Origin of the sequence: Pseudomonas saliphila (genome assembly GCF_008638345.1) — a bacterium.
Classification (GTDB): domain Bacteria; phylum Pseudomonadota; class Gammaproteobacteria; order Pseudomonadales; family Pseudomonadaceae; genus Halopseudomonas; species Halopseudomonas saliphila.
On record NZ_VTVA01000017.1, the window covers coordinates 57,279 to 98,635 of the forward strand.

A 41,357-nucleotide genomic window follows, 5' to 3' on the forward strand; every position below is an offset into this window, starting at 1 on the left:
GACTCTGATCCAGCACCAATTAGCAGACCGAAACCATGCCCTAACGCGATCAGCCGGCCCAGTCCTCAGCGAGATGTTCGTTCTTCAAGCGCACGTAATTGTTGGCCGAATAGGTAAAGAACGCCTTTTCGTCGTCGGTCAGCGGCCTGATGGCCCGCGCCGGACTGCCCACATACAGGTGCCCGCTTTTCAACGTACGGTTGGCCGGCACCAGACTGCCGGCGCCCAGAATCACTTCGTCCTCAACCACAGCGCCGTCCATCACGATGCTGCCCATGCCAATCAGTGCCCGGCTGCCAATGGTGCAGCCATGCAGCAACACCTTGTGGCCGATAGTGACGTCGTCGCCGATGATCAGCGGGTAGCCGGTGGGGTTGAAAGGCCCGGCGTGGGTGATATGCAGCACACTGCCGTCCTGTACACTGGTGCGTGCGCCGATGCGGATATGCAACATATCCCCACGAATTACCACCGCCGGCCATATCGAACAATCGTCACCCAGCACTACGTCACCCAGCACTACTGCCGAGGGGTCGACAAACACGCCCTGCCCAAGCTGCGGCGTCTTGTTTGCGAAAGGTCTTACATTCATGGCTTTGCACCTTATGCAGGAAGCTCTTGGCACAGTTCGGCACCGGAGCGTCGGGCGGCTCGCCGGCAACCCTCATTTCGGATCGGTGACGCCACCAGCCGTGCCAAAAGGCGTCATATTAAATAAGATGACGGTCAAAGTCCGTGTTTTCTCGAATCAGGATACCCAAACGCCATGTCAAATCCGTTATTGCAGCCCTACGACCTGCCACCCTTTAGCGCCATCAAGGCCGAGCACGTCAAGCCGGCCATCGAGCAGATCCTGGCGGACAATCGCAAGCAACTGCACGCGTTGCTGGCGACCAACCCGACCGAGTGGACCTGGTCGGATCTCATCGAGCCGCTGGACGATCTGGGCGAGCGGCTGTCGAGCGCCTGGTCGCCGGTGGGCCATCTGAATGCCGTGATGAACAGCCCCGAAATACGCGACGCCTATAACAGCAGCCTGCCCCTGCTCAGCGAGTATTTCACCGAGCTGGGTCAGAATCAGCAGTTGTTTGAAGCCTATACCCAACTGGCCGAAAGCGATGACTTCGCCAACCTGGACGCCGCGCAGCAATTCATCATCGAGCACACGCTGCGTGATTTCCGCCTGTCGGGCATCGCCCTGCCCCCGGCGCAGCAAAAGCGCTACGGCGATATCCAGATGCGCCTCTCCGAGCTGCAGAGCACGTTCTCCAATCAGCTGATGGATGCCACTCAGGCCTGGAGCAAACAGATTACCGATGCCGCCGAGCTGCAGGGGCTGACCGAGTCAGCCATGGCGCAGGCACGCCAGGCCGCTGAAGCGCGGGAGCTGGACGGCTGGCTGATCACCCTGGAATTCCCCAGCTATTTCGCCGTGATGACCCACGCCGATAACCGGGCGCTGCGGGAAGAGGTCTATACCGCCTACAGTACGCGCGCGTCTGATCAAGGCCCCTACGCTGGCGAGAATGACAACGGCCCGCTGATCGACGAAATCCTCGCCCTGCGCCAGGAGCTGGCCGAACTGTTGGGTTATGCCAATTTCTCGGAACTGTCGTTGGCCACCAAAATGGCCGACAGCACCGATCAGGTACTGGGCTTTCTGCGTGATCTGGCCAAGCGCAGCAAGCCGGCGGCCGGAGCCGATCTGCAGGCGCTTCGCGAATATGCTGCCGAACAGGGCTGCAAGGATTTACAGGCATGGGATGTCGGGTATTACGGCGAGAAACTGCGCCAGCACCGCTATGCCATCTCCCAGGAAGCGCTGCGCCCGTATTTTCCAGTGAACAAGGTGCTCGACGGGATGTTTGCGATCGCCGGACGTCTTTATGGCGTCGAGATGCGTGAAGTCGATGAATTCGACCGCTGGCATCCCGACGCACGGCTGTTCGAAATTGTTGAGGATGGCCAGGTCATCGGGCGCTTCTTCCTGGATCTCTACGCGCGCAGCAACAAACGTGGCGGCGCCTGGATGGATGGCGCGCGCGACCGTCGTCTGCTGCCGGGTGGTGATATCCAGCGGCCGGTGGCCTACCTGGTGTGCAATTTTACGCCGCCAGTCGCCACTGCGGCAATTGGCGACACACCGGCGCTGCTGACGCACGATGAAGTCACTACCCTGTTCCACGAATTCGGTCATGGCCTGCATCACCTGCTGACCCGGGTCGATTACGCCTCGGCGTCGGGGATCAACGGCGTCGCCTGGGATGCCGTCGAGCTGCCAAGCCAGTTCATGGAGAACTGGTGCTGGGAGCCCGAGGGTCTGGCACTTATGTCAGGCCATCACGAGACCGGCGAGCCGCTGCCGCAGGACCTGCTGGAGAAAATGCTTGCCGCGCGCAACTTCCAGTCCGGCATGGGCATGCTTCGGCAGATCGAATTTTCCCTGTTCGACTTCGAGTTGCACGCCAGACGCGAGCCTGGTCGCAGCGTTCAGCAGGTACTGGATGCAATACGCGATGAAACCTCCGTGTTGCGCCCGCCGGCGTTCAATCGCTTCCAGAATGGCTTTGCGCACATCTTCGCCGGCGGCTACGCGGCCGGCTACTACAGCTACAAATGGGCTGAAGTGCTGTCCGCCGATGCATTCTCACGCTTCGAAGAGGAAGGCATCTTCAATATCGACACCGGACGCGCCTTCCGCGACACCATCCTGGCGCAGGGCGGCAGCTGTGAGCCCATGGCGTTGTTCGTTGCCTTCCGCGGGCGCGAGCCATCCATCGATGCTCTGTTGCGCCACAGCGGCCTGACCGGAGACGAAGCGGCATGACGGATATGAAGAGACGCTTTATTGCCGGGGCGGTGTGCCCCGCCTGCAGTCAGATGGACACCATCGTGATGTACGAAGAGGATGGCGTGCCGCATCGCGAATGCGTCAGTTGCGGCTTCGCCGATACCCTGGATGAGCGGGGCAACTCGGTGCCCCGTGAGATTCCGACTCGAGTGACGGCGCCGAAGCCGGCGAAACCGGCGGCGACCTCACATACGGTGCAGTTCTTTCCCAACCCGAAACTGAAGAAGAAGTGAACCCGGAGGTCAGGCGGCGGCGCGCCACTTGATCTCCACCCCCAGCTCCTCGGACATACAAGGCCACTGGTCCCATAACCTGCGACAGGTTTCCGGGCCCATCTGCGCCTTGTAGGCCTGGAACGCCTCACCTTCAAACAGCGTTTCCGGGATCAGTGTCTGCGCTGTGCGCTCGACCTGCACATCCAGCTCATTGGAAAAGGGTTCGCCCAACAACTGATGGACAATCAGGTTGGCGCGGGTCATGCCTAGCGGGATCAGCGGGCCGCAGCCATGCATGACATATCTATCGTTGACCTCTTCCACCAACCGGTGCGCCAGATAGGCCTCATCAAGCAGCGCCAGCATGCCCTGATGATCCGCCGGCAGGGCGGGCGGCTGCAGAAAAAAATCTTCCGCGACTTTCAGTACCGGCAGCAAGCGGGTCCGCAGCTGCGCAGCCTCGGCCACCGCTTCGGCTGCTTCAAGGATATCCGGCACCTGAGCGATGTAAGCATTGATGAAGCTCAACAAAGTTGCAGCCTCACCAGGCTCCGGTGCAATCGCTGGATGCAGGTCGGGCAGCCGGTGCTCCAGCCAGTCTCTCAAGGCTGCCTCGCTCTGCTGGTTCGCGCGTGCCTCGGCGACGCGCTCTCTTAATCCGGAAATGTTCATGGAAACTCCATGCGAGTACTACATGATGTGATGTGGGCACTACGCGGCTGCCCGCGGTGGGGGATAGGGAAAACAGTTTAAAGCTAGCAGAGGGTCCAAGCACCGTCAAAGTGGCTCATCGGTGAGGCATTATATTTATTTGGGTAATCTGCTGATAGCGTCACAAAGCCCATGGAAGAGCTACTGACTACCACAACTGTGCCGAAACGTGCTTGACCCGGGTCAAAATAAACCGCAACCAGATATTGCGATCACCCCCGCCGGGGCTATACTCGGGACTGTCTGGTAGCCGTTGGGGGGCTGCGCTTTTGCCTGTCAGGACCTTTGGGGGAAATGTAAGCAGGCTTTTGCAAGACCTTTGCAGTATGGGTCGATCTCCCCGTTGCGCCAGTTTGGTTGATAAAAAAAATAAACAGGGGAACCGGGAATGTTGCGATATGCAAGTGCCTGGCTGGGTGGTCTGTCACTGCTAGCAGTCAGCAGTTCCGCCAGCGCCGACTGGGAAGTAAACATGACCAAAGGGGTGACAGACGTCAGTCACTCGGTCTTCAATCTCCATATGACCATATTCTGGATTTGCGTGGCCATTGGCGTCATCGTGTTCGGGATAATGTTCTGGTCGATGTTTATGCACCGGAAATCTCGCGGAGCCGTTCCGGCGACCTTTCACGAGAACCTCACGGTCGAAATTCTCTGGACCGTCATTCCGCTGCTTATTCTGGTAGGCATCGCCATTCCCGCTACCAAGACGCTGATCGACATCTACGATACCGAGGATCCTGACATCGATATCATGGTGACGGGGTATCAGTGGCGTTGGCAATATAACTATGTTGGTGAAGACGTCAGTTTCTTCAGCCACATGACGACCTCCCGCGATGCAATCAACAACGTGGCCGACAAGGGCGAAAACTACCTGCTCGAAGTCGACGAGCCAGTGGTCATTCCGGTGGGCAAAAAGGTTCGCTTCCTGGTCACCTCCGCGGATGTGATCCATTCATGGTGGGTTCCATCGCTGGCCGTCAAGCGGGATGCGATTCCAGGGTTCATCAACGAATCCTGGACCCGCGTGGAAGAGCCCGGCATCTATCGTGGGCAATGTACCGAGCTGTGCGGCCGCGATCATGCCTTCATGCCCATCGTGGTCGACGCCCGGTCCCAGGAAGACTATGACACCTGGCTGGCGGAGAAGAAGGAATTCGCCGCCCGCGAAGCCGAGCTGACTGAAAAGGAATGGACGCTCGAGGAGCTGATGGAACGAGGCGAGCGCGTCTATTCCAGCACCTGTGCCTCCTGTCACCAGCCAACCGGCCAGGGTATTCCAGGCGCCTTCCCGTCACTCGTCGGGACGGACATGGTCATGAATGATCTCACCGGCCACATCGACATCGTGGTCAACGGCAGCCCGGGTACCGCCATGGCGGCGTTCGGTGCGCAGCTCTCCGAGGTAGATCTGGCAGCGGTCATCACCTACGAACGTAACGCCTGGGGTAACGATACCGGCGATTTGGTGACACCGCTCGACATCCTCGAATTAGAAGAAGATCAATAGGAGACCTGTCATGAGTGCAGTGATCGATCACCATCACGCCGACCATGCACATGGTCCGGCCAAGGGTTTGATGCGTTGGGTACTGACGACGAATCACAAGGACATCGGCTCGATGTACCTGTGGTTCAGCTTTGCCATGTTCCTGCTCGGCGGCAGCATGGCCATGGTTATCCGCGCGGAGTTGTTCCAGCCCGGCCTGCAACTGGTGCAGCCGGAATTCTTCAACCAGATGACCACTACCCATGGTCTCATCATGGTGTTCGGGGCAGTGATGCCGGCCTTTGTCGGCCTGGCCAACTGGATGATCCCGTTGATGATCGGGGCGCCGGACATGGCCCTGCCACGGATGAACAACTTCAGCTTCTGGCTGCTGCCTGCCGCCTTCGGCCTGCTGCTGTCGACGTTGTTCATGGAAGGGGGTGGTCCGAACTTCGGCTGGACCTTCTACGCGCCGCTCTCCACCACCTATGCCCCACCGAGCGTGACCTTCTTCATCTTCGCCATCCACCTGGCCGGTATCAGTTCGATCATGGGGGCGATCAATATCATCGCCACCGTGCTCAACCTGCGTGCTCCGGGCATGACGCTGATGAAAATGCCACTGTTCGTCTGGACCTGGCTGATCACCGCCTTCCTGCTGATTGCGGTGATGCCGGTACTGGCCGGTGCCGTCACTATGATGCTGATGGATATCCATTTCGGCACCAGCTTCTTTAATGCCGCAGGTGGCGGCGATCCGGTGATGTTCCAGCATATCTTCTGGTTCTTCGGCCATCCCGAGGTGTACATCATGATCCTGCCAGCCTTCGGCGCGGTCAGCATGATCATCCCGGCGTTCTCGCGTAAGCCACTGTTCGGCTACACCTCCATGGTCTATGCCACCGGCGCCATCGCGTTTCTGTCCTTCGCGGTGTGGGCGCACCACATGTTCACTGTGGGGATTCCGCTGACCGGCGAATTGTTCTTCATGTACGCCACCATGCTGATTGCCGTGCCCACCGGGGTGAAGGTGTTCAACTGGGTGTCGACCATGTTCCGCGGCTCGTTGACGTTCGAGGCGCCCATGCTGTTTTCGGTGGCCTTCGTGATTCTGTTCACCATCGGCGGCTTTTCCGGGCTGATGCTGGCGATGGCGCCGGCGGACTTCCAGTATCACGACACCTATTTCGTGGTGGCCCACTTCCACTACGTACTGGTGCCCGGCGCGATCTTCGGCATCTTTGCCTCGGCGTATTACTGGCTGCCAAAGTGGACTGGTTTCATGTACGACGAAGTCCTGGCCAAGACGCATTTCTGGATGTCGTTCGTGGGCATGAACCTGGCCTTCTTCCCGATGCACTTCGTGGGTCTGGCCGGCATGCCGCGGCGGATCCCCGACTACAACATGATGTTCGCCAACTTCAACATGGTCTCTTCGGTCGGCGCCTTCATGTTCGGGGCTACCCAGCTGCTGTTCCTGTATATCGTCATCAAGTGCATCCGTGGTGGACCGAAGGCAGCTGCCAACCCTTGGGAAGGCGCGGAAGGTCTGGAATGGACCGTGCCCTCACCGGCGCCGTATCACACCTTCACCACCCCTCCGGAAGTGAAGTGAGGTAACCCCATGAGCGAAGGCATTAGCACTAAACGCCTGGTGTCGCGACTGGCACTGTTGGTGGTGGGCATGTTCGGCTTCGGCTTCCTGCTGGTTCCGATCTATGACGTGATGTGCGATGCCTTCGGGATCAACGGCAAAACCCGCGGCACGGCCTACGAAGCGGGTGCAGAAGTCATTGACGAAAGCCGCTCGATTCGCGTGCAGTTTGTTTCGACCAATGCCGAAGGCATGACCTGGTCCTTCGGCCCGAGTGCCAGCCAGTTGGTGATGCACCCTGGGGAAACCCGCGAGATGATCTTTACCGCGCACAACCCGACTGACAAGCCGATGGTCGCGCAGGCGATTCCCAGCGTATCGCCATCCAAAGCCGCGGCGTATTTCCACAAGACAGAGTGCTTCTGCTTTACCCAGCAGGTGTTGCAGCCGGGCGAGCGGGTTGAGATGCCGGTGCGCTTCATCGTGGATGCCGCACTTCCCGGTGAAGTCCAACGGCTGACCCTGTCTTACACTTTGTTTGATGTGACCGAGCGAATGGCAGCCAGCCTCGATCTGGCGTCGATGCAGCCCCATAACTGAACCGTTCGACATGCGTTAATCAGGCTGCCTATAAGGAGAACAAAAGATGGCAAGTCACGACCCGAGTCATGAAATTTACTATGTACCGCCGCAGAGCAAATGGCCGATTGTTGGCTCGCTTGGTCTGCTGGTAACGGTGTTTGGTGCTGGCACCATGATGAACAACATGAGCGCCGGTTCCGATGGTGGTATCGGTCACTGGGTGTTGTTGGCGGGCCTGCTGATCATCGCCTACATGATGTTCGGCTGGTTCAGCAACGTGGTTACCGAGAGCCGGCAGGGCCTCTACAGTGCGCAGATGGATCGCTCGTTCCGCATGGGGATGGGCTGGTTCATTTTCTCGGAGGTGATGTTCTTTGCGGCCTTCTTCGGCGCGCTGTTTTACGTGCGCATGCTGGCCGGCCCCTGGTTGGGAGGCGAGGGCCACAAGGCTCAGACCGAAATGCTATGGCCTGAATTCGAGTTTGTCTGGCCTTTGCTGCAGAACCCCGATCCGGCCATTTTCCCTGGCCCCACGGAGACTATCAGCCCCTGGCAGCTGCCACTGATCAACACCATTATTCTGATCTCATCGAGTGTCACTGTTACCTTCGCTCACCATGCACTGCGCGCGGCCAAGCGTACTGCGCTGACGCTGTGGTTGCTGCTGACGGTGGTGCTGGCATTGATATTCCTGACCCTGCAGATCATGGAGTATATCCATGCCTACAATGACCTCGGTCTGACCCTGGATTCGGGGATCTACGGCGCGACGTTCTTCATGCTGACGGGATTCCACGGGTTCCACGTGGCGATGGGAACGCTGATTCTCAGCATCATTCTAATACGGGTTATGAAGGGCCACTTTACGCCGGACAACCACTTTGGTTTCGAGGCTGCGGCCTGGTATTGGCACTTTGTGGATGTGGTGTGGGTCGGTCTGTTTATCTTTGTCTACGTCGTGTGATGCTGTGCCAGCGCGGCCTCGCCGCGCTGGCAGCTCAGTACCGGGAAGACGTCAATGGAGCCAGGGCGTATTCCAGCCTAGCTGTCCGGACCAGAAGCCATACGCAATGAGCAAGACTACCGCGACTGTCAAAGAGATGCGCACCGTCAGCGCACTGACCAGCCGGTCGCTGCGCTCGGTATCTTTCATCAGAAAGAACAATCCGCTGAACAGGCTCGCTACCAGCGCCGCCAGCAAAATCAGAATGGCCAGTTTCAACCACATAAGTATTCCGTCCATGTTTATTCGAATTTGTCGCAGTATAGCCTTCCACCCAAGCTGCACGAAGCCATGTCTGCCGCTGTGATGCCTGCGCGCTTTCGCCCCGGCTGGCTGCTGAGCCTGTGGGTGCTGGCGTTTATGCCACTGTTGCTGGGACTGGGCTGGTGGCAGCTGGAACGCGCCGAGGAAAAGCGCAGCATGCAGGCACTGATCGACCAGGCTGGATCGGCGGTACCGGTGACGCTGGATCAGGCAATCGGCTTGCCGGATCCGGCCTGGCGCCCGGTCCATCTGCAAGGCAGCTTCGATGCGCAGCATGTGTGGTTGCTCGACAATCGTATTCGCGAGGGCCGCGCCGGCGTCGAGGTATTGCAGGCGTTTAACGACCGCGCCAGCCGCGAGCAGATACTGGTCAACCGGGGCTGGCTGGCGTGGCCGGATCGGCGCATTGCCCCGGCAATCGATACGCCGCAGGGGGAGCAGCGGCTGGACGCGCAGATTGTCGCTCCCAGCGAGTCGGGCTTTTCGCTGGGCAATGAGAGCGCCTCCGATAGCTGGCCGCGGTTGATTTCCAGCATTGAGCTGCAGAGCATGGCTAACCAGGCGGGTATCGAGTTATTGCCCCACGTGGCACGCCTACGCAGCGGCAGCCCCGCTGCGTTCACACTTGACTGGCCGGCGCTGCCAATGACCGCCAGCAAACACACAGGCTATGCCGTTCAGTGGTTCGCCCTGGCACTGGCATTGCTGATTCTGTTTATCTGGGCCGGACTTCGGCCTGAACCCGACGGGGATGCGAGACCTTGAACGCAACGAACCAACAGACCAACGTCACGAACAAGCCACGGGGTCAGCTCAAATTGCTGGCCATCATCAGCGTTGTGGCGCTGCCGATGATCGCAGCCTGGGCCATGGCCAAATTTGATATCGGCATTCCGGATACTCAGAAAAACAAATCCGATCTGGTCGAACCGGCGGTGACTGTCGAAGACTGGGATCTGCAACTGGAACAGGTTGGCTACGGTGCTCCCTGGCGCCTTGTCGTCACCAGCACGGGCGAATGTACCGATCCCTGCATGGCGCTGGTGCACGAGGCGCGCCAGATCAACGTAGCGCTGGGCAAGGAAGCCAGCCGCGTCATGCATGTTCTGGCCTCTGGTCAGGTGCAGCCCGCCGCGCTCTTGGAACGCCTGGAAAATGACTTTCCGCTGCTTGAGCGCACTACGCTGAGCACCGATGCCTATCAGCGCAGCCTGAACGCCCATCCGGAATCCTGGCGACAGGGCGCTCAGCTATGGGTGGTCGATCCGCTCGGCAGGGTTGTCCTACATCAGGACCCGGACGAACCCGGCAAGAAACTGCTGGATGATCTCAAGCACCTGTTGAAAGTCTCCAAGGTAGGATAAGCAAGCATGCGCAGAAACGTATCGATCCTGGCTCTGGTCGCTCTGGCGCTGGGTTTTGTGGTGGTCATTCTGGGCGCCTATACCCGCCTGGTGCATGCCGGGCTGGGCTGCCCGGACTGGCCGGGATGCTATGGCTTTCTCAGCGTGCCGCGCAGTGACTCGGCGTTGGAGATGGCGCAGATGCGCTTCCCCGATGACCCGGTGGAAACCTTCAAGGCCTGGGCCGAGATGATCCATCGCTACGCGGCGGGGCTACTCGGCCTGCTGATTCTCGGGCTCGCGGTGCTTGCGGTGCGCCGGCGCAGCGAACCGGGCTACCCCACAGCGCTCAGCCTGGGCCTGTTGTTGCTGGTTATCTGCCAGGCCCTGTTCGGCATGTGGACCGTGACCCTCAAGCTCTGGCCGCAGATTGTGACGACGCACCTGCTCGGCGGCTTCGCCACCCTCAGCCTGCTGTTATTGCTGAATCTGCGCCTGTCCCGGGCAATGCCATCGCTGGCCCCGTCTCCAGGCCTGAACCGAACCCGATATCTTGCCCGCCTGGTGTTGCTGGTGGTCATCGGCCAGATCGCCCTGGGTGGCTGGACCAGCAGCAACTATGCCGCCGTCGCCTGTGTCGATCTACCTACCTGCCACGGTGAATGGTGGCCGGACATGAACTTCGCCGCCGGCTTCAATGTCTTTCAGGAGATTGGACCGAATTATCTCGGCGGTATGCTGGACGGTCCCGGCCGTACGGCGATTCACTTCAGTCACCGGATCGGCGCCATAGTCACCAGCATTGTGGTCCTGCTGCTGGCATGGCGCCTGTTCAGACTCGGCCAGAATGGCCTGGCCGGATTACTCCTGGTGGTGCTTGGTACGCAGGTCAGCCTGGGTATCACCAATGTCCTGGCGCATTTGCCGCTGTCGGTTGCCGTGGCGCACAACGCCGTTGGCGCCGTGCTGCTGCTGGTGATGGTGGCCGTCAACAACCGTTTGCGCGCGTCGACCAGCAGCGGCCGTGAATTGGTCGATAGCCGCAGCACAGCGCTGGCAAGCAATTAAGCCGTAACGCATACTGGTCGAAAATAAGACAGGGGGCCTTTGACAAACGTAGCGAGCGAAGACCAGGCAAGGCGAAAGCGAGCGAAAAGGCGGAGTTTACGTGTTGTAAATGAGCATTTTTCGAGAGCTTTCAACGCAGCATGGCCAAGCGCAGCAAGTTTGCAGAGGTTCCCGAGATAAGGCGCACGAGCGCCGGGGGGGATTAGATGGCTAGCGTGAGCACTGCACTACCCGCGAGTGCCGGATGGCGCGACTATTTTGAGCTGACCAAGCCCAAGGTCGTCGCACTGATGATTATTACCTCGGCAATCGGCATGCTGCTGGCCACCGACGGTTTCGTGCCGTGGGACGTGCTGCTGCTCGGCAATCTGGGTATTGCGCTCTGCGCCGGCTCTGCCGCGGCGGTGAACCATGTCGTGGACCGGCGCATCGACCTGCACATGGCCCGCACCCAACGCCGCCCGCTGGCCCAGGGCCGCGTAAATCCCTTCAGCGCCTTGCTGTTCGCCACAATCCTCGGCGGTGCCGGACTTGGCATTCTGCTGCAGTGGGTCAACGCGCTGACCGCCTGGCTGACGCTGGGTTCGCTGCTTGGTTACGCGGTTATCTATACGTCCTTTCTCAAGCGCGCCACACCGCAGAATATCGTGATTGGTGGGCTGGCCGGCGCGGCCCCGCCCCTGCTCGGCTGGACCGCGGTAACCGGTCAGGTCGATGCCGAAGGGTTATTGCTGGTGCTGATCATCTTCGCCTGGACGCCACCGCACTTCTGGGCACTGGCTATTCACCGCAAGGCCGAGTATGCCAAGGTGGATATCCCCATGCTGCCGGTCACCCACGGCGAGCGTTATACCAAGCTGCACATCCTGCTTTACACCTTCATCCTGCTCGCGGTCAGCCTGTTGCCCTTCGTCATCCAGATGAGCGGCCCGCTGTACCTGGCTGTGGCGCTGATCCTCGGCCTGCGTTTCATCGACTGGGCCTGGGCCCTGTGGCGCGATAGCCGGCCCCACGCGGCGATCAAGACCTTCAAGTTTTCTCTCTGGTACCTGCTGTGGCTATTCGTGGCGCTGCTGGTCGATCACTATGTGGGTATTGCCGGATGGCTGTAAGCGGCGTGCAGAAAACGGTTGTCATCCTCCTCGCCATCATCGCCCTGATCGTTGGCGTACTGGTCTATAACACTACCCGCGAGCCCGCGCTGGACCGGGAAGTCCTATCACAGGCGGGCATTTTTCTGTTCGATGCGCCACGTAACGTGCCCGCGATCCAGTTGACGTCCGCCGAGGGCGAGCCCTGGTCGCGGGATGATCTCACCGGCCAATGGGACCTGTTGTTTTTCGGTTATACCTACTGCCCCGATATCTGCCCGACCACCATGGCTGAGCTGCGTGAAATCGAGAACCAGCTGCCGGAGGATCAGGCAGCGTCGTTGCAGATCACCATGATCAGCGTCGACCCGAACCGAGACACACCCGAACGGATGCAGGAATACCTCGAGTACTTCAGCGAGGATTTCAATGGCGCCAGCGGCGATCCTGAACAACTCGCCACCCTCGCCCGCGCCCTGTCGATCGCCTATATCGAGCCCGACACCAGCGAAGAAAACTATCTGGTCGATCACAGCGGCCAGGTGGTAATGATCAACCCTGAGGGTCAATACGTCGGTTTCCTCCGGGCGCCGTTGCGCCCCGCAGAGCTGAGCCAGTGGCTGCCACGCATCATGGCGCAGTAATTACGGCCAGATCGCCGAGAGGTCTCGCCCCCACAAATATGGAGTGCGGCTGCGAAATTGGCCCTCTGCCAATCCTCATCCCAGCCCTAAATTTGATCAATGTGCGAGTAGAAAACTGCACGATGTATTTCGAAAAGAGCGGCCTCTTGGCCGTCACTAACTGGACGAACATACATTCCTTCTTCCTCAACTAACCCAAAGCTTCGAGGTAATTTGAGAGCCGCGAAACGGTGGAAAAATTGTCCGGCAACAGCGGCTGGTTATGCATTATTCGTAATGGCTCCAGAGCCGGAGAACTTTCACCACTCGTTCGTTCTCGAGCACCTGGTAGACCAGGCGATGCTGAATATTGATGCGGCGTGAATAGGCTCCCGCAAGGTCACCGATGAGCTTCTCAAACGGAGGCGGCTTGCGGTATGGGTCTTCCGCTATCAGTGCCAATAGTTCCTGGGCTTTTGGTTTGAGGCCGCTGGAGGCCAACTTCTTTGCATCTTTCTGGGCTTGCTTGGTGTAAACCAGCTTCCATGTCACCAGTCCAGCTCCTCATCGCATTCATCCACGGGGGTGTCCATCCCCTCACGAATAGACTCCCGCATACCTGGCACGGAGAGCAGGTAAAGTGTTTCCTGAATGGCCGACCAGTCTTCTTCGGATATCAAAACGGCTTTGTTCCGCTTACCCATGATGACGATTGGTTGGTGGGACTCGGCGGTCTCGTCAATCAACCGATAAAGGTTGCTACGCGCCTCAGTTGCTGTGATGCCGGTCATGACGTACCTCTTGCGTGTTCAACTTTGAATAAAGGGTACGCCTTTGGGTACGTACGTCAAGGCGAACGCCCTGCATAACGCCGCCAGCACGCGCAGCTTTGCACAGTGAAGGCGAAGCCGGAGCGAAGGAGCTGTCGCCGTGCTTGGCCTTGTTAGGGCCTTTGACATACAGTCGTACGGAAAGCCAGTACATAAAGGTGCCGTTATGGACACAATTAGTGTAAACAAATTCAGAGACAACCTGAAAAGCGTTGTAGAACAGGTGGTTAGCAGACACGAGCCGCTCAAGGTAACAAGGCGAGCCGGAGATGCTTTCGTTGTGATGAGCGCCGACGACTGGGAGCGAGAACAGGAAACCCTTCACGTCCTTCAAAGCAAGAATCTCATGCAGCAGATTGCCGCATCTCTTGAAACCCACTCCCGTGGAAATGGCTATCAACCGACTGGCGAGCAAATGGATGAGATCACTGGTATTTGAGGGTTACACCCGGGAAGCGTACGAGGTTATGCGTGAAAAGGACAAACGATTGCACAAGGCCTTGTGCAAATTGATCAAGGAAATGCTGCGATCAGACGACCCTTCTTCCGGCCTTGGAAAGCCTGAACCGCTAAAGCACAACCTGGGCCTCGCTCACGCCAACAGACATGCTTCTCGTATTTTTCTTGCGCCTAACGCTGCAATCACGCGGTGCATTGCATCGTTAGCTTCTATTTCCCGTGATGATCCTTGCGATGGTTTCCGTGTCCGGCACTGTTGTAGCCTCTCAAAGCCATGTACGTGGATATCTGTTGATCATCAAGAATTTCGGTCTGCTGCAAATGCGCACTGAGATGGACTGCGCGCAGACGAGACTCAGCATCGCCAATGCTTTTCACGAGTTCCGACAAGGACGATTCGTCTATCTTCTTGCTTCTGAATGCCTGATCCAGCGCACTTTCTGCTGCCACCAGCTCAGTACCAAGAGCTTTGGCCGCAGCCTCCATCCGAGCAAAAATAACTTCCGTTTCTCGCCGTTGGCTGGCTGTGAGCGAAAGCTCTTCGCCGAGCTCAAGCACATGCGCGGGACCGGGGTACCCGTTCAGTTCTGCGGCTCTGCCGTAACCCATGCCTTTCCCAGACAGCAGGCCGTCAATCTCTGATTTAGACAGCGCTTTAACTTCACGAGATTCTTCGTCGGCATAGGGAGAGCCTTCAGAAGCTAAAGCTAGACCTGCCAGAGACAGCACCATTACGAACACGATCGTTATTCCGATATTCATATGGTTTCCATTTTGTGCCAGGCCGAATTCAGGAACAATGCAGCCAGCCTCAGGGTGGATTTGATGCGTTCCACAATGCTCCAGGATAGCAGCCACGAAATCATCACCGGGATGGATATGTGGCATATTTGCCCTCTGTAATACTCCTGAATAGCCTGTAAGTCCTCGAGCGCGGACCGTGCGATGCGTAATTCCATCTACTTGATGCCCAACGTTTTCCTGGCGTCCTCCAACGATACGGTATTGCCCTCGCGAACATCCATAAGCCCCTGCACCACCGCCTTTACAAACCGCAAATCCTCTGCGGTTCTCTCATAATCCTCGAGCCCCTGAACAACAGCTATGCCACGGCCGCGACTGGTAAGCAGGATTGGGCGATGCGTATCCTCCGCTCGACCAACCACTTTTCCGGGATTGATCTTCAGGTCTGATAGAGGGATGACGTCCTCGGAAAATTTCACGTGCATAGTGATTACCTAGCCAACGATTTGGTGCTAGCAATAGCGCCGGTTAACAGGTGCGGTCAAGAACATAACGCCCGGCTCACGCGCCAGTTTGTAGCCGCGGAGCGGCGGAAAATAGATCGTTGTGGAGCCGCTGGTTATGTTTCGTCCTCACCGAGCTCGGACATCCGCAATAACTGGCTACTGCGACGCACAGTGAGAATTTCAACCTGATTTTTGGCGCTGTAAATAACCCGATACGTCCCGAATATTACCTCCCTGATACGAGGTGATCCCACCTCGGGAACGATTCGCCCACTTTTCGGAAAGTCGGCTAACCTCTCTACCGTAGCGAACAAATCTTCCACCCACCGTACAGCAGCATCTGGGTTATCTTCTGCTATATATCGAGCTGTATCTTCCACACGCGCCAGCGCAAGCGGGGACCAAACGATCTTCATGGAGCGAGGCTGCTCAGAACCCGAGTTTTCGCGTCTTCATGCGCAATACCATCTCCGGAGGCAATCTGTTCTTCCGCCTTATACACCTCTTCCAGCACCTCAAGACGCTCTTGCATTCTCTCGTACTCGTGAACATCCACCAATACGGCAACGCCACGGCCTCTCTGCGTCAGTATCATCGGACGGCGAGTTTCATGGATCTGTTTTACAAATGTGGCTACTCCTGCCCGGAATTCAGACAGAGGGCGGATATCTTCATCGACACGAACCCTAGACATGGGAATCACCTCCGTACGTTTTAGTGTACGTTAAAGAGTACGACATCTTATGAGGGCAGGCAAGGCGCCTGGGAAATTGGGGTCAGATGAAGGTTTACGCTTTTCTTTTTGTTGGCGGCCCGGGTGGCTTCGCGGACGATGGCCTGCAGCTCTTAGGGAAACTGATCGAATAAGTCAGCTACTCTAACCCCATTGATCTCTACGATCAGACAGCCCAGCCACGCAGATCACGCATGCGTCAAGGGCTTGCCCCGCATCTTGTGCGGTAACAACGGTTAGCGAAGCACCAGACCACTTAACTTTTTCAGGAGAAAAAAGTGTCAGATACCAACATCGAACTGACTTCGACCATTAGCGAAGACAACAAACTGGAACTTGCCCTGCGCGAGATCGAAATCCCGCAGCCAGGTGAAAACCAGGTGGTCATTCGCATCGAAGCCGCCCCTATCAACCCGTCTGACCTGGGAGTGATGTTCAGCGCAGCCGATATGACCACTGCCAAGCAATCCGGTAGTGCCGACCGCCCAGTCATCAGTGCCGATGTCCCGGCCAAATTCATGGGTGCCGTTAAAAAGCGGGTTGGCAAGTCTATACCCGTGGGCAACGAAGGCGCCGGTACAGTCGTCGCGGCTGGCTCATCAGCCGCTGCGCAAAGCTTGATGGGCAAAACCGTTGCGTTCATTGGCGGTGGTAGCTACCGCAAATATCTGTGTGCCAATGTTCAAAGCTGTCTGGAACTGGAGCCGGGTACCACGGCAGCCGAAGGCGCTTCCAGCTTTGTTAATCCGCTTACTGCATTGGCCATGGTAGAAACCATGCGTGCCGAAGGTCACAAGGCCATCGTCCACGCGGCCGCCGCCTCGAACCTCGGACAAATGCTTAACCGCATCTGCATCGCCGACGGCATCGACCTGGTCAATATCGTCCGCAAGCCCGAACAGGAAGCATTGCTGCGCGATCTGGGTGCCAAATACGTGGTCAATTCCAGTAGCGACAGCTTTATGGCAGACCTGACCCAGGCACTGATCGACACCGGCGCCACTATCGCCTTCGACCCTATCGGTGGCGGACGATTGGCTAGCGACATCCTCACCTGCATGGAAGCCGCCGTCTCTCGCAACATGACTGAATACAGCGTGTACGGATCTGACATCTACAAGCAGGTGTATATCTATGGCGGCCTTGATCGTGGCCCCATCACGCTCAACCGCACCTTTGGTTTTGCCTGGGGTGTAAACGGCTTCCTGTTGTTCAATGCGTTGGGGAAACTGGGTAAGGATACCGCCGCCGCCATGCGCAAGCGCATAGCCGCCGAGATCAAGACCACGTTCGCTAGTCACTACACTCACGAAGTATCCCTGGCCGGTGCGTTACAACTGGATGCGATCTCGGTTTACGGCAAACAGGCTACCGGAGAGAAGTTCCTGATCAAACCACAGAGCTAACGTTTAGCGTCTGGCCGCAAGGCCATCCCAGGGCGCTGGAGTCAGGTTGACTCCAGCGCCTGCATGAGAGGTAATCCTGCCTTTAATCCTGGAGGCTGCTGATAAAGGCTTCTGATTCAGCAATGGATTTTTCCATTTCCCTGATCAACTGGACGACATCTGTTTCTATAGTCCCCAGCTCACCTTGTAACGAGTCAATGGCTCGCGCATTCAGATTATGCTTTAGAAACAGCACCTGATCCTGGAAGGCCTGTAATACGGGCGCCATGCGGGCCTCTGCGCTACGCATCGCCTTGATGAGTCCCTGGTATTGCCGCCGGGTCTGACTTAACTTCGCTGCACTTTGACGCTTGAGGTTGGCATTGCTGTACAGCTCGATTTCTTCCTCCCACTCATCGAACAAAGCCTCGGAGACGTCTTCGACCGCATTGATGCGGTCGGTCACCGCCTGAGCGGCAGCTTTGCTGTCTTCGTATTCATCGTTCAGCCTGTCGTAGCGTGCTGCCAAGTCCTGGTCTTTGATCTGGATAATGGATCGAAATTGCGCCAGGGCGGATTCGAATTGTTCCTTGGCATCAGTCTGCGCGTCCTGGACCGACTCCACGCGATTGACCATGATATCGCGCTTGTGAACACCCACTTTCTCCATTGCGCCGTAATACGCCGACTGACAACCGGCCAGAGCCGCCACCAACAAAGCAAATAAAAACCAACGACTTATCGACATATATCCTCACCTTTAGCTGGGTTCTTGCGAGCTTGAATGGGACAGATGATAGCCTCTTTAGAGGCTGGAAGGTCATACCCTCTGGCGCCAAGGCCTCTGCGGACGAGGGCAAAAGGCAAGACCTGACCCTAATGTCCGCAGTACCTTGCGGCGCGTTGCCATGGCCCTATCGACCTAAAGCCTAATATCGCGGGCATTCGTTTATTAATTCGCTCCGTCCTAGGCTCTGCTTGCACGATGCCTCCGCAGACGGCGCACGGAAGGCCGATGAACTCTTTACCTTTTAGTTCATTGTCCCTTATACAAACAGCGCGCGAAAAATCGCTATTGGCACTTCTGCAAGTACCCATGCCAGCGCAGTGAGCGCAAGGATATAGATTTTATTTGATCTGGTGCATATTCCCTCTGCAACCTAACGATTACGCTAAGGGGCGGGCTTTAGCCCGTCCCAGTGAGCGCAGCGAACGAATTGAACCACTAGTTAGGTGGATGACGAATTATTAGCCCAGTTTTCTAGCTCTATTTCGCTTTTTGTTTTTTCTGGAAACTTCACTTCGCCTAATTTTTTAGACCAGCCGATACTGTATGACAAATAGTAACCATTTGCAGAGTGTTGTACGCTTGAAGTGCCAATTAGAATCCAGCCGATATCAAGGTAGCTATTGATTTTTTCCGCGCTACTTATTTCTAATACTTTTATAATATTTGTAAGTTCGTACTGGCTCATCAGATTTCCTTTTAGGTCTAACGTTTTGGCTTAAGGGGTAAGCGATTTGAACGGCTAGTTAGGCTTAATAGTCGATCAGCGTGCTTTTGGGGTTTGGCCAGTTTTCTTTGAGGTCGTCATATACTTGGTTTACCCAGCTTTCATCATGAGCTGCTTGGAAACCTACGTAGTTATTTCCTGCGCACCAAGTTTCTAAGCGAAACGCTAGATTCTCAGTGTTTTGGTTGCCGACTACGTCGGACAGATATGCAATACCGCTCTTCGTGACTCGCAACTGCCAATTTTGGTTGTCAATTACCGAGCCGATTAAATTGGAGACGTTCTTCTTGGTGAATTGTTCTGGGTCATTCAGATTGATTGTGATCATTGGATTGAACCTAACGTTTGGTTAAGGGGCGGGCTTTAGCCCGTCCCAGTGAGCGAAGCGAACGATTTGAACCAGTTGTTAGAGGCAGACCTAACTCGTAATAATGTCGTATGCAAAAACGATTTTATCTATCTGTATAGATGCAGCTCTTCTGTCATCTGCGACAGCAGTGATGAAATTTGTATTCTTACAGTCAGGAATTTCATCATCGGTTAGTAAATTTACATCCATCCATTTTCCGTCATCGGAGATGGCGGTTATATTGCTGATAGCGATTACATGACCATCGACTGTTCTCAAACCGAAATACCATTGATCCTGCATCATTCGAGCCGTGTACCAAGCCGGCAAAACCTCAATAGCGGCTCCTGCATCTGTGATCATGGCTATCTTCTTATTTATTTTCCGCCATTGCTTTTCCGTAAACCATAAACTTCCGAGTGCTGTTAGTCCGCTAATCACGGCGATAACTGTTTCTAGCATGGCTGCCTCTAACATCTAAGCATTTGAACGGTGTGCGCAGCATTCCGATCAAATGTCTGTTGGACTAAGCCGCCACACCGGTCGCGTAGCATCTATAGGGTTTTGTATTGAACGGGAGGGACGGCGACGGCTGGACAGCTACCACACGGCGCTTGAAATAACCTGATGGGCTTGTTGTTTGTGTCCATGTCGATGCTCTCTGCTTCCTTGATACCGCAAAACTACCGCGATTTCCTTACGATTGCCATCTTATGGCCAGTACGGCCCGTGCCTTGATCTTTCAGGCAGTCTTCCCCCGGCCAGTCAGGCATTCAACATCGTCGCAAACGGCCAGTACCTTGCACCCGATTCGGGGCAATTATTCCAATGCAGTACATGTGCGGTCGCTTGCATTGGCTACACACGAGGTTCGGCGGACTGACTGCGGCGCCAACCCTGTTTTCCTTGTGCTCAGCATCACCGGCTCGCAGTGCCGGTCTTAGCTGCTCAAGTCGAGCACGCCGGCAACGGTTGGCCAGAAAGCCATAGTGCCTTACGCGCATCAGTCCTTTGGGCAGGATGTGCAACAGGAATCGTCGAACAAACTCGTCTCCACTCAGGGTCATCTGCCTGGCCGGGGCATCCTGACGATAGTCCTTATAACTGAAGGTCACACTGTGCTCGTCTACCTGCCGCAGGCGTGCATTGCTGATGGCGATCCGGCGTGTCTGGACAGTACCCGCACGGGAAACAGGTAATGACTGCGGGCGGCACGCCAGCGACCATCGCGACCGAGTGCGCCCGCAGGTACCAGGCAGTGCAGATGGACATGTTGGTCAAGGGTCTGCCCCCAAGTGTGCAGCACAGCAGTCATTCCCAGCTGCCCATTCAGTCGTTTGGGGTCGCGCCCAAAATGATCCAATGTGCCCCATACGGACTGGGCAACTTTCTGCTATACCCGGCAGCGATATCAGGACCGTGCAAACGCTGCTGGGGCACTCGGATGTTCGCACGACCCAGATCTACACACATGTGTTGGGTCAGGCATTCGCCGGGGTCCAGAGCCCATTGAGATGAGTAAATACCAGGCACGCTACCGCCCTACGTAAAACGCACGCCAGGTACTAACAACCCCAGCGTACCGCAGATGCGCTACATCCCACCAGATAGCTGAAACAGCTCACCATCAACTACCAGAACGGCGTCCTCGGCAGCGTCCGGTTTGATGTCCCAGCCCCCTGTCAGCGCGCCGAATGAGGGCAGTACTGTTACCGCGTCGCGGAACCAGAATACCGGGGCGCGTAGTTTGTCTCGCCCTACTGCCAGGGTATGCGCGGGGTGCAGGTGGCCGGCGAGGATGTGTTTGCCTGGCACTTTGGTTGGTTCATGGCAGAGCCGGAAGGGGCCGAGATCGAGGGTGGCGTGCCAGGTGATGCCTATGTCGATTCCCTCGGCGTGTCGGTCGTGATTGCCGATCACCGCTTCTACTCGTACATCCGCATGGCGTTCGAGCCAGGCCGGGAATTGCTCGAGGAAAGGTTCGCCTTCCCTGGGGCGGTGATGGAAGAAGTCACCCAGAACTATCAGCCGCCTGGGGCTGAAATGATGAATCAGCGCCGTGAGACGTCGTAGATCGTCCTGGCTTTGCCCGGTGGGCACTGCCAGCCCCTTGCGGCGGAAGAAGGCGCCTTTGCCAAAGTGTGTATCGGCGACCATGAGGGTCGCATGGGCGGGGTAATACAGGGCCTTGTCGCCATGCAGCACGACCTTCTCGCCCGCCAGTTCCCAGTCCAGCGTGCGGCTCACCTGCGTTTTTTCGCGACGCGGTCGGCGTTGCGCTCCAGTGTTGCCAGCATGCGTTGCACGCGTTGGCGCCAGTTCTCGGTACTCAGGCGGCTGCGCAGGCGGTCCACCCACAGCGGAAAGCCCAGTGGAGAAAAGTGCTTCGGTGTGACGATGGTCAGCTCCTGTTCGGCGGCGCGCTCAAGTACATCGCGCAGCCTGCGGATGTCGAGCTGATCTTCCAGCACTTCGCGGCGCGCCTGATCGAGTAATCGGTGCTCGGGATCGTAACGTGCTAGGGTGTCGTAAAGCAGGCCTGTTGACGCCTGCAGCTGACGATCGGTCTTGCCGCGCCCCGGGTAACCCTGGAACACCAGCCCGCTGATCCGCGCAATATCGCGAAACTGCCGGCGCGCCAGCTCGCTGGCGTTCAGCGCCGCCAGCACGTCATCGAGTAAATGCTCCGGGCTGAGCAGCGTGCGCCACAGCGCTTCGGTCAGCTCGGGCGGCTCGGTGGAGGTCAGCAGTTCGAGGCCGTAATCATTCACCGATAGGGAGAAGGTCGCCGGCTGGATCTGACCGATGCGCCAGGCCAACAGGGACGCAAGCCCCTCGTGGGCCAGCCGGCCGGCGAAGGGATAGATAAACAGATAGTGCCCTTCCCGCGATCGGCAGCGCTCAATTAACAGGTGATGCCGGCCGGGCAAGGCAGACTGATCCCGCTGCACTTCCAGCACCGGGCGTATGGCTTCGACTTCGGCGTCCCGGTAGATACCTTTCTCCACTTCTTCGAGAATCTCCAGCACGGTATCGGCGAGCTCCGATGACAACGGCAGCCTGCCACCGTACCAGCGCGGAACGCTGTGCCGCCGCGTGCTGGCTGGCCGCACATAGGCCACCAGATCGCGCACCTTTATCAGCTCCAGCGCCCGGCCGGAAAACAGAAATACATCGCCGGGATTGAGCCGTGCGATAAAGGACTCTTCCACGGTGCCGAGCGAGCCGCCGCGCATGAATTTCACCCGCATTTGCGCGTCGCTGGTGATGGTGCCGATGGCCATGCGGTGCCGCCGCGCAATGCCGGTATCCTCCACTCGGAACAGGCCATCCTGCTCGACCACCCGCTGAAACTGCGGATAGTGTTCCAGCACCGGCCCGCCCTGGGTGATGAACACCAGACACCAATGGAACATCTCCTCGGTAAGCTCGGCAAAGGCATGGGTGGAGCGGGCTTCGGCCAGTGCCTGTTCGACGCTGAAACCGGGGCCGGCGGCCAGGGTCACCAGATGCTGAACCAGCACATCCAGACACAACCGCAGCGGTCGTCTTGCCTCTACTCGACCGGCCTCCCAGGCGCGGCGGGCGGCAGCAATCTCCACCAGTTCGAAGGCGTGGCTCGGTACACAGAGGATTTCGCTGGTAGCGCCGGGCTGGTGGCCAGAGCGTCCGGCGCGCTGCATCAGCCGCGCAACGCCCTTGGGGCTGCCAACCTGCACTACGCGATCGACCGGCGAAAAATCCACGCCCAGATCCAGACTTGAGGTACAGACAACGCAACGAAAGCTGCCATCGCGCAGACCATCCTCGATACGTTTGCGCAGCTTGCGATCGATAGAGCCGTGGTGCAGGCCGATCTCGGTCAACCAGTCCATACGCGCCTTGAGCACCGACTCAAACCACAACTCGGCCTGCGAACGCGTGTTGGTGAACAGCAATGCGGTGGCGCCCTGCTCCAGATACTCGAGCACACCCTCCAGCTGCGCCAAGCCCAGGTGGCCGGCCCAGGGGAAGCGCTCCAGCGTCGGGGGCAGCAGGCCGCGCACGGTCAGCGTTTTGTGCGTATCGCCGGCCACGCTGACGCCCGGTGCTGCGCCTTGGCCGAGCAATACCTGCATCGCCTCATCCAGATTGCCCAGCGTGGCGGACAAGCCCCAGACCGGCAGACCGGGACGCCGCGCGCGCAACCAGGCCAGACACAGCTGCAGCTGAACGCCGCGCTTGTTACCGAGCAGCTCGTGCCACTCATCGACGATGACTGCGTCCAGATGCCGAAAGCTTTCCTCCACGTTGCGGTAGGACAGCAGCACAGACAGGCTCTCGGGGGTGGTGACCAGCGCCTCGGGTAACTTGCGCCGCTGCCGGGCACGCACGCTTGCGCTGGTATCACCGGTGCGGGTTTCCACTTGCCAGTTAAGTCCCAGCCCGTCGACCGCCTCCTGCAGATTGCCCGCGGTATCCGAAGCCAGCGCCCGCAGCGGCGTGATCCACAACACCCGCAGCCCGGCCGGCGCTCTGGTTTGCTCCAGCGCCACGGATACCGGACCCAGCCAGGCAGCGAGCGTTTTGCCGGAACCGGTGGACGCATGGATCAGCCCGGACTGCCCGTCACGAAAGGCTGCCCAGGTGCAACGCTGGAAGGGTGCCGGTTGCCAGCCGCGGTTGGCGAACCAGTCTTCAATTGCCTTGATGCCGTCAGCTGCCATAGATACGCAGCAGCTCTTTGACCTGATCGAGGGTGTCGGCCTCCTCCACCGGTTTGTCCTGACGCCAGCGGGCGATCCGCGGAAAACGCAGCGCAATCCCGGACCTGTGCCTTGGCGAGGGTTGAATGCCTTCGAAGGCAATTTCCAGCACCTGCTGCGGTTTGAGCGAGCGCACCGGGCCGAATTTCTCGATGGTATTACGGCGAATCCAGTGATCGAGTTGCTGGATCTCCTTGTCGGTCAAACCGGAGTAGGCCTTGGCGATGGGCACAAAGCTGTCGCCGTCGCGCACCGCCAGGGTGTAATCGGTGTACAGATTCGCGCGCCGGCCGTGCCCCGGCTGGGCATACAAGAGCACGGCATCGATGCTCAGCGGATCGATCTTCCATTTCCACCAGTCGCCGCGTATCCGGCCGCTGCGATAGGGGCTGGCGCGGCGTTTGAGCATCAGGCCTTCGACGCGGCGCTCGCGGCTGCTTTCGCGGATTGTCGCCAGAGCCGGCCAATCGCTGGCGTCGGTCATCGGACTCAGTCGTAGCGCCGGCTGTGCTGCTTCGGCGAGGATGGCATCCAGCGCATTGCGCCGTTCTTCCAGCGGCTTGTGCCGCCAGTCTTCGCCCTGGTGTTCAAGCAGGTCATAGGCGAGAAATACCACCGGGACTTCCTTGAGGAGCTTGGGTCCGACCGTCTTGCGCTGGATACGACGCTGCATCTGTGAAAAGGGCAGCACATCGGCGTCCCAGGCCAGCAACTCGCCGTCGAGCACGACCTCCGGCAAAGCCAGCGCGGCCTCCTCCACCTCAGGGAAACGGCCGCCCATGGGTTCTTCACCACGCGACCAGAGCCAGATACCGCTGGGCCGGGCAATAAGTTGTGCGCGGATGCCGTCCCATTTCCATTCCGCCAGCCACTGGTGCAGATCGCCCAGATCAGCGGGGTCACCTTCCAGCGGTGAGGCCAGGAAGAAAGGATAGGGCTGGCCCTGCCGCTCCTGGCGGCCTTCTTCGTCGAACAACCGCTGATAAAAAGCGGCACTGGGCTCGAACTCGCCCATCAGCCGGCGCGCGATCAACGCCCGCGGCTTGCCACTGAGCGTCGCCAGAGCGCGCTCCACCAGACCACGGGATACACCGACACGCAGACTGCCGGTAAGCAATTTGTTGTATAGAAAACAAGCGTGGCGCGGCAGTGCGCGCCACAGCGCCATGACCTGTTCCTTGCGCTGTTCTTCTTCCAGACTGCGCAGGCTGAGGATGTTCTGCTCGACCCAGCCGGCGAAACTGCCCTGCACCGCCGGGCGTTCAGTATCGTCTTCCATCAGCAGGCTGATGGTTTCAGCCAGATCGCCGACGTGCTGATAGGTTTCTTCGACCAGCCATTCGGGCAGGCCACTGGCCTCTGCCAGCCATTCGCGCAAACGTCGCGGCCCGACCAGCCGTTTCATGCGCCGCCCGGTCAGTATGTACACCGCCCAGGCGCCGTCGTGGGGATCGATGCCGTCGAAATAGGCAGTGAGCACATCCAGTTTGGTCTGGGTCCGGGTGGTGGCGTCCAGTGCGGTGTACATGTCGGCGAAGGCCTGCATCAGTCGTCCTCGCCGCCGTAGAGGGTGTCCAGTTCGTAGGCTTGAAGGCCTTCGCACTCGCGCAGATAGCGCACCAGATCATCGCTGCGGCCGTGGGTGGTCAGCACGGTGCTGGCACCGGATTCGCGGATGGTGCGCAGCAGAGCCGGCCAGTCAGCATGGTCGCTGAGTTCGAAGCCATGGTCATAGCCGCGACGGCGACGGTTGCCGCGTATCCGCATCCAGCCGGAAGCAAAACCGGTGCTCGCGTTGCGGAAGCGCCGCATCCACGACGAGCCGGCGGCAGAGGGCGGTGCCAGGATGAGCTCACCGCCGAAATCATGGTCAGTGGGCAGTTCCGAGATTGGCGTTGTCGGCAGCATCTTTACCCCGGCCTGCCGGTAAATATCGGTCATCGCTACCATCGCTCCGTGGACGTACACCGGACGATCGGTATGTTCGGTAAGCGCGGCCAGCACCCGCTGCGCCTTGCCCAGCGCGTAGGTGAAGAGAATGCAGGGGCGGTCCGGATGCGCTGACCACCACTGCCAGATCTGCTCGCCGACCCGCTCCACCGGTGGCCAGCGATAACAGGGCAAGGCAAAGGTCGCCTCGGTGATCAAGGTGTCGCAGGGGACAACTTCGAAGGGTGCGCAGGTCGGGTCGGGATCGCGTTTGTAATCGCCGGTCACCACCCAGACGCGGCCATCATCATGTTCAAGTCGCGCCTGGGCGCTGCCCAGCACATGGCCGGCCGGATGCAGGCTCAGGGTGATAGCGCCGAAACGCCGCTGCTCGCCATACTCCATCCCGGTGAATTCGTGCTCGCCCAGCCGGTGGCGCATGATCGGCAAACTGTCGTGCTGGGCCAGATAGTGTTCACTGCCGGCACGGGCGTGATCGGCATGGGCATGGGTGATGACGGCCGTGGCGACCGGGCGCCACGGATCGATATGAAAATTACCCGCCGGACAGAACAGGCCTTCATCGGTGGGAATGATGAGCGGATCACGCATGCGGTACAGCGCCCCTGTGACACGTCGAAGATCGACACCTGTAGGTGGGACAATCGAAGCGCGACGGTGTTACACGGGGAATCGAAATCCAGCGCGCCCGATATCAGGCGCGCCTGGGCACCGTCAGCACCAGCATGAACAAGGCGGCCGCACAGACCACGATCGAGGGACCGGCGGGTGTATCCAGATTCCACGACATGCCCAGCCCGCCCAGCACCGCTAGACAACCCAGCACGCTGGCACCGATCGCCATCTGTTCCGGGGTACGCGCATGACGCTGGGCAGCGGCGGGCGGAATGATCAGCAGCGAGGTGATCAGCAACACACCGACTATCTTCATGGCTACCGCTATGACGATGGCGATCAGCAGCATCAGCGCCATGTGGATCGCGGTGACCGGCTGGCCTTCCACGCGCGCCAGCTCCTCATGCACGGTGACGGCCAGCAGGCGGCGCCAGAGCAGCGCCAACAATACCGAGACCACTGCGACGCCGCCGAGCATCCAGCCGAGATCCCCGGTGCTGATCGCCAGCAGATCGCCAAACAGATAGGCCATCAGATCGATCCGCACGTTATCGGTCAGCGCCAGCACCACCAGGCCGAGGGACAGCGTGCTGTGCGCCAGAATGCCCAGCAGCGTATCGCTGGCCAGCCACTGACGGTTCTGCATGACGACCAGCAGCACCGCCAACAGCACGCAGCCGGCGGTCACCGCTACCGTCAGATTGATGTCCAGCAGGATGCCCATGGCGATGCCGAGCAGCGCAGAGTGCGACAGGGTATCGCCGAAATAGGCCATGCGCCGCCAGACCACAAAGGAGCCCAACGGGCCGGCCACTAGCGCCAGCCCCAGGCCGGCGACCAGCGCGTAAATCAGGAATTCAGGCATGCTTGCAATTCGGTCCGTGTTGGTGCCCGGCGGGCGTTTCGACGACTTCGCCGTGCAGATCATGGTCATGATCGTGATGATGGTTATATATCGCCAGCGCGCTGGCCTGTTCGCCGAACAGCGCGACGAAGGCCGGGTCCAGGCTGACCTGTTCCGGACGGCCGGAACAGCACACGTGGCGGTTGAGACACACCACGGTATTAGTGGTGGACATCACCAGGTGCAGATCATGGGACACCATCAGTACGCCGCAACCGTAACGGTCGCGCAGCCGGGTGATAAGCTCGTACAGCTCGATCTGGCCGTTGACATCGACGCCCTGCACGGGCTCGTCGAGCACCAGCAGATGCGGTTTGCGCAGCAACGCGCGCGCCAGCAGGATGCGCTGCAGTTCGCCACCAGAAACCTGCTGCAGGGGGCGCAGTGCCAGGTGCCCTGCCCCCACTTCCTCGAGCGCTTCCAGTGCCGCCGGGCGCTTGACGCGGGGCGCGAGCATGAGAAAGCGCAGCACGGTCAGCGGCAGCGTCGCGTCCACCTGCAGTTTCTGCGGCATATAGCCGATACGCAGTCGCGACTTGCGTTTGACACTGCCCGAGTCGGCCTTGAGCAGGCCGAGCACGATGCGTACCAGACTGGTCTTGCCGGCGCCGTTGGGGCCGATCAGGGTGACGATCTCACCTGGCTGAACGCTGAGGTCTACCTTGTCGAGAATGGCGTTGCCGTGCAGCCGCAGGCTGACCGACTCCAGGGCGAGCAGGGCCTTGCTCATGCGGCCGCCTGGCACTGGGCGCAGAGTCCGGTGATTTCCACCGTTTCACCTTCCACCGCAAAGCCGAGGTTTTCCGCGCTGGCAGCGATAGCGTCGCGGATCGCTGGCTGATCCAGCTCGATCGCAATCCGGCATTCCCGGCAGATCAGAAACTGCCCTTCATGGCGATGCTCGGGACTCGCGCAGCCGATGAAGGCATTCAGCGACGCAATACGATGAACCAGTCCCTGTTCGAGCAGGAAATCCAGCGCCCGGTATACCGTCGGCGGCGCGGCGCGGCGTCCATCCTCGAGTGTCAGCGTCTCGAGAATGTCGTAGGCACCGAGCGGCTTGTGGCTCTGCCAGACCAGCTCCAGCACCCGCTTGCGCAGGACGGTAAAGCGCACGCCGGACTGGGCGCACAACTGCTCGGCAGCTGCCAGCGCCTCACTGACGCACTGGCTGTGGTCATGCGGATGATGGGGATCGCTCTGCTTGAATGCTTCAGTCATTGGTCCGACCCGTATGTCCAGGAATTAGGGTGTACTGACGTTCCCTCGCGCGCCGAAACGTCGACAGACCCTCATGACCTGTTATCATATAACACTTGACCGCCCCCGAGGTATTCCCATGTTGTTCCGTCGTCTGGTGCTATTGCTTGCCGGGCTAGGTGTGAGCTTGTCCGCCGCCTCAGCCACCACCCCAACCGTACTGACCACTATCAAGCCGTTGCAGCTGATCGCTGCAGCGGTGCTCGACGGCGTGGATTCGCCTGGTGCGTTACTGCCACCTGGGGCGTCCCCGCACAGTTACGCGCTGCGCCCGTCGGACCGCCGCGCTGTGCTGCAGGCCGAGCGCATCTACTGGGTAGGCCCGGATCTGGAGATGTTTGTCGAACGGCTGCTGAACGACAGCCAGACGGCGGTCGCACTGATGGGCATTCCGGACATGGCACTCCGCGACATGCAGCAATCACCGCCCGACGGCGATGACCATGCCGACGAACACAGTCATGGGCATGCTCACGGACACGACCATGCGCCCGGCAGTCTGGACGCACATATCTGGCTGGACCCACATAACGCTCTGACCATGGCGCGCTATATGGCTCAGGACCTGGAGGCTCTCTATCCTGATCAGGCGAGTGTGTTGAATGACAACCTCGCTGCCTTCGAAAGGCGTTTGACGCAACTCGATGCCCGGCTTGCTGCCCGGTTCGCACCCCTGAAGGACAAGCCCTACTTCGTGTTCCACGACGGCTACGGCTACTTCGAGGATCACTATAATCTGGCGCCACGCGGCATATTCAGCCTGTCCCATGAGGTTCAGCCCGGCGCCAAACATATCAATCAGTTACGTGAACAGCTGCAACAGGCCGGCCCCTCTTGTGTGTTCAGCGAACCCCAGTTCACGCCGCGACTGGTTAACTCCCTGACCCGTGACCTGCCGGTGCGCAAGGCCGAGCTGGACCCGCTAGGCAGTGAAGTAGAAGTGTCGGCACGCGGCTACGAAACGCTATTGGAAGGGCTGGCTGACGAGCTGGCAGGGTGTCTGGAACAGCTGTGATACGGCCTTGCCGGGAATCAGTCCATCGATATCCCGGCTGGCAAATTCTGCTTCTGACTCACAACGCCAGCGGCAGGCCGATGCTTACGGTCTGATGATTACGCAGCACGCGCAAAAAGTGCTCGGTATCCTTCACCAGCACACCCTCCTGCCCCTCGTGCTGGTCCGCCGCCAGCTGACGGGACAGCCAGAAGCGCAGAGCGGCCAGACGTAAGGTGTCAGGCCAGGCTTCGGCTTCAGCGGGATTGAAGCGACGGATACTGGCGTAGCCGGCGAGCAGGGCCTGGGTACGGGCGGGATGCAACTGCTCCTGCTGATCCAGACACCAGTCGTTGACGCAGATAGCAACGTCATACAGCGCCCAGCCGCTCGCGGCATTGTAAAAGTCGATGAGGCCGCTGAGGTGGTGTCCGTCGAACAGTATATTGTCGCGAAACAGATCGGCATGCAGGATGGCGGCCGGCAGCTCTGGGGGCTGGGTTTGCCAACGCTGTATGCGGGCCTGAAGCTGGTCGACCAGGGTCAGAGCGACAGGGTCACTGATGCGACTTCGCAGTCGTTGGCCATGCGTAAGCATCCAGTCCAGGCCCCGGTCACTGCGGCGCTGCAAACCGCTGCCCGCTGACGCTTCGTGCAGCCTTGCCAGTGCCTGGCCGACCGCGTGGCAATGACTGGCATCAGGGTGTTCGACATGCGCTCCCGGCAGGCGCGGCTGCAACAGGGCCGGCCGGCCGCAGAGCTGATGCAGGGCCTCGCCGTTGCGGTCACGAATGGCGTAAGGCACTGGCAGATCGGCCTGCCGCAAACAATCAAGCAATTCGATGAAAAACGGCAGATCCTTGATCGGGCCACGCTCGACCAGCGTCAGTACATACTCGCCCCGCTCGGTCGCGACAAAGAAATTGCTGTTCTCCGTGCCGCCGACAATGCCGCTGTAGTCGATCAGCCGGCCGAGATCGAAGCCCGAGATGAATTTGTCGAGCTGGGTCCGCTCAACCGGCGTGAAAACCGACATCAGCGCCTCACCACTCGAAGATTTTCCAGGACGGAATGCGCATGCCTTCAGGCTGATCGCCCCGGGTGAAGTTGCCTTCGTCATCCACGGCTACCAGAAAATAGGGCGCGCCCACCTTGGGGGTTATCTTGATGGCATACAGAAAGCCATTGACCCGGTACTCCTCAATGGTGCGGTCGCCTTCCTGACGGATGGTGACGTCAGGCTCTGCAGTGATCTGATCCTGGGCCGCAAGCGGCAAACTCACTGCCAACACTGCTGCGCCCAACCAACGGTTTAATATGCGTGACATGTTACTCTTGCCCCTTGCCCGGAATGATCGGAATGTCCCTTTTACTGCTGACCATTCTAGCCCTTTTTACCTTTGGATACGTTGACCTGACGCATGACTGATAATGCCCCTCTGATTCTGGTGGATGGCTCGTCCTATCTGTATCGAGCCTTCCACGCTCTCCCGCCGCTGATGACCTCCACCGGCAATCCGACCGGCGCGGTGAAAGGCGTGCTGAACATGCTCAACAGCCTGCGCAGGCAATATCCCCACAGCCCGTTTGCCGTGGTGTTCGATGCCAAGGGACCGACCTTTCGCGACGCGCTGTTCGAAAGCTACAAGTCACACCGCCCGCCCATGCCCGACGATCTGCGCGTGCAGATCGAGCCTCTGCACGCCAGCGTGCGTGCGCTGGGCCTGCCACTGCTGTGTGTAGATGGCGTCGAGGCGGATGACGTGATCGGTACGCTGGCGCGGCAGAGCGCGACAGCCGGCCGACCGGTCATCATTTCCACCGGCGACAAGGACATGGCGCAGCTGGTCGATGAGCACATCACCCTGGTCAACACCATGAGCGGTACGGTGCTCGACATCGCCGGCGTGCACGAGAAATTCGGCGTCGGCCCGGATTGCATCATCGATTATCTGGCGCTGATGGGCGATAAATCCGACAACATTCCCGGCGTGCCCGGTATCGGTGAGAAGACCGCCCAGGGCCTGGTTACGGGACTCGGCGGCGGGCTCGATGTCATTTATGCCAACCTGGACAAGATTCCGGAACTGCCGATCCGCGGCGCCAAGAAGCTCGCCGACAAGCTGGTCGAAAACCGCGAGATGGCCTACCTCTCCTATCAGTTAGCAACCATCAAGATCGACGTCGAGCTGGAACTGCGCGCCGATGCGCTGATGCCCGGCGAACCGAACCGCGAGGCGCTAATCGAGCTGTACCAGCAACTGGAATTTCGCAACTGGCTGGATGACCTGCAGCGCGAAGCCAAGGCCGCCGATGCGGCCATCCCCGGCCCCGCCAAGGCGGAAACCGTCGAGCCTCGTTACGAAACCATCCTGGAGCAAGCCGACTTCGAGCGCTGGGTCGACAAGCTCAAGGCCGCCAAGCTGTTTGCCTTCGATACCGAGACGACAAACATCAATGCACAGCTGGCCGAACTGGTGGGCATCTCCCTGGCGGTCAACCCGCACGAGGCGGCCTATATCCCGCTGGGCCATACCTATATGGGCGTGCCGGACCAACTCGATCGCGACTATGTACTGGCAACGCTGAAACCCCTGCTGGAGGATGCGTCGCGGGCCAAGGTCGGCCAGCATTTCAAATACGACATGAATATTCTGGCGCACTACGGCATCGATATCAGCGGTGTGGCCTATGACACCATGCTCGAGTCCTACGTGCTGAATTCGACCGCCAGCCGCCACGACATGGACAGTCTGGCGCTCAAGTATCTTGGCCACGGCACCATCCGCTTCGAGGATGTCGCCGGAAAAGGCGCCAAGCAGCTGACCTTCGATCAGGTATCGCTGGAGCAGGCCGGGCCTTACGCCTGCGAAGATGCCGACATCACGCTGCGTCTGCACCAGACGCTGCTGACAAAGCTCTCCGCCACGCCGTCGCTGGTCAGCGTGCTGAAGAATATCGAGATGCCGCTGGTGCCGGTGCTGGCGCGCATCGAGCGCTACGGTGCGCTGGTGGATGCCCAGCTGCTCGGCATTCAGAGCCGTGAACTGGGCGAGAAAATGCTCAACCTGGAACAGCGCGCCTATGAGCTCGCCGAACAGCAATTCAACCTGGGTTCGCCCAAACAGCTGGGCGTGGTGCTGTACGAAAAGCAGGGATTGCCGGTCATCTCCAAGACCGCCAAGGGTCAGCCCAGCACCGCCGAATCGGTACTCGCCGAACTGGCGGAACAAGGTTACGAGCTGCCGCAGGTGATCATGCAATACCGCACGGTGAGCAAGCTCAAATCCACCTATACCGATCGGCTTCCCGAGCAGATCAATCCGCGCACCGGCCGCATCCACACCTCCTATCACCAGGCAGTAACGGCTACCGGGCGGCTGTCATCATCCGATCCGAACCTGCAGAACATTCCGATTCGTACCGCTGAAGGCCGGCGTATCCGCCAGGCGTTCATCGCGCCGAAGGGCTACAAGGTACTGGCTGCCGACTATTCGCAGATCGAGCTGCGGATCATGGCGCATCTGGCACAGGACGTCGGGCTGCTGGATGCCTTCCGCCATGACCAGGACGTGCACCGGGCCACTGCCGCGGAAGTATTCGGGGTCACGCCGGAGGAGGTCAGTAATGACCAGCGGCGCAGCGCCAAGGCCATCAACTTCGGCCTGATCTACGGCATGAGCGCCTTTGGCCTGGCCAAGCAACTAGGTGTCGGCCGCAAGGAAGCTCAGGAATATATCGACCGCTATTTCGCACGCTATCCCGGCGTGCTCGCCTATATGGAACGCACCCGCCAGCAGGCCGGCGACCAGGGCTATGTCGAGACGCTGTTCGGCCGTCGGTTGTATCTGCCGGAGATTCATTCGCGCAATCAGGCACTGCGCAAGGGCGCCGAACGGACCGCGATCAACGCACCGATGCAGGGCACCGCTGCGGACATCATCAAACGCGCGATGATCACAGTGGATAACTGGCTTGCCGACACCGGGCTGGATGCCAGGGTCATCATGCAGGTGCATGACGAACTGGTCCTGGAAGTACGTGAGGATCTGGTCGATGACATCCGTGCCGGCCTCTGCGAACGCATGAGCGCCGCGGCTGCGCTGGATGTTCCGCTGGCGGTCGAAGTAGGCGTGGGTAACAACTGGGACGAGGCGCACTGAGCCTTGCAACTCGCTTGCAGGCCGTGCCAGCCGTGGCCTGCAAAAAAGTTTGAATTTATTTGCGTTGTGATTGAACTTTTCCGGAACCCTTCCGGTCAGAGCTTATGAATGGCCAGTCAAGCCTTTCTTGCTCCTTAGATGTGATTTTGATGTGATTTTAGTGTTGGCAGAAAAACCCGGGCACCCTTTCCTAGCACAGCCCGGTTGTTAAACCCCGATCCTTCCCTCCCCATAGAAGCTCGGGGTTTTTTTTGCCCGCGATTTATTCAGCCGGTACGTCTTCGCTGTCGTCTTCCTCTTCGCTGAAGAACCACACATCGAGCACCTCGTAGGCCTCTTCCAGGCCCTGACGCTTGGGCGCGGAGAACAGCTGGACGGTCGCCCGGTTGCCGTATTCCTTACGGACCGTGGACTGCACCTTGAGCAGCACGTTCTTCGCTGCGCCATAGGCCAGCTTGTCCGCCTTGCTCAGCAGAATGTGTGCGGGCAAGCCGCTGACGTCCGCCCATTCGAGCATCATCCGATCAAAATCGGACAACGGATGCCGGATATCCATTACCAGTACCAGACCCACCAGCGAATCGCGCTGCGTCAGGTACGCATCAAGGTGCAGCTTCCAGTGTTCCTTCAGGGCCAAAGGAACCTTGGCATAACCGTAGCCTGGCAGATCGACCAGCCGGCGCTGTTCATCCAGGGCAAAGAAATTGATCAGCTGGGTCCGACCCGGCGTCTTCGACGTCCTGGCCAGGCGAGCATGGGTGAGTGTATTCAGCGCACTCGACTTGCCCGCGTTGGAGCGCCCGGCAAAGGCGACTTCATAGCCGACGTCCAGGGGGCATTGATCAGCCTCACTGGCACTTTTGATGAAGGTAGCTTGCTGGCAAAGGGAAACGAGAGGTTTAACTGAGGACATTGACGATCCGTTGGGGCTGACGAGGGCTGATGACATTCACCTGAGCCGGTAGCTTAGTATATACTGCTGCGGTTTTATATCCTGAAAGCGTAACTGCGACAGTATGGACATTGCTTCGCTTACGAACGACCGATAGCATGGCGTTGACAAACTGACCTCTGCTTGATCGTTGAGCAATAACAACCGAGGCGGTCTGTCCTAATGCGCGTTGCAGACCGCAGCGACGGGTACAGCCCACAATTTCTTTTAGCCGTAATTGGATTAGCCGATGAATAAATTACTCGTGAGCCTGGTGTTATCTCTCGGTGTGGCCGGTTCGGCCCATGCACTGGAAGGGGACGCCGAAGCAGGACAGGGCAAGGTCGCTGTTTGTGGCGCTTGTCACGGCCCCGATGGAAACAGCCTTGTTCCGAATTTCCCGAAGCTCGCCGGTCAGGGCGAACGGTATCTCTTCAAGCAGTTGGTGGACATCAAGGAAGGTGCCCGGGTCGTTCCAGAGATGACTGGCATGCTTGATCCGCTCAGCGAGCAGGACCTGGCCGACATCGCAGCCTATTATTCCGGTAATGACGCGAGCGTGGGCGTTGCTGATCCCGCTCTGGTTGAGCGTGGCGAAGCGCTGTATCGCGGTGGCAATCTGGAACTCGGACTGCCAGCCTGTACCGGCTGCCATTCGCCGACCGGCCAGGGCATCGATACTGCTGGCTATCCACATCTGGCTGGCCAACACGCCCAGTACACGGCCAAGCAGCTGACGGATTTCCGCGAGAACAACCGCACCAATGACGGCGATGCACGCATCATGCAGACTATCGCCAGCCGTCTGAGCAATCGTGATATCGAAGCTGTCTCGGATTACATTCAGGGTCTGCGTTAAGCCTTGATGTATTGCCGACTGTAACGGCAGGCTTTAAAAAAAGGGTGGCTTCGGTCACCCTTTTTCGCTTCTGCGGGTATTACAGTAAAACCACTCCGCAGGCAGCTCCATAAATAATCCCCGGCCGTGTTGCGCTGCCGGGAGATATCGTGGAAGCTCCGAACACATTGGAAGTCATTGGTCACCCGCGTTTTGTACAGGAGAACGACATGCGCACGATGTTAACGATTGGTCTGGTTTGGCTCTTGGGTAGTTTCGCCATGGCGAGCGCACAGGAAGCCATCAGCTATCAGGAAGGCAAACATTACGTGAAGCTGCCGAGCCCGGCGCCCGTCGAAGAGCCCGAGAAGATCGAAGTCGCCGAACTGTTCTGGTATGGCTGCGGTCATTGCTTCACCTTCGAGCCGATCATTGGCGAATGGAAGAAGGACCTGCCGGACGACGTGCACTTCCGCCCCGTTCCCGCGTTCTTCGGTGGTGCCTGGGATACCCACGGCCAGCTGTATTACACCCTGGACAGCCTGGACAAGCTCGACGAAACCCACGCCGCTGTCTTCCAGGCCATGCATAACCAGAAAAACCGCCTCGCTGACCAGAAGGCCATGATCAAGCTGCTGGAGCCCTATGGCATCACCGAAGAAGAGTTCACCAAGGCGTGGTCTTCCTTCGGCGTCCGCGCCAAGATGGAGCAAGCCAAGGCGCTGGCCAAGGCCTACCGCGCCAGCGGCGTGCCGACGCTGATCGTCAACGGTAAATACCGGATTGAAGGCGGCATGGCCGGCAGTTTCGAAGATATGCTGAAGGTAGCGGACTACCTCGTCGAGCAGGAACGCAAGGCACTCTGACAGGTAATGCAAAGCCGGCGAGAAGCCCGGGCACGAGCACGATCGCCGGTCAGCGAACCGGCGGCACTAGGGGATCCCATTAGCCCCGCTCGTCCCGGGCTGTCACTTCAGTTGCTTTCCGACCAGGGACTGGCCACGCAGTATTTCCACGATGGCTACCAGGGGGTTGAATGATTGCAGCGGGAAATATACCGACGAAACGCTCCACCCACGGCACGATGGCACCCGCCAGTCTGCAAACCAACCCACACTGCGGAATTGGCGAGCAGGCACTGCCTGAAGTGTTACGCCTGCTGAGTTTCAATATTCAGGTTGGCATCAATACTCAGCGTTATCGACACTACGTCACCCGCAGCTGGCAGCACCTGTTGCCACACGCCGGGCGCAGCAACACCCTTGATCTGATCAGCCGCATCCTCAACGATTTCGACCTGGTTGCTCTGCAGGAGGTCGATGGCGGAAGCATGCGTTCGGGCTATATCAACCAGGTCGAGCATCTCGCCCGGGAAGGTCAGTTCCCCTACTGGTATCAGCAGCTCAATCGTAATCTTGGCCGCTTCGCCCAGCATTCCAACGGCTTGCTCAGTCGCTATGCCCCGCAATTTCTGGAGGACCATAAGCTGCCGGGTGTGTTACCCGGGCGTGGCGCTATCCTCACCAGCTTCGGTGATGGGCCGGATTCACTGCTGGTGGTGATGATGCATCTGGCGCTCAGCCCCCGCACCCGTGCCAACCAGCTGGCCTATGTGCGCGAACGCATAGCCGATCACAAACACGTGGTACTGATGGGCGATATGAATACCCACGCCGAGGATCTGCTGGAAAACTCGCCGCTGCGCGGTTCGAAGCTGCACACCGCTACGCTGCCAGGCACCTATCCGAGCTGGAAACCGGCACGGGTGCTGGACCATATTCTGCTCAGCCCCAGCCTGACGATCGAACAGGTCGATGTGCTGCCCCATCCGATCTCCGATCATCTGCCGGTGTCGATGCATATTCGTCTGCCGTCAGGCCTGTGCGTGCCCGCCCATGCCGCGAAGCCCGCAGAGCCCGCCTGACGGCTCGCTCTTCTCCGCGTGGCACCTCTCCAATACGCAACGGACATGCTAGGCTAGCCTTCGATTTCAGCCAGTAACATTTCAGCTAGTCATTAGGGGCCTTGGTGAGAATTCCGGTACTGCTTTTGCTTATCACGCTCCTGGCGGGTTGCGCCGGCGGCCTGCACATCGATACACGCCACCAATCTCTGAGCCATGACAGCCGTGTGCGTTATGTCGTGCTGCATTACACCTCGTCCGGCTTCGACAGATCCCTGAACGCCCTGACCCTGGGCCCTGTCAGCAGTCATTACCTGATCGATGAAAAACCTGCGACCGTCTACCGGCTGGTCGACGAAGAACGTCGCGCCTGGCACGCCGGTGAAAGCAGCTGGCAGGGCCGCACCTACGTCAACGGCATTACCCTTGGCATTGAGCTGGTGCACCGTGGCTTTCTGGATACGCCCGAGGGCAGGCGTTGGTATCCATGGGAACCAGAACAAATCGACAACCTGATCCTGTTGCTGGAGGACATCCTCAGCAGGCACGACCTGACTCCGGAACAGGTGCTCGGTCACAGCGATGTAGCACCGCAGCGCAAGGTCGATCCAGGTCCGCTTTTCCCATGGTTACAGCTGGCCGAGGCAGGGGTGGCGATCTGGCCGGGAGCCGAGTCACTGGCGATGTACCAGGCGCAGCTTGTCGGGCTCACTCCCACCGTCAGCTGGTTCCAGCAGTCGCTGGCCAGCTTCGGCTACGAGGTACCTCAGACAGGGCTGCTGGACAGACCTACGCGCAACGTCATTGCCGCCTTCCAGATGCGCTTCCGACCAGCCCGCCATGACGGGCAGCCGGATACCCAGACGGCGGCTATTCTCGCGGCGCTGGTACCGACGGCGGCAAGCTCGCCGCTCTGGTGTGGCCGCAATGCTGACACTCCGGATGCTCTTACTCCGCCCTGTTTACTGCCGCTGCCCGAAGCGCTGCATAGCGATCCGGATGCAAGCCATACGCAGGATGTGCTCGACTGATGCTGAACGGAATCTGGCTCGGCTTTTTTATCGCGGCCTTCAGCGCCGCGCTTTGGCAATGGCTCGGCGTCGGGGATAGCGAAGTCTTCAGCCGGCTGGTGGCATCCTTGTTTGATATGGCGCGGCTGAGCGTCGAGATAGTACTGGTGCTGGTCGGCACCATGACCCTGTGGCTGGGCTTTCTGGCGATTGCCGAAAAGGCCGGACTGATCAGAGTACTGGCGCGTGTGCTGGATCCCTTGTTCCGCCGCCTGATGCCGGACGTACCCAGCGGTCACCCGGCGCTGGGGCATATCACCATGAATTTCGCCGCCAACGTGCTGGGACTGGATAACGCGGCGACGCCCATCGGCCTCAAGGCCATGCACGCGCTGCAGAGCCTGAACCCAAGCAAGGAAACCGCAACCAACGCGCAGATCCTGTTCCTGGTACTGAATACTTCGTCGCTGACCCTGCTGCCGGTCACCATCTTCATGTACCGGGCCCAGCAGGGCGCGGCGGATCCGACTGCGGTTTTCCTGCCCATTCTGCTGGCGACTACTGCATCCAGCCTGGTGGGGCTGTTGTCCGTGGCGGTGATGCAACGTCTTCGGCTTTGGGACCCTGTTGTGCTGGCCTATCTGGTAGGCGGCGCACTCGCCCTCGGCGCGCTGCTGGCAACCCTCGCTGGCATGTCAGCGCAGGCCTTGAGCGCAACTTCGACGTTGGTGGGTAACCTGACGCTATTCGGCATCATCATGGTGTTTTTACTGGTAGGTGCGCTGCGCAAGGTGAATGTGTACGACACCTTTATCGAGGGCGCGAAGGAAGGCTTCAGTTTCACCGTTTCGCTGCTGCCGTTTCTGGTCGCCATGCTGGTGGCGGTCGGGGTGCTGCGCGCCAGCGGCGTACTTGACGCCGGCCTGGACGGCATTCGCTGGATGGCCGATCTGTTTGGCTGGGACACGCGATTCATTGACGCGCTGCCGACCGCGTTCATCAAACCGCTCTCGGGCAGCGGCGCCCGGGCGATGATGATCGAGACCATGGACACCTTCGGGGTCGACAGCTTCCCGGCGTTGATGGCGGCGACATTCCAGGGCAGCACCGAAACCACCTTTTACGTTATCGCCGTGTATTTCGGCGCGGTCGGTATCCGCCGCGTGCGTCACGGGCTGGGCTGCGCGCTGCTGGCCGACCTGGCGGGGATGCTGACGGCTATCGCTGTCTGCTACTGGTTTTTTGGTTAGCCTGCGAGGTCGGATTCATCTGTTAAGCTGGAGCCACAGCCCAACACAGGACCGCGCCGATGTCTGCACCCCGATTTGATCAACTGCACCGCGAGCCAGGCCCTTTCTTCGTTGCCCTCGGTGGTGCCGGGATGTTCGGCGCTAATTTCTATTTGTATGGCTCCGGCGGTCAGTGGATCGCCGTGGATTGCGGCTTCGCTCTGCAATCCACACCCGGTGGCGCTACGCAGGTCTCCATCCCTGACATGTCGGCGCTGGCGCGCTATGACATCAAGCTATCGGCGATTCTGATCACCCACGGTCATGAGGACCATATCGGCGCCATTCCCTACCTGTGGAGACAGCTGGGTTGTCCCCTGTACGCCACCCCGTTCACCGCGCGGCTGATCCGCAATAAACTGGATCCAGCCCTCAGTTGGCCAACCCTGCGTGAGATCAAGCCGCTGCAGCCAGTGGGCATCGGCGCCTTTCAGGCTGAATGGATCCCGGTCACCCATTCGATCCCCGAATCCAACGCCATTGTGCTCGAGGTCGCGGGCAAACGGCTCTACCACAGCGGTGACTGGAAGCTGGATCCGCAACCGGTGGTGGGTGGCCTGACCGCACAAGGTCGCCTGCAGGCGATCGGCCGCAGTGGCGTGGATGTGATCATTGGCGATTCCACCAATGCGCCGACGCCGGGTGCCAGCCATTCCGAGGCCAGCGTGCAGAACGGGCTGCTCGACACCATCCGCGCCTGCCGCAAACGGGTCATCGTTACCTGTTTCGCCAGCAATCTGGCGCGCCTGCACAGCCTCACGGAAATCGCCTTCGACACCGCACGCTATGCCGGCTTGCTCGGCCGCAGCCTGCTGACCATGCATCGCGCCGGACGCGCGCACGACTATCTCACTGCCCGGCCCGGCTTTATCGATCCGTGGGAGCTTGGTTATCTCCCTCGCGAACAACAATTGTGGATCTGCACCGGTAGTCAGGGCGAGCCGGCCGCGGCACTGGGCAGACTAGCCAGCGGAAGCCATCCGCACCTATCGCTCGAACAGGGCGACACCGTGGTGTTTTCCTCACGATTGATTCCGGGCAACGAGGAATCGCTGGCGGCAATCAAATCCGGATTGAAACACCAGGGCGTGGCAGTCATCGATGATGACATGGCGCCGATCCACGCCTCAGGCCACCCGCCCCAGGAAGACCTGCGCCAACTCTACAGCTGGTTGAATGCCCGCTACCTGTTGCCCGTACACGGTGAGCCCTACCACCAGCAGGCCCACCTCAAATTCAGCCGCAGCCTGGGCCTGAGTGGCCTGGTGCCGGCCAATGGCGATCTGATAGACCTGCACGGCCGGCCCTGCAAGGTGGCGCAGATGCCTGCGGGCTTGGTTGAGATTCAGCGCGATTGAGTTAGTTATGGGCCGTTAACCCCGAATCCCCCCTAGCCCG

Annotated in this window: 43 protein-coding genes and 4 pseudogenes; 23 read left to right on the top strand and 24 right to left on the bottom strand. The window is 59.3% G+C overall.

All coding sequences use genetic code 11. The features are described from left to right. Positions 1–49: 49 nt before the first annotated feature. Entirely contained in the window at positions 50–592 is a 543-nt protein-coding gene (locus FHK95_RS16290) for a gamma carbonic anhydrase family protein (RefSeq protein ID WP_150305695.1), read from the bottom strand. Between the two features lie 174 nt (positions 593–766). On the opposite strand from FHK95_RS16290, the gene prlC reads away from it, so the two are divergent. Both prlC and FHK95_RS16300 read left to right on the top strand, forming a co-directional pair. Then, the gene (gene prlC, locus FHK95_RS16295; RefSeq protein WP_150305696.1) at positions 767–2,827 is read left to right on the top strand and encodes an oligopeptidase A; all 2,061 of its coding nucleotides are present in this window, start codon (positions 767–769) and stop codon (positions 2,825–2,827) included. Further along, positions 2,824–3,084 (top strand): YheV family putative zinc ribbon protein, encoded by a 261-nt coding sequence (locus FHK95_RS16300; protein ID WP_150305697.1) that lies wholly within the window; start codon positions 2,824–2,826, stop codon positions 3,082–3,084. The genes prlC and FHK95_RS16300 overlap by 4 nt, the downstream gene beginning before the upstream one ends. A 9-nt stretch (positions 3,085–3,093) precedes the next feature. Here the strand turns inward: FHK95_RS16300 and FHK95_RS16305 are convergent, their stop codons facing one another. Then, positions 3,094–3,738, bottom strand: a complete 645-nt coding sequence (locus tag FHK95_RS16305) for a hypothetical protein (protein ID WP_150305698.1) — start codon at positions 3,736–3,738, stop codon at positions 3,094–3,096. A 427-nt stretch (positions 3,739–4,165) separates the two neighbouring features. On the opposite strand from FHK95_RS16305, the gene coxB reads away from it, so the two are divergent. From coxB to FHK95_RS16325, 4 genes are read left to right on the top strand one after another with little or no spacing between them, the layout of a single operon-like run. Further along, positions 4,166–5,290: a cytochrome c oxidase subunit II gene (gene coxB, locus FHK95_RS16310; RefSeq protein ID WP_150305699.1), complete on the top strand. Its 1,125-nt coding sequence runs from the start codon at positions 4,166–4,168 to the stop codon at positions 5,288–5,290. Between the two features lie 10 nt (positions 5,291–5,300). After that, the gene (ctaD, locus tag FHK95_RS16315; RefSeq protein ID WP_150305700.1) at positions 5,301–6,884 is read left to right on the top strand and encodes a cytochrome c oxidase subunit I; all 1,584 of its coding nucleotides are present in this window, start codon (positions 5,301–5,303) and stop codon (positions 6,882–6,884) included. 9 nt (positions 6,885–6,893) lie between these two features. Then, entirely contained in the window at positions 6,894–7,463 is a 570-nt protein-coding gene (locus FHK95_RS16320; protein WP_150305701.1) for a cytochrome c oxidase assembly protein, read from the top strand. Between the two features lie 46 nt (positions 7,464–7,509). Next, positions 7,510–8,409, top strand: a complete 900-nt coding sequence (locus FHK95_RS16325) for a cytochrome c oxidase subunit 3 (RefSeq protein WP_150305702.1) — start codon at positions 7,510–7,512, stop codon at positions 8,407–8,409. A 51-nt stretch (positions 8,410–8,460) separates the two neighbouring features. On the opposite strand, the gene FHK95_RS16330 is transcribed toward FHK95_RS16325, so the two are convergent. Further along, positions 8,461–8,673 carry a twin transmembrane helix small protein gene (locus tag FHK95_RS16330; protein ID WP_150305703.1) on the bottom strand — a complete coding sequence of 71 codons (213 nt, stop codon included), beginning with the start codon at positions 8,671–8,673 and terminating at the stop codon, positions 8,461–8,463. 66 nt (positions 8,674–8,739) lie between these two features. Between FHK95_RS16330 and FHK95_RS16335 the strand changes: the two genes are divergently transcribed. The 5 genes from FHK95_RS16335 to FHK95_RS16355 all read left to right on the top strand — a co-directional run bounded on the left by FHK95_RS16335 (position 8,740) and on the right by FHK95_RS16355 (position 12,858). Further along, positions 8,740–9,477, top strand: coding sequence for an SURF1 family protein (locus tag FHK95_RS16335; protein WP_235906812.1), 738 nt, complete (start codon positions 8,740–8,742; stop codon positions 9,475–9,477). After that, positions 9,474–10,076, top strand: a complete 603-nt coding sequence (locus FHK95_RS16340; protein WP_150305704.1) for a hypothetical protein — start codon at positions 9,474–9,476, stop codon at positions 10,074–10,076. The genes FHK95_RS16335 and FHK95_RS16340 overlap by 4 nt, the downstream gene beginning before the upstream one ends. A 6-nt stretch (positions 10,077–10,082) precedes the next feature. Continuing rightward, on the top strand, positions 10,083–11,123 hold the full coding sequence (locus tag FHK95_RS16345) for a COX15/CtaA family protein (protein WP_150305705.1): 1,041 nt from the start codon (positions 10,083–10,085) through the stop codon (positions 11,121–11,123). A gap of 206 nt (positions 11,124–11,329) precedes the next feature. Next, positions 11,330–12,235, top strand: coding sequence for a heme o synthase (gene cyoE, locus FHK95_RS16350; protein ID WP_150305706.1), 906 nt, complete (start codon positions 11,330–11,332; stop codon positions 12,233–12,235). Positions 12,236–12,240: 5 nt separating this feature from the next. Continuing rightward, positions 12,241–12,858 (top strand): SCO family protein, encoded by a 618-nt coding sequence (locus FHK95_RS16355; RefSeq protein ID WP_235906813.1) that lies wholly within the window; start codon positions 12,241–12,243, stop codon positions 12,856–12,858. Between the two features lie 267 nt (positions 12,859–13,125). Here FHK95_RS16355 and FHK95_RS16360 read toward each other — a convergent pair whose 3' ends face one another. Together FHK95_RS16360 and FHK95_RS16365 are read right to left on the bottom strand one after the other, a co-directional pair. Further along, the gene (locus tag FHK95_RS16360; RefSeq protein WP_150305708.1) at positions 13,126–13,389 is read right to left on the bottom strand and encodes a Txe/YoeB family addiction module toxin; all 264 of its coding nucleotides are present in this window, start codon (positions 13,387–13,389) and stop codon (positions 13,126–13,128) included. Beyond that, positions 13,386–13,628 carry a type II toxin-antitoxin system Phd/YefM family antitoxin gene (locus FHK95_RS16365; RefSeq protein ID WP_150305709.1) on the bottom strand — a complete coding sequence of 81 codons (243 nt, stop codon included), beginning with the start codon at positions 13,626–13,628 and terminating at the stop codon, positions 13,386–13,388. Before FHK95_RS16365 ends, FHK95_RS16360 begins: the two co-directional genes overlap by 4 nt. 205 nt (positions 13,629–13,833) lie before the next feature. Here FHK95_RS16365 and FHK95_RS16370 point away from each other — a divergent pair, with 205 nt between their 5' ends. Next, positions 13,834–14,106 (top strand): type II toxin-antitoxin system Phd/YefM family antitoxin, encoded by a 273-nt coding sequence (locus FHK95_RS16370; RefSeq protein WP_150305710.1) that lies wholly within the window; start codon positions 13,834–13,836, stop codon positions 14,104–14,106. Beyond that, positions 14,087–14,254: pseudogene (locus FHK95_RS20350) on the top strand (type II toxin-antitoxin system YoeB family toxin); the annotation flags it as partial. The gene FHK95_RS16370 and the pseudogene FHK95_RS20350, both read left to right, overlap by 20 nt. Before the next feature lie 82 nt (positions 14,255–14,336). On the opposite strand, the gene FHK95_RS20130 reads toward FHK95_RS20350, so the two are convergent. From FHK95_RS20130 to FHK95_RS16395, 4 genes are all read right to left on the bottom strand, one after another. After that, entirely contained in the window at positions 14,337–15,014 is a 678-nt protein-coding gene (locus tag FHK95_RS20130) for a Spy/CpxP family protein refolding chaperone (RefSeq protein WP_206668604.1), read from the bottom strand. 71 nt (positions 15,015–15,085) lie between these two features. Further along, entirely contained in the window at positions 15,086–15,355 is a 270-nt protein-coding gene (locus FHK95_RS16385; protein WP_150305711.1) for a type II toxin-antitoxin system Phd/YefM family antitoxin, read from the bottom strand. Positions 15,356–15,489: 134 nt separating this feature from the next. Then, complete coding sequence (locus FHK95_RS16390; protein ID WP_150305712.1) at positions 15,490–15,792, bottom strand: type II toxin-antitoxin system RelE/ParE family toxin; 303 nt, start codon at positions 15,790–15,792, stop codon at positions 15,490–15,492. Then, positions 15,789–16,070 (bottom strand): type II toxin-antitoxin system Phd/YefM family antitoxin, encoded by a 282-nt coding sequence (locus tag FHK95_RS16395; RefSeq protein ID WP_150305713.1) that lies wholly within the window; start codon positions 16,068–16,070, stop codon positions 15,789–15,791. Before FHK95_RS16395 ends, FHK95_RS16390 begins: the two co-directional genes overlap by 4 nt. A 317-nt stretch (positions 16,071–16,387) precedes the next feature. On the opposite strand from FHK95_RS16395, the gene FHK95_RS16400 reads away from it, so the two are divergent. Then, complete coding sequence (locus FHK95_RS16400) at positions 16,388–17,515, top strand: zinc-binding dehydrogenase (protein ID WP_150305714.1); 1,128 nt, start codon at positions 16,388–16,390, stop codon at positions 17,513–17,515. Positions 17,516–17,597: 82 nt separating this feature from the next. On the opposite strand, the gene FHK95_RS16405 is transcribed toward FHK95_RS16400, so the two are convergent. The 5 genes and pseudogenes from FHK95_RS16405 to FHK95_RS20570 all read right to left on the bottom strand — a co-directional run. Then, positions 17,598–18,242, bottom strand: coding sequence for a DUF2959 domain-containing protein (locus FHK95_RS16405; RefSeq protein ID WP_150305715.1), 645 nt, complete (start codon positions 18,240–18,242; stop codon positions 17,598–17,600). Between the two features lie 481 nt (positions 18,243–18,723). Further along, positions 18,724–18,969, bottom strand: a complete 246-nt coding sequence (locus tag FHK95_RS16415) for a hypothetical protein (RefSeq protein ID WP_150305716.1) — start codon at positions 18,967–18,969, stop codon at positions 18,724–18,726. 64 nt (positions 18,970–19,033) lie between these two features. After that, positions 19,034–19,336: a hypothetical protein gene (locus FHK95_RS16420; RefSeq protein ID WP_408003635.1), complete on the bottom strand. Its 303-nt coding sequence runs from the start codon at positions 19,334–19,336 to the stop codon at positions 19,034–19,036. Between the two features lie 90 nt (positions 19,337–19,426). Then, complete coding sequence (locus FHK95_RS16425; protein ID WP_150305717.1) at positions 19,427–19,819, bottom strand: hypothetical protein; 393 nt, start codon at positions 19,817–19,819, stop codon at positions 19,427–19,429. A 311-nt stretch (positions 19,820–20,130) separates the two neighbouring features. Continuing rightward, positions 20,131–20,738 (bottom strand): annotated as a pseudogene (locus FHK95_RS20570) (transposase); the annotation flags it as partial. 20 nt (positions 20,739–20,758) lie between these two features. On the opposite strand from FHK95_RS20570, the pseudogene FHK95_RS16440 reads away from it, so the two are divergent. After that, a pseudogene (locus FHK95_RS16440) lies at positions 20,759–20,875 on the top strand (tyrosine-type recombinase/integrase); the annotation flags it as partial. Between the two features lie 75 nt (positions 20,876–20,950). Here the strand turns inward: FHK95_RS16440 and pdeM are convergent. The 7 genes from pdeM to FHK95_RS16475 all read right to left on the bottom strand — a co-directional run bounded on the left by pdeM (position 20,951) and on the right by FHK95_RS16475 (position 28,792). Next, the gene (gene pdeM, locus FHK95_RS16445; RefSeq protein WP_178114827.1) at positions 20,951–21,604 is read right to left on the bottom strand and encodes a ligase-associated DNA damage response endonuclease PdeM; all 654 of its coding nucleotides are present in this window, start codon (positions 21,602–21,604) and stop codon (positions 20,951–20,953) included. Continuing rightward, the gene (locus FHK95_RS16450; RefSeq protein ID WP_150305720.1) at positions 21,601–24,063 is read right to left on the bottom strand and encodes a ligase-associated DNA damage response DEXH box helicase; all 2,463 of its coding nucleotides are present in this window, start codon (positions 24,061–24,063) and stop codon (positions 21,601–21,603) included. The genes pdeM and FHK95_RS16450 overlap by 4 nt, the downstream gene beginning before the upstream one ends. Then, positions 24,053–25,648 carry an ATP-dependent DNA ligase gene (locus tag FHK95_RS16455; RefSeq protein ID WP_150305721.1) on the bottom strand — a complete coding sequence of 532 codons (1,596 nt, stop codon included), beginning with the start codon at positions 25,646–25,648 and terminating at the stop codon, positions 24,053–24,055. Before FHK95_RS16455 ends, FHK95_RS16450 begins: the two co-directional genes overlap by 11 nt. Continuing rightward, positions 25,648–26,643 (bottom strand): ligase-associated DNA damage response exonuclease, encoded by a 996-nt coding sequence (locus tag FHK95_RS16460; protein ID WP_150305722.1) that lies wholly within the window; start codon positions 26,641–26,643, stop codon positions 25,648–25,650. The genes FHK95_RS16455 and FHK95_RS16460 overlap by 1 nt, the downstream gene beginning before the upstream one ends. A gap of 103 nt (positions 26,644–26,746) precedes the next feature. Then, entirely contained in the window at positions 26,747–27,532 is a 786-nt protein-coding gene (znuB, locus tag FHK95_RS16465) for a zinc ABC transporter permease subunit ZnuB (protein WP_150305723.1), read from the bottom strand. Beyond that, entirely contained in the window at positions 27,525–28,301 is a 777-nt protein-coding gene (gene znuC, locus FHK95_RS16470) for a zinc ABC transporter ATP-binding protein ZnuC (RefSeq protein ID WP_150305724.1), read from the bottom strand. The genes znuB and znuC overlap by 8 nt, the downstream gene beginning before the upstream one ends. Then, a complete protein-coding gene (locus FHK95_RS16475) occupies positions 28,298–28,792 on the bottom strand; it encodes a Fur family transcriptional regulator (protein ID WP_150305725.1) in 495 nt (164 codons plus the stop codon). The genes znuC and FHK95_RS16475 overlap by 4 nt, the downstream gene beginning before the upstream one ends. Before the next feature lie 118 nt (positions 28,793–28,910). Here FHK95_RS16475 and znuA point away from each other — a divergent pair, with 118 nt between their 5' ends. Beyond that, positions 28,911–29,846, top strand: coding sequence for a zinc ABC transporter substrate-binding protein ZnuA (gene znuA / locus FHK95_RS16480; RefSeq protein WP_150305726.1), 936 nt, complete (start codon positions 28,911–28,913; stop codon positions 29,844–29,846). A gap of 58 nt (positions 29,847–29,904) precedes the next feature. Here znuA and FHK95_RS16485 read toward each other — a convergent pair whose 3' ends face one another. Together FHK95_RS16485 and FHK95_RS16490 are read right to left on the bottom strand one after the other, a co-directional pair. After that, positions 29,905–30,861: a homoserine kinase gene (locus FHK95_RS16485; protein WP_150305727.1), complete on the bottom strand. Its 957-nt coding sequence runs from the start codon at positions 30,859–30,861 to the stop codon at positions 29,905–29,907. A 7-nt stretch (positions 30,862–30,868) separates the two neighbouring features. Continuing rightward, positions 30,869–31,153, bottom strand: a complete 285-nt coding sequence (locus FHK95_RS16490) for a DUF2782 domain-containing protein (protein WP_150305728.1) — start codon at positions 31,151–31,153, stop codon at positions 30,869–30,871. Positions 31,154–31,246: 93 nt separating this feature from the next. Here FHK95_RS16490 and polA point away from each other — a divergent pair, with 93 nt between their 5' ends. After that, complete coding sequence (gene polA / locus FHK95_RS16495; RefSeq protein ID WP_150305729.1) at positions 31,247–33,988, top strand: DNA polymerase I; 2,742 nt, start codon at positions 31,247–31,249, stop codon at positions 33,986–33,988. A 262-nt stretch (positions 33,989–34,250) separates the two neighbouring features. On the opposite strand, the gene yihA is transcribed toward polA, so the two are convergent. Further along, positions 34,251–34,901: a ribosome biogenesis GTP-binding protein YihA/YsxC gene (gene yihA, locus FHK95_RS16500; RefSeq protein ID WP_150305730.1), complete on the bottom strand. Its 651-nt coding sequence runs from the start codon at positions 34,899–34,901 to the stop codon at positions 34,251–34,253. Positions 34,902–35,169: 268 nt separating this feature from the next. On the opposite strand from yihA, the gene FHK95_RS16505 reads away from it, so the two are divergent. The 6 genes and pseudogenes from FHK95_RS16505 (at position 35,170) to FHK95_RS16530 (ending at position 41,317) form a co-directional block, all read left to right on the top strand. Next, positions 35,170–35,778 carry a c-type cytochrome gene (locus tag FHK95_RS16505; RefSeq protein WP_150305731.1) on the top strand — a complete coding sequence of 203 codons (609 nt, stop codon included), beginning with the start codon at positions 35,170–35,172 and terminating at the stop codon, positions 35,776–35,778. A 149-nt stretch (positions 35,779–35,927) separates the two neighbouring features. Further along, entirely contained in the window at positions 35,928–36,623 is a 696-nt protein-coding gene (locus FHK95_RS16510) for a thiol:disulfide interchange protein DsbA/DsbL (protein ID WP_235906814.1), read from the top strand. A 218-nt stretch (positions 36,624–36,841) separates the two neighbouring features. Further along, positions 36,842–37,681 carry an endonuclease/exonuclease/phosphatase family protein gene (locus FHK95_RS16515; protein WP_150305743.1) on the top strand — a complete coding sequence of 280 codons (840 nt, stop codon included), beginning with the start codon at positions 36,842–36,844 and terminating at the stop codon, positions 37,679–37,681. 104 nt (positions 37,682–37,785) lie between these two features. Continuing rightward, a pseudogene (locus FHK95_RS16520) lies at positions 37,786–38,559 on the top strand (N-acetylmuramoyl-L-alanine amidase); the annotation flags it as partial. Positions 38,560–38,690: 131 nt separating this feature from the next. Continuing rightward, complete coding sequence (locus FHK95_RS16525; RefSeq protein WP_150305733.1) at positions 38,691–39,920, top strand: nucleoside recognition domain-containing protein; 1,230 nt, start codon at positions 38,691–38,693, stop codon at positions 39,918–39,920. Between the two features lie 59 nt (positions 39,921–39,979). Next, complete coding sequence (locus FHK95_RS16530) at positions 39,980–41,317, top strand: ribonuclease J (protein ID WP_150305734.1); 1,338 nt, start codon at positions 39,980–39,982, stop codon at positions 41,315–41,317. The last annotated feature ends 40 nt before the right edge of the window (positions 41,318–41,357 follow it).

Excerpts from the sequence above, each read along its gene's own strand:
- FHK95_RS16290 (WP_150305695.1), bottom strand. The coding sequence starts at position 592 with ATGAATGTAAGACCTTTCGCAAACAAGACGCCGCAGCTTGGGCAGGGC.
- prlC (WP_150305696.1), top strand. The coding sequence starts at position 767 with ATGTCAAATCCGTTATTGCAGCCCTACGACCTGCCACCCTTTAGCGCC.
- FHK95_RS16300 (WP_150305697.1), top strand. The coding sequence starts at position 2,824 with ATGACGGATATGAAGAGACGCTTTATTGCCGGGGCGGTGTGCCCCGCC.
- FHK95_RS16305 (WP_150305698.1), bottom strand. The coding sequence starts at position 3,738 with ATGAACATTTCCGGATTAAGAGAGCGCGTCGCCGAGGCACGCGCGAAC.
- coxB (WP_150305699.1), top strand. The coding sequence starts at position 4,166 with ATGTTGCGATATGCAAGTGCCTGGCTGGGTGGTCTGTCACTGCTAGCA.
- ctaD (WP_150305700.1), top strand. The coding sequence starts at position 5,301 with ATGAGTGCAGTGATCGATCACCATCACGCCGACCATGCACATGGTCCG.
- FHK95_RS16320 (WP_150305701.1), top strand. The coding sequence starts at position 6,894 with ATGAGCGAAGGCATTAGCACTAAACGCCTGGTGTCGCGACTGGCACTG.
- FHK95_RS16325 (WP_150305702.1), top strand. The coding sequence starts at position 7,510 with ATGGCAAGTCACGACCCGAGTCATGAAATTTACTATGTACCGCCGCAG.
- FHK95_RS16330 (WP_150305703.1), bottom strand. The coding sequence starts at position 8,673 with ATGTGGTTGAAACTGGCCATTCTGATTTTGCTGGCGGCGCTGGTAGCG.
- FHK95_RS16335 (WP_235906812.1), top strand. The coding sequence starts at position 8,740 with ATGTCTGCCGCTGTGATGCCTGCGCGCTTTCGCCCCGGCTGGCTGCTG.
- FHK95_RS16345 (WP_150305705.1), top strand. The coding sequence starts at position 10,083 with ATGCGCAGAAACGTATCGATCCTGGCTCTGGTCGCTCTGGCGCTGGGT.
- cyoE (WP_150305706.1), top strand. The coding sequence starts at position 11,330 with ATGGCTAGCGTGAGCACTGCACTACCCGCGAGTGCCGGATGGCGCGAC.
- FHK95_RS16365 (WP_150305709.1), bottom strand. The coding sequence starts at position 13,628 with ATGACCGGCATCACAGCAACTGAGGCGCGTAGCAACCTTTATCGGTTG.
- FHK95_RS16370 (WP_150305710.1), top strand. The coding sequence starts at position 13,834 with ATGGACACAATTAGTGTAAACAAATTCAGAGACAACCTGAAAAGCGTT.
- FHK95_RS20130 (WP_206668604.1), bottom strand. The coding sequence starts at position 15,014 with ATGCCACATATCCATCCCGGTGATGATTTCGTGGCTGCTATCCTGGAG.
- FHK95_RS16385 (WP_150305711.1), bottom strand. The coding sequence starts at position 15,355 with ATGCACGTGAAATTTTCCGAGGACGTCATCCCTCTATCAGACCTGAAG.
- FHK95_RS16390 (WP_150305712.1), bottom strand. The coding sequence starts at position 15,792 with ATGAAGATCGTTTGGTCCCCGCTTGCGCTGGCGCGTGTGGAAGATACA.
- FHK95_RS16395 (WP_150305713.1), bottom strand. The coding sequence starts at position 16,070 with ATGTCTAGGGTTCGTGTCGATGAAGATATCCGCCCTCTGTCTGAATTC.
- FHK95_RS16405 (WP_150305715.1), bottom strand. The coding sequence starts at position 18,242 with ATGTCGATAAGTCGTTGGTTTTTATTTGCTTTGTTGGTGGCGGCTCTG.
- FHK95_RS16415 (WP_150305716.1), bottom strand. The coding sequence starts at position 18,969 with ATGAGCCAGTACGAACTTACAAATATTATAAAAGTATTAGAAATAAGT.
- FHK95_RS16420 (WP_408003635.1), bottom strand. The coding sequence starts at position 19,336 with ATGATCACAATCAATCTGAATGACCCAGAACAATTCACCAAGAAGAAC.
- FHK95_RS16425 (WP_150305717.1), bottom strand. The coding sequence starts at position 19,819 with ATGCTAGAAACAGTTATCGCCGTGATTAGCGGACTAACAGCACTCGGA.
- FHK95_RS16450 (WP_150305720.1), bottom strand. The coding sequence starts at position 24,063 with ATGGCAGCTGACGGCATCAAGGCAATTGAAGACTGGTTCGCCAACCGC.
- FHK95_RS16455 (WP_150305721.1), bottom strand. The coding sequence starts at position 25,648 with ATGCAGGCCTTCGCCGACATGTACACCGCACTGGACGCCACCACCCGG.
- FHK95_RS16460 (WP_150305722.1), bottom strand. The coding sequence starts at position 26,643 with ATGCGTGATCCGCTCATCATTCCCACCGATGAAGGCCTGTTCTGTCCG.
- znuB (WP_150305723.1), bottom strand. The coding sequence starts at position 27,532 with ATGCCTGAATTCCTGATTTACGCGCTGGTCGCCGGCCTGGGGCTGGCG.
- znuC (WP_150305724.1), bottom strand. The coding sequence starts at position 28,301 with ATGAGCAAGGCCCTGCTCGCCCTGGAGTCGGTCAGCCTGCGGCTGCAC.
- FHK95_RS16475 (WP_150305725.1), bottom strand. The coding sequence starts at position 28,792 with ATGACTGAAGCATTCAAGCAGAGCGATCCCCATCATCCGCATGACCAC.
- znuA (WP_150305726.1), top strand. The coding sequence starts at position 28,911 with ATGTTGTTCCGTCGTCTGGTGCTATTGCTTGCCGGGCTAGGTGTGAGC.
- FHK95_RS16485 (WP_150305727.1), bottom strand. The coding sequence starts at position 30,861 with ATGTCGGTTTTCACGCCGGTTGAGCGGACCCAGCTCGACAAATTCATC.
- FHK95_RS16490 (WP_150305728.1), bottom strand. The coding sequence starts at position 31,153 with ATGTCACGCATATTAAACCGTTGGTTGGGCGCAGCAGTGTTGGCAGTG.
- polA (WP_150305729.1), top strand. The coding sequence starts at position 31,247 with ATGACTGATAATGCCCCTCTGATTCTGGTGGATGGCTCGTCCTATCTG.
- yihA (WP_150305730.1), bottom strand. The coding sequence starts at position 34,901 with ATGTCCTCAGTTAAACCTCTCGTTTCCCTTTGCCAGCAAGCTACCTTC.
- FHK95_RS16505 (WP_150305731.1), top strand. The coding sequence starts at position 35,170 with ATGAATAAATTACTCGTGAGCCTGGTGTTATCTCTCGGTGTGGCCGGT.
- FHK95_RS16515 (WP_150305743.1), top strand. The coding sequence starts at position 36,842 with ATGGCACCCGCCAGTCTGCAAACCAACCCACACTGCGGAATTGGCGAG.
- FHK95_RS16525 (WP_150305733.1), top strand. The coding sequence starts at position 38,691 with ATGCTGAACGGAATCTGGCTCGGCTTTTTTATCGCGGCCTTCAGCGCC.
- FHK95_RS16530 (WP_150305734.1), top strand. The coding sequence starts at position 39,980 with ATGTCTGCACCCCGATTTGATCAACTGCACCGCGAGCCAGGCCCTTTC.